This window comes from Candidatus Njordibacter sp. Uisw_002, assembly GCF_047730155.1.
In the GTDB taxonomy this organism is placed as follows: Bacteria; Pseudomonadota; Gammaproteobacteria; order Pseudomonadales; family Balneatricaceae; genus Njordibacter.
Genome location: NZ_CP159832.1, coordinates 315,001 through 372,671 on the forward strand (window position 1 = coordinate 315,001; position 57,671 = coordinate 372,671).

Below are 57,671 nucleotides of genomic sequence, written 5' to 3' on the forward strand. Positions count from 1 at the left end.
AGTTTAGGTAAATCCGGACTCCCTTAAGGCTGAGGCGTGATGACGAGGTCCATTAGGACTGAAGTGGTTGATGCCATGCTTCCAGGAAAATCTTCTAAGCATCAGATATTGAGTGACCGTACCCCAAACCGACACAGGTGGTCAGGTAGAGAATACCAAGGCGCTTGAGAGAACTCGGGTGAAGGAACTAGGCAAAATGGTACCGTAACTTCGGGAGAAGGTACGCCGCTGATGGTGATGGGACTTGCTCCCTAAGCTGTTGGCGGCCGAAGATACCAGGTGGCTGCGACTGTTTATTAAAAACACAGCACTGTGCAAACACGAAAGTGGACGTATACGGTGTGACGCCTGCCCGGTGCCGGAAGGTTAATTGATGGGGTTAGCTTCGGCGAAGCTCTTGATCGAAGCCCCGGTAAACGGCGGCCGTAACTATAACGGTCCTAAGGTAGCGAAATTCCTTGTCGGGTAAGTTCCGACCTGCACGAATGGCGTAACGACGGCCACACTGTCTCCACCCGAGACTCAGTGAAATTGAAATCGCTGTTAAGATGCAGTGTATCCGCGGCTAGACGGAAAGACCCCGTGAACCTTTACTATAGCTTCACAGTGAACTTTGAACCTATTTGTGTAGGATAGGTGGGAGGCTTTGAAGCGGTGACGCCAGTCATCGTGGAGCCAAACTTGAAATACCACCCTGGTATGTTTGAGGTTCTAACTCAGGTCCGTAATCCGGATCGAGGACACTGTGTGGTGGGTAGTTTGACTGGGGCGGTCTCCTCCCAAAGAGTAACGGAGGAGCACGAAGGTATGCTAATCATGGTCGGAAATCATGAGGTTAGTGCAATGGCATAAGCATGCTTAACTGCGAGACAGACACGTCGAGCAGATACGAAAGTAGGTCATAGTGATCCGGTGGTTCTGAATGGAAGGGCCATCGCTCAACGGATAAAAGGTACTCCGGGGATAACAGGCTGATACCGCCCAAGAGTTCACATCGACGGCGGTGTTTGGCACCTCGATGTCGGCTCATCACATCCTGGGGCTGAAGCCGGTCCCAAGGGTATGGCTGTTCGCCATTTAAAGTGGTACGCGAGCTGGGTTTAGAACGTCGTGAGACAGTTCGGTCCCTATCTGCCGTGGACGTTTGAGATTTGAGAAGAGTTGCTCCTAGTACGAGAGGACCGGAGTGAACGAACCTCTGGTGTTCCGGTTGTCACGCCAGTGGCATTGCCGGGTAGCTACGTTCGGACAGGATAACCGCTGAAAGCATCTAAGCGGGAAGCCCCCTTCAAGATGAGATCTCACAGGACTTTAAGTCCCTAAAGAGCCGTTCAAGACTAGGACGTTGATAGGTTGGGTGTGTAAGCACGGTAACGTGTTGAGCTAACCAATACTAATTGCTCGTGAGGCTTGACCATATAACGCCAAAAGCGTTGTACAAGCTAATGGAATCGTATGCAAATGCGGTGACATGAAGTACAAACAATTAAGTTTACGATAGAAGTACGACGGGTAAGCCCTCGGTAAACACATTGTGTATCACCTAAACGAAGACATATCACAAATTCAAGGATGCTGATCGAAAGATTATCATTCAACTTTTTTTGCTTGGCGACCATAGCGAGATGGAACCACCTGACCCCATTCCGAACTCAGAAGTGAAACGTTTTAGCGCCGATGGTAGTGTGGGGTTTCCCCATGTGAGAGTAGGTCATCGCCAAGCACCTCATTCAGTACTAAAAAACCCCTAGCCCAAAAAGCTAGGGGTTTTTTATTGGGCGTAAGAAAATAGACGTAGAAAATTATAGGAAGGTAAAGTTGAGGTAAAGCTAATTTTCACAAGCTACCTGAAGTATTTGTCATGTTACAATATAAGCTATTCCATCAAGGTGACAAATCTATGTCTTCAAGCACATTAATATTACTTCTCATGCTATTTTGTATTGTTATGGTACTGGTAATAACGAACATTGTTTATCGTCAAAATCAGCTTAAAAGAATCAATCAGCAACGTATTTTGGCTATGCAGGACATGCTTGAGAAGCAATATAATAATCGTGTAGAAAGTATAGATGTAATCACTAGGGCAATGCTTGATAAGCAATGTGAGCTTACAGAAGGGTGTATTCGCTTAAAGCAGTTATTGGACTATGTGGGATCGGATTTATTAGAACTAGATCAATTCCAAGTGATTAGCTTAATGTATAGTGAGACTGAGCACATGCCAATTAAAGAGCAATGGAAGCAGTTAGATAAGAGTGCTAAGAGAAAGTTTTCAAAACATCGCCTGGCACTAGAAGAAGAACATGAAGAAGCCATTCATGCTGCTTTATTGTTATTGCAGCAGCATGAATTTTTAGCCTATAAAAACTTAAACTAACGCTTTCTTGATACGGCTTACAGCTTCTTCCAGCACAGATTTAGCGCACCCAAAGTTGAGCCTTAAAAAGTCCCCATCATTAAAGTTGCTACCAGGAGATAAGCCAACTCCAGCGGCCTCAAAAAAGCTACAAGGGTCCTCTAAGTTCAATGCTGAGACATCAATCCATGCTAGGAATGTAGACTCTAAAGGCAGCATGCGCATGCCATCAATGGTATTTATTTGCTCAAGCAAATAGTCTCGATTATTACGCAAGTATTTATTCATGGCGCATAACCATTCATCACCTTCACTTAATGCTGTTAAAGTGGCGGTATAGCCAAATGGGTTGATTTCAGAAATAATGCCGTGCATTTCATCCTTAAATGCTTGCCGGATATCTTCATTGGCAATGACTGCCCATGAGCAGGCAAGTCCTGCGACATTGAAGGCCTTACTGGCTGCACCTAATGTGATGGAGTTATTAAGGGCGTAATCACTGATGCCAAAGTAGGGCAGGTGTTGTTTATTTTCATCCAAAATTATATCTGCATGTATTTCATCAGACACTAAAATTAAATCATTTGCTTCACAGTAAGCATCAATACGACTCAATTCTTCACAGGTATAAATAGCTCCACCCGGGTTTTGTGGATTACAAAAAAGCATTACACGAGCATCTTTGGCATTACGTTTTTCTAATGCATTTAAGTCTATACGCACACGATCTTCGGCATATGTCATAGCTAAATGGTTGGCTTGTTTTCCCACCGCAGCAGGTGTTGTATGCAAAAATGGGTAGACAATATCAGGTGTTAACACTTGTTGATGTTGCTTGGATAAGCTGCTGATAGCAAGGGTTAAGCTTGCGACAATACCCGGTACCCATACAATCCAATCGGCCTCCACATGGAGGTTGTATTTTTTTTGATAATAATCAGCCACTGTCTGATCGCGTTCTTTATCTGTTTTGGTGTAACCAAACACACCATGTTTTACACGCTCTTCTAAGGCGCTTTGAATGACTGGTGCAACTTTAAAATCTGTATCAGCTACCCACAGTGGGATGATGTCCCTGTCTTTGTATTTATCCCACTTTGACGAGTGCGTGTTGTGACGATCGACAACGGTATCAAAGTCATAATTATTGTTAGTGGCCATCAAATCTGTGTCCTTTTGTGTATTGCCAGAGACAGAGTCAAAGGCTATATTAGGCGTTATGTCATAGGTATCAGTTTGGACCATGTTGTCCTCTTTATCTACTCAAAAAATCTCATAATTGTGAGCTTTTCGCGTAGACTCAGGTTAGCACGGAAATTTTCTTCTATGCCTATCTAAGTTCAGCTCTAAAGCCCAATAGGCGCTACGAAAATTACAACAGTAGAATAAATTATGGTTATGTTTCCAATGCTGGATGAAACTCAAAGGTTGCAGTATTTACAAACGCTTGGAATTACCAGCTGGTTGCCCACTGATTCATTGCCGGGCAGTAAGGTGAACGATGTATATTGGTGCGAAGCTGCTGCACAATCGACGATTCAAATTTTAGAGCCTATTTTACCTGTGGCTTCAGCACTCCCATTACTTACTAGTCAATCAGCCGGGTTAGTGAATGAATCTGTTGTGCAAAAAGATTCTGCAACAAGCGCTTTAAGTATACTTACGCAAAAAGCGGATAAGCCACATATTGTATCAACTCTTTTGAAGTTGGACACTAAGCAGCGGTCTGATGAGATCGCACCAGTTGCTGTAAAGTCCAAGTTGACCATGCGTGCAGATAGGTTAGCACCACTACATTTAGGTTTGTCTTGGTACAACAATGGTGTATTAGTCGTTAACGATATACCCGTGCAAGAAGGGGCCGCTATGAGTAGCCCTATACAACGTTTACAGACCGCGATCGTTAATGCTATAGGGTTTGAGGGAGAGGGCGCTAGCGTGCAAATTATGCCCGCTGCGTCCATGGAGTTTAATTGGCCCTTGGTGCCTGGCCCTCACGCGGATCACTCATTAGTAGGTGCTCAAAGTGGCCTTAGATATAGCCTGATCAAGTTAATAAAAGATAATCAATGTAACAAGATTTTGGTAATGGGGCCTGCAGCTATGAAGCTTCTAGAACCTCAGATGATCTTAGGAGAAATCAGTGAGATTGATCTTTTTGGCACAGGGGTTCAGTCAGTTTATAGCCACAGTTTACATCAACTTTTGGCAGTGCCAAGTCTTAAAAAAGAGGCATGGAGCCACTTAAAATCACTTATTTATACGTCTAGCTTGGCTTAAAATATGGTAACCACCCGAGTGCTATGTGAATTAGATATTGATGCAATACTGAGTTTTTCCTTAGCACCCAATGATCCCAGCTGGACAAAAAAAGCGTTAGAGCAGGCGCTTAATGGAGCACTTTCAGGCAGTTATATAGCCCTTGTTGGGGTTGATGAGGTCAGTGGGCAGGTTGTAGGTTATGCCGTAGCAAGTTATCTTTTTGATCAGGCAGATGTGCAGAATATTATAGTAAACCAGCCTTATAGAGGCCATGGTATTGGGCGAAGCTTACTACAGGCTTTAACTCAAAATTTAATGGACCAAGCAGTGAAGAATATATTTTTAGAGGTGCGTGCCTCCAATCGAGTGGCGGTGAAGTTGTATCAATCTATGGGTTTTGTGCACATACAAAAACGCCAGAATTATTATCCCGGCGTTGATGGTGAACGTGAAGACGCGTTAGTGTTTAGCCTAGCGTGTCTGTAGCTACTTTATAATCTGGATCTTCGATCACATTCAGTTCCACCATATTGCCAGCCTTAGAGAGTAAACGTTTACAATCTGAGCTTAGGTGACGCAAGTGTAATGTTTTACCCGCGCGTGAGTAGCGTTCTGCTAGCGTGTCTATAGCTTCCAAACCTGAATGATCTGCTACGCGTGAGCGTTCAAAGTCGATAATGACATCGTTAGGATCTTGGCTAGGGTCAAACAGTTCCAAAAAGTTTTGTACTGATCCAAAGAAGATGGGGCCACGTAGGTAATAAATACGACTGCCATCCACATCTTTGTGGGTTACTTGTGTGTGCTTTGCATGTTTCCATGCAAACACCAACGCTGAGTATATAACGCCAACGACTACGGCGATTGCAAGATCAGTGATCACGGTAACGCCAGATACTAAAATTAATACAAAGGCATCGGACTTGGGTATCTTGCCTAAAATGCGGAAACTAGACCATTCAAAAGTACCTACAACTACTATAAACATGACACCTATTAAAGCTGCTAAGGGGATCATTTCAATTAGAGGAGAGGCCACTAAGATAAAGGCCAGTAGAAAAAGCGCCGCACTGATGCCAGAAAGACGACCACGACCACCAGAGTTGACGTTGATCATACTTTGGCCGATCATTGCGCATCCTCCCATCCCACCGAACAATCCAGTAGCTGTGTTAGCTATACCTTGGCCGATACATTCCCTGTTGCCATGGCCACGAGTCTCTGTGATCTCATCTACCAAAGTTAGAGTTAATAAAGATTCGATCAAGCCAATGGCGGCTAAGATAATAGCGTAAGGTAAAATGATAATGAGGGTTTCTAAATTGTAGGGTACATCAGGAAGGTGGAAGCTTGGTAAGCCGCCAGCAATAGAGGCAATATCACCTACAGAGCGGGTGTCCAAATTGAAGAATACTGCAAGTAAAGTGACAACTAAAATAGCCGCTAACGATGAAGGAATAGCCCGCGTAAACTTAGGCAAAAAGTGAATAATAGCCATAGTCAGAGCAATTAAACCGATCAAGAGATAGAGCTGAGTGCCTTGTAACCATTGCAAGTCGCCATTATCGTCTAAAAATTTAAATTGGCTTAACTGAGCTAAGAAAATAACAATCGCCAATCCATTAACAAAACCTAGCATTACTGGGTGTGGAACCATACGAATAAATTTGCCTAGGCGCAAAATACCAGCGGTAATTTGAATAATGCCCATTAATACCACGGTAATAAAGAGATACTCCACACCGTGATCGGCAACCAAAGCCACCATGACCACTGCTAAGGCACCTGTAGCGCCTGAGATCATGCCAGGTCTGCCACCAATAGCAGCAGTAATCAAACCCACCATGAAAGCAGCATACAAGCCTACTAGTGGGTCTACACCTGCGACAAAGGCAAAAGCTACCGCTTCAGGGACCAATGCTAGAGCGACCGTGAGGCCTGAGAGTATGTCATTTTTTGCATTAACCGGCGCGCGGCTAGCGAGATCGAACATAGTATTTCCTAATGATAGGGAGGGCTTGTAAAAACGCGCATATTATACGCAAATTCGCATGATTACTCAATGTTGGGGTAGGTTAGTGATCGATTTTTAACCAGTTGAGCGGTGTTTTATATTGAGGAAAAGTGCGGAATCAGGGACAATGGGCATTATTCTAGGTACACATAAATGTGCCATCCATATTCCCTTAGATTGTACCCATATATGTCCAACTTAATTGCAGAAGAAGTGGCTTCACGTAGAACCTTTGCCATTATATCTCACCCGGATGCCGGTAAAACCACCATCACTGAAAAACTATTGTTATTCGGACAAGCTATTCAAACGGCAGGCTCAGTTAAGGGAAAAAAAGGGGACAAAAAAGCCACTTCAGATTGGATGGCTATGGAGCAGCAGCGCGGTATCTCTGTGACTTCTTCAGTAATGCAGTTTCCCTACAAAGAGCGCACAGTTAATCTTTTGGACACGCCAGGGCACGAAGATTTTTCTGAAGACACCTACCGCACCTTGACCGCAGTTGACTCTGTACTAATGGTGATTGACGGCGCTAAAGGTGTGGAAGACCGTACTGTTAAGCTAATGGAAGTGTGTCGTTTACGCGATACTCCTATTTTCACCTTCATTAATAAAATGGATCGTGAAGTGCGTGAGCAAATCGAAGTCTTAGATGAAGTTGAGGATGTCCTTAATATTGCATGTGCGCCGATTACTTGGCCTATCAGTATGGGTAAGAGATTTAAGGGTGTTTACAACTTATATACCGACACGCTGCATTTATTTACGCCAGGGCAAGGCAGCACCATTCCTGACGATATCCAGATTAAAGGATTAGAGTCTGCTGAAGCTGCACAAATATTGGGCGAATTATTAGATGAACTCAAAGAAGAAATTGAATTAGTGCGTGGCGCCAGCCATAAGTTTGATATGCAGTTATTCTTAGAAGGTAAGCTGACGCCGGTATTTTTCGGTACCGCACTGTCTAATTTTGGCATTCGTGAAATGCTAGATTATTTTGTAGAGTGGGCCCCAGCACCAAAATTTCGTGATGCAGGAGAACGTGTTGTGCAATCAGTGGAGCCTAAATTCACTGGCTTTGTCTTTAAAATTCAAGCAAATATGGACCCTAAACACCGGGACCGTATCGCTTTTATGCGTATTTGCTCAGGCAGCTATGAACGAGGCATGAAGATGCGCCATGTGCGCATAGGTAAAGATGTAAAAGTGGCTGATGCTGTGACCTTTATGGCAGGAGAGCGCTCTAATGTGGAGCAAGCATGGCCAGGTGACATAATTGGTTTACACAATCATGGGACCATTCAAATTGGTGATACCTTTACTGCAGGTGAAAATCTGAAGTTTGCAGGTATCCCCCATTTTGCGCCTGAGCTGTTTAGACGAGTCCGTCTTAAAGACCCTTTAAAAATGAAGCAACTTAAAAAAGGCTTGCAGCAATTATCAGAAGAAGGCTCTACACAATTGTTTATGCCTGGCAAAAATAATGATTTGATCGTAGGCGCAGTGGGTGTGTTGCAATTTGAAGTGGTTGCTTACCGATTACAAGATGAATACAAAGTTGAATGTATTTATGAGCCAATTAGCGTCAACACTGCGCGCTGGGTAGAGTGTGACGATAGTAAAATGCTTGAAGAATTTACACGTAAAGCATCTGAAAACCTAGCCATTGATGGTGGGGGACACCTTACTTACTTAGCTCCTTCTAGGGTTAACTTAAGTCTAACCGAAGAGCGCTGGCCAGATATTCGCTTTCGCGCCACGCGAGAACACTAACAGCTGCATAGATAGGAGGGTTGAATGCATCAGCTAATTGATAGCCATTGCCATTGGGACGACTCTCGCTTGCAAGCACTACAACCCCACTTGTGGCAATCGTGTATCTCACAAGGGGTGCAGCAGTTGGTTGTCCCAGGAACTCAATGGGCCTTTTTTGCTCGACAAATTGCTATTTGTGAGCAAAACCCACTATGGCATTTAGCTCTTGGGTTACACCCCTATTTTAGTGACCAACACAGTTCACAGCATGTGTTAGATTTAGCTAAGGCAATCGTTGATTATAAACCTGTTGCTGTGGGTGAAATTGGACTTGATTTTGCTTTAGATACTACACGAGAAGGGTTCTCTATTGCCGAACAAGAGCGTTGGTTTATAGCCCAGGTAAAGCTAGCTAAGCATGCAAGATTGCCTGTTATCGTACACAGTAGAAAGGCTAATGATCGTTTAGGACAGCTATTAAGGCAATTGAAGTTTGACCAAGGAGGCATTGTGCATGGTTTTAGCGGCAGTATACAACAAGCGCAAAAGTTCACTCAGTTGGGGTTCAAAATAGGCTTTGGTGGTACTTTGACTTACGATAGGGCCCAAGCTATAAGGCGTTTGGCCATGGCGTTGCCGCTTACAGATATTGTATTAGAAACAGACGCGCCCGATATGCCTATGGCTGAACAACCTAAAGGCCAGCCTAATCAGCCTGACAAACTACCGCGAGTATTAGAAGTATTGGGTGTTTTGAGACCAGAGTCTATAGCGCAGATAGCGATGCAAACAATGACCAATACATTAGAGGTTCTGCGTTTAAATAGCCGACCTTCAAATTCTAGCACTCAGCTCTAGCACATATCTTCAAATGGGTTACTAATAGATAAACTCACATTTTTGGCATAGCCTGGTATATGGATTTCGTTGCGGGTGATCAATAAATCCTCACCAGAAAGAACGTTATGGCCAAACTTATACGTTGGTTTTGATAGTCCTCGTATACTTTGTAAGTCGTAATCTTTTGCAGCTTCAATAGGGGCTTCTTGTGCTATGTGCATTTGCTGCATTGCTTTAGAGCCATGCTTTTTAACCATGAGCTGATTAGCGATATGAGGCCCCATTAATACAGCACTGGCATTATTGCCACCAAAACCTTTAGAGTTTAGCAGCACAGTATCAATGCCTTCTGTGCCTACCTCGTGGTGCGCAGCTTGAATGGTTAGGTTGCTGTCGTGAACGTCGCTAGCAATGTGGTCGATGGTTTTAATCCCAGGTAAAATCCCATAGCGCCACACACCTAAAGAAACAGCGAGTTGATCCCCGCCTGCAGTGCCCTGTGAATGACCTAAATAAGCTTTTACCGCAGCAACTTTCCAGCGATTGATGCCAAAGGCTTTAGCTGTTTCATTAATAACATGAGACTCAGTAATACGATTTTGTGGTGTGCTTGTGCCATGGGCTTGTACACAAGAACGCTGGCGAAGAGATTGAGTTCCCAGCATGCTTTCTGTGAGTGCCGCAGCTTTAGCTAAGGTAATATAGTTGCCTATCCCGGGGGCTGAAATAGACTTTTTATGGCCGTCAGCGTTAACAAATACACCAGGCACTGCTCCATGTATTTGGGCTCCAAGTTTTAATGCAAGGTCATCGCTAGTAAGTACAATCCACTGAGATGCTTCGCCCATAGTGAAGCCACAGTTGGTGGAGAAAGGACGAGAAGTGCGCCGCAGATCTGGTTCAGTCGCAGCATCTAATGCGCTTACCTCATGATCTTCAGCTAACGCGCCCATGGTCCGGAAACCTTCCATCACTTCCGGAGTGATCGGTGCATCACTACCGCCTACAATCACTAGATCACGGCGGCCACTTTTTATGTCTTCAACAGCATTGCGCAAATTGTATAAAAATGTCGCGCATGCACCTAATGCAGACCCAACAGCCCCAACACTGCCTAATAAGTATGCATTAACAAAGTCGGCTGGCATTTGGCCATAACCTAAAGGCATCTGTTTAGAGGTGATCCGTTTGCCGGTGCTTGGGCTTTTTAGTAAGCCTCCAAAACCTGCTTCATCTAGTTGGCCAATAGAGTTACTAGCGTAAACAGCGATGCGATCTGGGGCCACTTGGTCTTGCATAGTTTGCCATGGAATACCGGTGGAGCTTAGAGCATCGGATGCACCAAAAACAGTCATTTGTAAGTTGCGAGGGTGGTTTCTTGATTGATATAGGGAACCAGGATCAAACCCGTCAGGCAACTGTCCTGCAGCGCTCACAGGCGCACGTTTTGAGTCAGGTAAAATAGCTGCAAAGCTACCAGAGATGGTCACTTCTACGGTATCACTATCAATAGTAGAGACTTGCCAGTTGTCTGGTAGTTGAGTGGGTACGTGTCTTTTGCGCATCCGAATACAGGTACAATCACCTGATGAGGGTTGTATTTGGGCTGCTTTATTTAGCACCAGTTGGTATATATCGTAGGCTTCTGGCCGAATAGGCCGTATCAGGGTAGCTTGGTTCAATTCATCCGTGAGCTGATCAGCTAATTGAGCTTGCGACAGTCCTTGGGTTTGGCCCGCTAGGTAATAAAAGCCATTGGAAAACGTAGCTTTGTTGGTTAACGTGGCTAGGTCTGTCACCGTATCCAGTTGGCTTTGCTTGTCTAAGTGATCAGCAATGAGACGCCGATAACCATGATGAGAGGAGGTGCGACCCGCGGCATTTACTCCGCCAAAACCAATAATGACTGGTAAGCTGGACACTAACGTTTCCCCAAGATGAATGACATGAACACATTATGCTGCCATTCTAGCAGAGTGGCGGCTAAACTCTAGGGCTATCAACAATTCTAATGTATTCGATGTACATCCAAGTGCAAGTGAATGGCTTTTTTGCCTAATAAATGCAATTCACCCCGGCTTCTTTGCTCGCCATCACTGCTAAATTCAAAAGTAAATTGCCGCAAAGGTGAAATGTGGCCTTTACTATCGCGCTTAAAGCGGGTTTTTTTAAGAGCTACTGTGTCATCAAGTAGCTGAAGGTCTTGTTGTTCGCATTGTTGCTTTGCGAGAGTGCGAGCCCTATCTTTTGCAGCACTGGTGTCCCACCAGTAATACAAACCTAACACTAAAGGTACTAAAAGCCATTCTAAACTCATTATCCACCTGCCTTTTTAAGCGATGACCAACCATACTTGGACAGTAACACAATTAGAGCATCGCGATGATCGCCTTGTAACTCAAGCACGTTACCTTTTATAGAACCACCAGAGCTGGTTTTTTGTTTGAGTTCTTTAAGTAAGTGCTTCAGTTGTGTTTCGGCTAGAGGTATACCTGCTACAGTAGTGACTCCCTTGCCTTTTCGTCCTTTAGTTTCTAAGCGGACGCGGACGTTTCCATCACCTATAGTGTTGCTATTATGACTGCATTGACATTGAGCAAGGCTGCAATCAGGGCACAGTCGACCTTGATCAGTGGAGTAAACAAGTCTAGACATATTACTTATTCTCTAGGGGGGTGATACCGTGTATAGGGTCTTCAGTCATTGCTATGGGACGTATTAGTTGCACCAGCGCACTACAAGGGTGTTGATCATCGTTCCCCCACCAGTTTTTCTGCCATGGTTCTAGTTTATTGGTACGAATCATAGACCTAATGTCATCAATGTAATCGACCCCTCTAGTAGAGTAGCTTTTTAGCCCTGCAGATAATGCTCGAGCAGAAACAGCGTCGTTATTTTTAATTAGGCACGCTCGAATATGCCGTAACTCTTTATAACTTCCATGAGAGTTTAGGTTGCGAATGTATGCGTCTACAGAAGCTTGGGGGTCTTTAAATTTGCGTACTTCATAACTAGCGCCTTCAGGTCGGCCACTTGGCACTAAGCCGCAACCAACACTAAAACACCATTGGCCAAACAAATTGTTGCCCTGAGTGGCGAAGCGAGAAGTGCCCCATGCGCTTTCATTGGCTGCTTGGGCCAGCACAAGGGCTTGTGGGATTATATTAATCTTGTGTAATAATAATCTAATTTGTTCTTTTGGCTCTGTGGCTTTAATCTTATAACTCTTTGACAGTCGCTGGAGGCGTTGGTGTTGTTGTGAAGTGAGTCGCTGAGGATTAATGCGGCCAATTTCTGCACGAAGATGCAATATTTTTTCATTGCCAGTATCTGCTAATATTTCTAGATATTTGAAAAAGGTCATCTTTTTTGTTTTTACGTCAACAATAGATGAAAATTTGGGTAGTGGCATTACTTTAGGATTAAATTGAGATTCAATGGCGTGACTAATACGTGTGGCTACATTAGCAATAGAAACTGATCGCGTTAGCATATCTGGCTTGTGGGTTAGTCCTGCATTTGACGCATTAGATACAGTGCTTTCAGTCAATGTCATCAATTGCTTAGTGGGCACAGTCACTATACTTTGAGCTGAATCTCGAACTGGAGTATTTTTAAGTAAAAAAGCAACGATCAGAACGATGACCAAACCTATCAGCCCAGCGTACTGGCGAAAAAATGCAACAATATTCATAAGCAGCTATGCTCTTCTAGGGCTTTAAACCCTGGGTTTTGAAATTAGGCTGCCTTCCTAGCTGAGTTACTAAACGCGCGTTTTCTTGTTGCAATTGTGATATTTCCAGTGTGTTGATTAAGCTTTGGCTTACCAGTAGTTTGACCTTACGTTCTAAGGTCTGCAACAGTGTGGTTGTGTCTGATAATGGATATTCGTCAGTCATTACGTTAAATCTTTGCCAGTTTCTTGGCTTTTTCTATAGCTGAAAAAGCGCTTACTTGTGCGTCAGTAGCTGGTAATTGATGAGTATTTTTCCATTGTTCATAAGGCATACAGTAAACATGCTCACGGGCTTGATCATAATCCATAGGGACATTATTCTCTTCAGCAGCAGCCATCAGCCATTTGCTGAGACAATTGCGACAGAATCCCGCCAATATCATCAGATCGATGTTTTGCACGTCTTTGCGTGTGTCTAAATGTTTAACCAATCTACGAAAAGCTGCTGCTTCAAGCTGTGTCTGTGTTTGTTGGTCCATATGAGTCTCGTTAAGTACAAAATAAGCGACCGCCATAATATCGCTTTACTCGGCTTAGTGCCAGCAGGCTTCCATGGAGTCTTGATCTCTGGCCCATTATAGGTAAAATGCTGGATGTATGTACAGTCTTATGGGAGCGTCTTCTTGGTTAGTAGGAAAATAATTCATTGTGATTGTGATTGTTTCTATGCCGCTGTTGAAATGCGAGAGGAGCCAAGTTATCAACACAGACCCATTGCCATAGGGGGTGCAGCAAATAGTAGAGGTGTCATCGCGACTTGCAATTATCCAGCAAGAAAGTTTGGGGTTCATTCTGCGATGCCATCAGCTCAAGCACTTCGGGCTTGCCCAGACCTCTTAATCCTGCCTGGGCGTATGGCATTGTATCGTGAAGTTTCGCAACAAATTATGACTATTTTTGAACGTTACTCTAATATCATTGAACCTTTGTCTTTAGACGAAGCATTTATAGATGTGACTGATTCTAGCTTGTTCGGTGGCAGCGCCACCTTAATTGCTCAGCAAATTAGAGCGGATATTGAAGCGGAAGTGGGTATTACTATTTCTGCAGGAGTTGCACCTAACAAATTTATTGCCAAGGTTGCTAGTGATTGGAGAAAACCGAACGGCTTATTTGTAGTGAAACCCAATGAAGTGGATGAATTTAGTGCACAGTTACCCGTTAAAAAGATACCAGGTATTGGCCCTGTTAGTGCTGCCAAATTAGCTGCACAGGGCATCCATATTTGTGCAGACTTACGTGTTTTTAGTGAATTAGAACTGGAGAGGAGTTTTGGTCGCATGGGGCAAACTCTTGCCTTGCGAAGGTTTGGTGAAGATCATCGTCCAGTACAAACCAGTCGTGTAAGAAAATCTGTTTCTGTAGAAAACACCTATGCTCAAAATTTAACCAGCATAGAAGGCTGTAGCGATGCTTTGGGTCCACTTTATGAAGAACTTATGGCACGATTTGACAAATTATCTAGCCATTATGCAGTTTCTGGATTAGTAGTGAAGTTGAAGTTTGCAGATTTTTCACAGCTCACACGAGAACAAGCCAGCACAGATATCCACGTAGATTTTTTTAACGCACTGCTTCAACTGGCGTTTCAAAGTGGCGACTGTGACCAACAAGCTAAAGGTGTAAGGTTGTTAGGATTGGGGTTCAAATTAAAGCCCCCAACCCAGCAACAACAATTGCGTCTGTTTTAACCTATTTTAATGCTTAAGTGCTGCGTTTTTTGCCCGTAACAAGTGCGCCTAAGTTTTCCAACATTAGCACCATTGATGGTACAACGAATAAAATAAGTATGGTGCCAAGTGCCAAACCAAAGACGATTGATATCGCCATAGGAATGAGGAATTGGGCCTGTAGTGATTCTTCAAATAATATAGGTGTTAATCCTGCAATGGTAGTCATTGAAGTTAACAATACGGCCCTTAAACGTTGGCATGCTGCTTCTATTATGGCAGCCTTGGGTTCCATGCCTTTCTCACGGAAGCCTTTATAGAACGATAGCAACACAATACTGTTGTTGATAACGATACCAGACAAGCCAAATAAGCCAAATAATGACAGTATAGTGAGATCTCTATCCATCACAAGGTGTCCCAACACTGCACCTGTTAAACCAAAGGGTATGGTAAACATTACAGCAATGGGCCAAGTGTAAGATGTAAACACCCAAGCTAGAACAATGTAGATGAGAATAAGAGCTAATACTAAGCCAGTAAGCATGTCACCTAAGGTGTCTCGTTCATCAGCTCTAGCACCACCAAAAGTGATGTTCACTCCATATTGGCGTTCAAGATTTGGGATAACTTCTTCCTTTAATGCAGCTATCACTACGTTGGCGTTAGTTGTGCCTACGTCAACGTCGGCCTTTACAGAGACTGTTAACTGTCCGTCTTTACTGCTGAACTTATCAATACCACGACGCGAGCTAAATTCTACTAACTCCAGTAAAGGCACAGTGTTACCCGTGGGCAGAATAATAGGCAGGGCGTACAAAGTGGCAAGACTATTACGGTCTTGATCCTTGAGCATCAGCCTCACATCAATTTCATCTGCACCCAAATAGAAGCTCTGTACGGTGACACCATCAAAAGCATATTGCAGCTGACGTCCAATATATGCACTACTTAGGCCTAAAGTGGTCGCTTCAGGGGTCAAGCTAAAAATGAGCTGCTCCATACCATACGGGAGGTTATCATCAATGTTTTGAACTCCAGAAAACACCTTTAATGAGGTCTGTAAATCTAAAGCAGCTGCTTTCATTATGATAGCGCTTGCCCCTGTGATGTTGGCTTCAATAGGTTTTCCTGGTGGGCCAGACTGAGGTTGGTCAATAATGATTTTTTCTAAGCCGGGTACTTTAGGTATTTTTTTATTCCACACCTCTATGAATTCAGCGTTAGATATCAACCTCAACTTTGAGCTATCCAGCTCTACCTGTAATAAAGCCACTTGCTCAGTGCTAGAAATACCTGCAGTAGGCAGTTTGTTAGAACCAAAGTAACTGACTCGTTCTTTAATTAAACCGCCACCCAACTCAGCTTCAGTTTCTAATAATGCATCCTCTACTTTCACCAAGTAGGATGCAACTTCACTAGCTGGTGTGCCACTACTAAATTGCACGTTGGCGCGTATATTGTCTCCATCGACGCTTGGGAAGAATGCAAACTGAATTCTGCCGCCAACTAGTAAACCTACAGCTAAAACTAACGTGGTAATAGCCAAGCTGAATGTCACTAAGCGAAAATCAATAGCAACGCTAACAGCAGGGCGAAATACATTATTTTTGAAGTTTTCAAAACCCCTATCAAACCAAGCTCTCAAGCGAGCAGGCTTCTTATTAGCTTGACTCTTAAGGGCGTGATGCAAATGGCCTGGTAAGATTAAAAAACATTCAACCAATGATACTAAAATAACGCAAATTACCACGATCGGTATATCAGCTAAGATGCTACCAATGATCCCATTGATCAGTAAGAGTGGTAAAAAAGCTGCGATGGTGGTTAGAGAAGAGGCTGTTATAGGCCCCATCATACGTTGGGCACCCCCTAAAGCAGCTTGTAGCGGAGCTTCGCCTTGTTGAAAGTGTGACAAGGTATCTTCGCCTACCACTATGGCATCGTCGACAATAATGCCCAAAGCCATGATCATGCCAAAGAGGCTGATCATATTGATGGACCCGCCAATAAAATACATAACACCCCAAGTGGCTAATAGCGAGGCTGGAATGCCCATGGCAACCCAGAACGCCACTCTTGAGTTGAGAAATATAAACAACAAACCTACTACAAAAAGTAAACCGTACGCGCCGTTATTAATAAGCAAGCTGATACGGGCCTTTAGTAAGAGCCATTGTTCATTAAACACGGCTATTTCTACACCTTCTGGTAGGCGTTGGCGCGCATCTATAACCCATTTGTTCATAATCCCCGCAGTTTTAATGGTGTCATCATTTGCGCTACGCATGATCTCTAGTTGTACGGCGGGCCTTCCTTCATAGCTTATAGTGCCTTGATCTTCCTTAGGACGTAGGCTTATGTCTGCAACATCACCTAAACGAAGTAGCTGGGCGTTATCCCCGGTCAGTAGTGGCAATTGTTCAAAGCTGCTTACATCTGACACTTTACCAATGGCGCGTAATTGCCTTGAACCATCTGTGCGACCAGCAGTGCCAGCCATCACATCTTGGCTTTGGTTGTTAATGAGGCCAGCTATATTTTGCAGCGACAAGCCAAGGTCATGCATGGTGCTGGGCTCTATTTGGATAGCAATTTCTTGCTCAGGTAAGCCGCTAATATTGATTTTACTGATGCCCCTGCTGAGTAATTCTCGCTCTGCCTGGCGGGCTAAGTTTGTGAGCTCATAGATAGGCCCATTTGATGTAATCAGCAAGGTACCCACAGCGTCATACCTTATAACTTGTCCAACAGTGGGGGTTTCAGCATCATTAGGAAGGTTACGGACGGCATCTACACGCTGTTTAATCGAATTGGTAGCTTCTCCAAAGTCGGAGCCGCTCTCTATTTCTAAGGCGATTGATACGCCACCACGAGTGGTGCTAGAGGTCACCTTTTTAACATTAGCAACATTCTTCAGCTCTTGTTCAACTGGAATAGTAATATTTTTTTGTACATCTTCGGCGGCAGCACCTGGCCAAGCAATATAAACACTAACAACGTCAATGGCAAAGTCTGGAAAAAATTGTGTGTTGAGTTGCTTTAATCCGTAACCGCCAGATAAAAATAGCAGTAACATTAAAAGGTTAGGAGCTACTCGGTGATTTGCAAAAAGGCTAATAAATGATTTCATTATGTATTTATGCTCCGACTAGCGTTTTTCTACTAACAAACCGGTGACGGCATTGGGAAGCTGCGTGATTAAAATATTATCACCACTGCGTAAGTCAGCGCCTCGAACTAGAGTTAAACGTTGGCCCTTGGGACTGGTCCAATCGCCTACTCGTTGGATGCTAAGTGCTTCTAAACGATCATCAACGATGCGATAAATACGATTTTGGCCATAGATTGCTAACGCAGGCAGTGTTATTACATTAGCTTCGGTGGGTAATTTAACCTTAAGCTGCAAGTTGCGACCTATTTCAATGTCTTGATCACGATCTAAACTAAAGAAGGCATCAATGCCACCTTGGCTAGATGAAGCTTCTGCAGATAGTCGTTCTAAGGTGAGGCCATATGTCTTGCCATTATGGTCAATACTGGCTTCTAACCCGCGGCCAGAATTAGCCGTTTGCATTAGGGGTAAATACCTAGCTGGAATTTGACTTCTCACTTCTAAGCTTTGGGTGTTATAAAGCTTAACAACACGGTCACCATTTCGTACGCGATTACCTGATGCTGTATCCACACTGAGTATACGTCCGTCAAATGGAGCAGCAATGCGAGTGCGCTCTAAGTCTAGTTGTGCAAATTCAATTTGAATTTTGCTTTGGGTTATTTGTGACTGTAGTTGAGCGATACGATTGGGGTGGTCTGCGATGGTATTTTTACGGTTGAGTAAAGATAGCTGCTGCTGCTGCAGCACTCTTGAAGCATCTTCTAAGCGCGATGTAGGGGCTACTTTTTTTGCAACCAGCTGTTGTTGACGTTCAAAGTTTTTTTGATTGATTGCCTGGAGCTGTTGTTCTATTACAAGTGCTTGTTGGTTGGTATTATTGTTGTTAATTTCACTTTGAATACGCGCTTCAACATCTATCAAGCTAGCTTTTCTTTGGGTTAGAGTTAAGCGCAATTCACGGTCATCTAAAAGTACTAAAGTTTGTCCAGCTTTTACGCTATCGCCACGACCTACGTCCACCTGGGACACAAAAGCGTTAATAGTTGAACTCAATTGAGCTGTTTCATTAGCTTGAACAGCGCCATAAAGGGTCACTTCTGGGGCAATGTCTTGTAACTTTACAACTTGGCTTGAAACTCCCCAAACTTGCTCAGTAATAGGATTGGCTGGGGCTTTTGGTTTAGAGTTTTTTAAATAAATAAACCCCGATACGGCTGCTGCAATAATAGCAACGGGTAGAACAACCCTAGTCAAAAAGCGAAAAACTGCAGTTTTGGATATCATGAAAAAAGACCTTCATTTGCAACATGTAATTACATGTCTGTTCAGCGACTAAAACAAAGTTTAAATTTTACATTAAAAAATATAGGTTTGATAATATTTATTAGCAGTACGTAATAGACTTTACTTCTTTTTACGCCTTGCCTGATTCACATTTATACGATCTTTAATGTCAATGGTACCGGACTTACGCATAGCAGCATATAATAGGGTTTTGTTGGTTATTTAAAAGTAGGAAAGTGTTATGTCCTCTCAAGATTACAAAGATTATAGGCGAGAGTATGAAGCGCAGGGGTTGCGCCGAGAAAATCTGGCTTTAGATCCCTGGAAACAGTTTGCTGATTGGTTGGTAGAGGCTGAAGTAGCGTGCCCACTTGACGCTACTTCTATGGCTTTGGCAACTGTTTCTTCATCAGGCATGCCCAGTGCGCGCATCGTCCTTATGAAAAGCTATAATGAAAGTGGTTTGGTGTGGTACTCAGATAAGCGTAGTCAAAAAGGCTGCGATATTGATCATAATCCAAATGCTTCTGTTCTTTTTTATTGGCAACCCTTAGAGCGCCAAGTGCGTATTTCTGGCACGGTATGTTTTCTACCAGAAGCCACTTCAGACGCCTATTTTAAGAGCCGCCCTAGAGGGAGCCAGCTTAGTGCCGCAGCGACAGCCCAAAGCCAAGTTGTTTCAGGGTTGGCTGATCTTGAACTCAATGTAGCTAAGCTGGATGAGCGTACTCACGATTGCTCAATAGACAGGCCTAGCCCTTGGGTAGGTTTTTGTCTTGTACCTACAAAATTCGAATTTTGGCAAGGTCAGCCTAGCCGTTTGCATGATCGATTTCGTTATCAGCAAACAGATGACGGATGGGTAATTGATCGCTTGTCGCCATAGTAGAATAACCCATATAAGTAACCTATTTTATGATACAACCTTTAATGATGAGCGCCTTTGGTGAATTGGTAATAAGTAGAGTTCCAGTTACTAAAAAAGAAACGTTAAGCGCCTTTGATCAAGCGGACCTGTTGGTTTTGGATTATCTAAAAACGCAGGCTTTGTTAAGTGTAAACTCTCGTGTGCTAGTGGTTAATGAAACGTTTGGTGCAATCACGTGTGCAGTGACTCAAGCCTTGATTGATGTGCAAGGGTGTTTGCCCGTTTTGTGGAGTGACTCTCATATTGCTCATCTTGGATTGCAGAAAAATGCTGGTGCTAATGGATTACCTACTGCTAGTTTTACCCAAGCACAAAACACCCCCCAAGGCCCTTTTAATATCGTCATATTACGATTGCCTAAAAGCCATGCATTGCTTCGTGATCAAGTTCAAAGAATGTTGCCACAGTTATCGCCAGACGCTGTGATTATAATGCCAGTAATGGTTAAGCATATTGATAATGCTTTGTATCAATTGCTTGAATCGTTACTTGGGCCTTTAACAACAAGTTTGGCGCGTAAAAAGGCGCGGTTGATTTTCGCTGTAAATAGTTTGGGCGTGGGAATAAATTCCCCAAAACCTCAGGAGACTTTTTGGGAGCTGCCTGCTTTAGCCCTATCCCTGCAGCATTTTAGTGGTGTCTTTGGTCGAACTAAGTTGGATGCTGGCGCACAGGTTTTGTTAGATCAGTTTCCACAAGGGCCATATAAATTGGTCATCGATTTAGGTTGTGGGAACGGTATCCAAGCCATTGCTGCTGCAAAAAAGTGGCCTGACTCTAAGGTGATCGGATTTGATGAATCCTATATGTCTCTAGCATCAGCTACCATTAACGCAACCAGCAATAACGTTGCTGATAGGTGTGAGTTTAAAGCGAACGATTGCCTAACAGGGGTAGAGCCCCAAACGGCTGATTTGATTTTATGTAACCCTCCTTTTCACCAAGAAAGGGTGATGGGGGACCAAATAGCCATGCGAATGTTTGCACAGTCTGCTCAAGTGCTCACCCAAAATGGCGAGCTATGGGTGGTGGGTAATCGTCATTTAGGCTATCACGCTAAATTAAAGCGCTGGTTTGCAAGTGTTGAGCAAATAGGGGCTCATCCAAAGTTTGTGGTCCTCAAAGCTAAGCTCTAAGCATCAGGCTGTTTGGTGCTGGCAATGCCCACAATATCTGGATTATAGTTGTGGGTGTTTTTCCCTTTCATTGGTCGATAAAAATTTTCTATAGCTTGCATGTCAGCTATCATGTCATCGGTAGTGTTAAACATCTTTCCAATGCCGCCAGTGCGAGTGGAGAAGTCAAAATACGCTAAAGCTAAAGGCACATTAGCTCCTTTGGCCATGTGATAAAAGCCAGTTTTCCAGCGTGTCACACTGCCTCTTGTACCTTCGGGTGCTATGGCTAAAACCAAATTTTCATTATGAGCGTAGGCATCTATAGATGATTCTACAAAATTTTTGCTTGCTTCGCGGTTTAAAGGAATGCCTCCTAGCCAGCGCATTATAGGCCCTAAAATCCCTTCAAAAAGTGTATGTTTGGCTATAAAATACACCTTTAAACGCAAATGAAAAGCGATGGCAATACCTAGTGGAAAATCCCAGTTAGAGGTGTGTGGGGCGGCGATGATAAGGTAGCTGCCTGATTCTGGCGCCACGTTAACGACTTTCCAGCCGCCAAGCTTTAGTACTAGCCAAGAAACTAGTCGCATAAAGTGGATAACGCCTGGGGTATCGTGAATAGTAAAATGCATGGAAATACGGGCCTAGGGGTGATTTTTGCGGTATTATAGCAGGTCGCTCATGAGCATGAGTAATGTTTAATTTTATCAGCCCTCATTAAATGATAAAGGGCATCTTGGAGTTGCAAATGAAAATTGCTGAAAACAGTGTAGTTACCTTTCACTACACATTAAAAAACGGTGCAGGAGAGTTGGTTGATACATCACGTGAAGCTGAGCCTTTGCCATATCTACATGGTTCAAATAACATTGTGCAAGGCCTCGAAGAAGCGCTTGAAGGCAAGCAACTAGGAGATAAGTTGCAAGTGGAAGTGCCTCCACATTTAGGCTATGGAGAATACATGGAAGAAATGGTTCAGCAAGTGGATCGTGAGATGTTTTCTGGTATTGAATCCTTAGAAGTGGGCATGCAATTCCACGCTGAGGGCGATTCTGGCCAGCAGCAAGTAGTGACTGTAACAGCGGTTGAAGGCGATATGGTAAGCGTAGATGGTAATCACGACCTTGCCGGTGAAACTTTGAATTTTGATGTGGAAATTATGGGTGTTAGAGTCGCAACCGAAGACGAATTGGCTAATGGTCATATTCATGGACCAGCCTGTAATCACTAATTGAGCCAGTGTAAGTGGCCCCGTTAAGCGGGGTTAATTTAAGCTCGACCATTTTTGATTGATAATCACCTATAACCACTTAACATAGAGCATGTGCCCAATATCATGGAAAAGACATATAATCCTAGCGCCATCGAACAACAATGGTACCAGCAGTGGGAAGATAATAATTACTTTGCCCCATCCGGTGAAGGTGTTCCTTATAGCATTGTTATTCCACCACCCAATGTCACGGGTAGTTTGCATATGGGCCATGCTTTTCAAGACACTATTATGGATGCCTTGACGCGGTTTAAACGTATGCAAGGGCACGATACTTTGTGGCAAGTGGGTACAGACCATGCAGGCATTGCGACACAAATGTTAGTGGAGCGAAAAGTTCAGGCTGAAGAAGGCAAAACGCGACATGATTTAGGCCGTGATAAATTCTTAGAAAAAGCTTGGGAGTGGAAAGAAGAGTCAGGCGGCACTATTACTCGTCAATTGCGTCGCCTGGGTGCCAGTGTAGATTGGACTCGCGAGCGTTTCACCATGGATGATGGCTTCTACACTGCTGTGCAAGAGGCTTTTGTGCGTTTATACGATGATGGATTGATTTATCGCGGTAAGCGTTTGGTTAATTGGGACCCAAAATTACATACTGCTATATCTGACTTAGAAGTTATCTCTACAGATGAAAAGGGCCATATGTGGCATTTACGCTATCCTTTAGCGGCAGGGGCGACTACTTCTGAAGGCCATGACTACTTGGTCGTTGCAACCACTCGTCCAGAAACCATGTTGGGCGATGCTGCGGTCGCAGTGCACCCAAAAGATGAGCGGTATCAGCACTTAATTGGTCAATTTATTACATTGCCTTTAGTTGACCGTTTAATTCCCATTATTGCCGATGACTACGTAGATATGGAGTTTGGTACTGGTTGTGTGAAGATCACCCCGGCACATGACTTTAATGACTACGCTATGGGCCAAAGACATGATTTGGGTATGATCAATGTGCTTGATCATGATGCTGCCATTGTGCAAGTGCCAGATGTGTATACCACTGCTGGAAAGGTCGTCGTTGAACACGACGAAATCATTCCTCTAGCCTATCGTGGCTTGGACCGATATAAGGCGCGAGATCAAATTGTTGCAGATCTTAATGATGTAAATTTGTTGGAAGGCATCGAAGATCATGGCTTAAAGGTGCCTCGTGGGGATCGCTCAGGTTTAGTGATAGAACCGTTGCTTACAGATCAGTGGTTTGTGAGCACAAAGCCGCTCGCGGAGCCTGCCATTGCTGCTGTAGAAGATGGTCGTATTGAATTTGTACCTAAGCAGTGGGAAAACACTTACTTTTCTTGGATGCGTGATATTCAAGACTGGTGTATATCACGTCAGCTTTGGTGGGGGCATAGAATCCCTGCATGGTATGACGATGAAGGTAATATTTATGTGGGCCGTAACGAAGATGAAGTGCGTATAAAGCACAACCTAGGGGACATAAATCTTCAGCAAGATGAAGATGTGTTGGATACTTGGTTTTCTTCTGGCTTGTGGACCTTTGGTACGCTTGGTTGGCCCAATTCTACAGAGGCTTTGGCTAAATACCACCCAACTGATGTTTTAGTGACAGGGTTTGACATTATTTTCTTCTGGGTTGCGCGCATGATCATGATGACCATGCATCTTATCAAAGACGAGACAGGTGAAGCCCAAGTGCCGTTTAAGACGGTTTATGTTACAGGGTTAGTAAAAGATCAAGACGGCGAAAAGATGTCTAAGTCTAAGGGTAATGTTATTGACCCATTAGACCTGATTGATGGCATTTCACTTGATGCTTTGTTAGAGAAGCGCACTGGCAATATGATGCAGCCTCAGCTTGCTAAAAAGATTGAAAAACAAACCCTAAAGCATTTCCCAGAAGGTATGGCTTCATACGGTACAGATGCCCTGCGCTTCACAATGTGTTCATTAGCGTCTACTGGGCGTGAAATTAAGTTTGATGTAGGACGCATAGAAGGTAACCGTAATTTTTGTAACAAAATTTGGAATGCAACTAACTACGTCTTAATGAACTGTGACGAGCAAGATTGTGGTCAACTAGGTGGTGAAGTTGAGCTAAGTTTAGCTGATCGCTGGATTACATCACGTTTACAAAAAGCTGAACAAAGAGTGATTGAAGCGATAGACGTATACCGCTTTGATCATGCTGCTGAAGCCCTATACCAATTTATTTGGAGTGAATACTGTGATTGGTATTTAGAGTTATCCAAGCCAGTATTATGGGATGAAAACGCAACGCCAGCTCAGCTTAGGGGTACAAGGCGCACATTGGTGCGGGTGTTAGAAACGGTGTTGCGTTTAGCCCATCCATTGATGCCCTACATTACCGAAGAAATTTGGCAAAAACTTAAAGGCCTAGCAGGTGTGGAGGGTGATAGCATCATGCTGCAGCCATATCCGGTTGTAGATGATCGTAAAATTGATGAAGTGGCTGAGTCAGACTTAAATTGGGTGCGCGGAATCATCGATGGCGTGCGTAATATTCGTGGAGAAATGAACATTTCGCCCGGTAAATCCATCCCTGTTTTATTAAAGTGCGGTGATGCTTTAGATCAGCAACGCCTTAATACGAATAGCCAGTTCCTAGTTAAGCTAGCCAAGCTAGACTCTATCACATGGTTAGATGAAGCTTGTGAGGCACCTTTAAGTGCTACCGCGTTAGTAGGCGGGCTTGAGGTGCTAGTGCCAATGGCGGGCCTTATTGATAAGGATGCTGAGCTTGGCAGGCTGAATAAAGAGCTAGGTCGACTTCAAGGTGAAATTAAACGCCTTGGAGGAAAGCTGGGAAATTCTAAATTTGTGGATAAAGCGCCAGAACAAGTGATTGAAAAAGAAAGAGCTAAATTAAAGGATGCACAAACCGCCGCAGCGACCTTGCAGCAACAAGTGGAAAAAATTGAAGCAATTTAGTAACTTTGGCGGGATTTGGGTGATATAGACTGCATTACAATCAGGTAAGTAGGTGTGTTGTTTGACTTATCTGTTAATGTGGTGCTACACTACGTACCGCACTAGCTTGACCGTTACGTGTGAAGATCCAAACCGTAATTTGCGCACACTCATAGGTTTTACCTATTTGATAAACAGCGCAGATGTTTGCGGTTTGTCAAATTAATTTAGTAGCAAAGAGTAAGAATATGAGCAAAGGTACAGTAAAGTGGTTTAACGCCGATAAAGGTTTCGGTTTCATCACTCCAGAAGATGGCGGAAAAGATTTATTCGTACATCACTCTGAAATCCGCAATGGCGGTGGTTACGCAACTTTGAACGACGGTCAAGCCGTAGAATTCGAAGTTGGCCAAGGCCAAAAAGGCCCTTGCGCCAACAATGTTGTTCCTTCTTAATTCGTTAAGAAAATAACATTACAGAAAACGCCGCTTTTAGCGGCGTTTTTTTTGCTTTCAATAAAGTAAAAGAACCGCCTAAGCGTGGCTCGAACAGGATGAAGGGATAGTTTTTACCCAATCTTTATCATCAATCCCAGCCTAGATTTTATGATACTGCATGGAGTGGCCTAGCTGGCTGTATTTTGTGTAATGTTCTCTTGCTGCTTTTAATACAACCTCATCTTGCACTACCAATTCAATAATCCGTTGGAAATGCTCAGGTGCTAATTGTTGGCTTAAATTAATACATATCTCATGATGAGCAATTGCGAGTGAGTCAGTCATTTCAGGCCAGCCTAAAACAACAACGGCTTTGGCATCTTCGTGCGACAATGCGTGAGGAATAAAGGAATCTGGCTTGAAAGCCCAAATGTATTGGTCTAAGTGAATAGCCTCTGCTTCGTCTTGGCAGAGGATGTAAACCTTTTGGCTGGCGCCGAGACTTTTTTCTAGCAAGCGGCATAGCAGCGGATAGCGGCTAGCTGGATCGCTCGATTTGAGCTGATAGAAATCTGCTCGACTCATGATTATGCCTGGTTAACGATGTGTTGAACTAATAAGGGTACGCATCGGCCAGTAGAGCCTTTTTTGGTGCCTGAAGTCCACGCTGTTCCGGCAATATCTAAATGTGCCCAAGTGAAACTTTCAGCAAATCGAGACAAGAAGCATGCAGCGGTTATGGCACCTGCTGAACGACCACCAATATTGCCTAAATCTGCAAAATTACTGTCGAGTTGTTCTTGATACTCTTCACCCATAGGCAATTGCCACGCAGTATCAAATGCCTGCTTGCCAGCAGACATAATGCTGGCAGCAAATTGGTCATCATTACTCATTACTGCACTGGTGTGGTGGCCAAGGGCGATAATGCATGCACCGGTAAGCGTTGCTACATCAACAACAGTTTTAGGGTTAAAACGCTCGGCGTAGGTTAACGCATCACATAATACAAGGCGCCCTTCAGCATCTGTATTAAGCACTTCTACCGTTTTTCCAGACATCGTAGTATAGATGTCACCAGGCTTAGATGCAGTGCTTGAAGGCATGTTTTCAGCACTAGCTACGATGGCTACCACGTTAATTTTAAGATCCATGTTGATGATCGCTTGCATGGCGCCCATTACACTTGCGGCTCCACACATGTCGTATTTCATTTCATCCATTGCAGCGCCGGGTTTAATACTAATGCCGCCCGAATCAAAGGTAATGCCCTTGCCGACCAATACATGGGGCTGTACACCTTCTTCGCCCCCTTGATAGTTGATAACGATTAGTTTTGACGGCTCTGCACTGCCTTTACCAACAGACAATAGCGAATGCATACCTAAAGCTTCCATTTCCGCTTCTTCAAGCACCTGAGTAATGACCTTGTCAGAGGCAGCTGCTAGCTTGTGCCCTTGCTCAGCTAAATAACTGGGGGTGCAGATGTTGCCCGGAAGGTTGCCTAAGTCACGGCATAAGTCCATTGCTTTTGAAGTGGCCACTGATTGCTTCAGCTGGGCTTGGGAGTCTGCGTGGGCTACTAGAAACATGTTAGGAGCAGGCGGCTTGTCCTTAGGTGTTGTTTTAAACTGATCAAAACGATAACGAGCTTGACCTATTGCTTCAACACTAAGGCGTACTTTACTGTGTTGGTCTAAAATAGTTGTATCTGCGGTAGTTAGCAAGTTAAGTACACTGGAGCCTGGGTTGGCACTAATTTTTGACCATGCAGTTTGCACTAGTTTTTTGTATTTGCGTCCGCTAAGTTTATCTGGAGCACCTGTGCCAATGACTAAAATGCGGCTAGGGCCTGGCCCAGAGTTCAAGAACAGTTGGCTGTTTTCAAACTTACCAGATAAGTCGCCACTTGCTATGGCATTGGAAATAGCGCCGTTAAGTATAGTATCCGCATTTTTAAGACTGTCAGTAGCTAAGACATCATTACTGTGAGTTGCATCAACCAAGGGTAAAATCACGCTAGACACTTCATCAAGCTTAGAGGCGTCCTGTTGTAAATAAAATTCCATATTGTCTCCTGACAAATTTACCAATTTGAGGCCTTGCAAAGGTGCAGGCAATAGCAAAATTTTACGCCAAATTGGTCAGCGTCTCTAGGTATCCACCACTATAATTTGTGTTAAATCTTCGTTTTGCTAAAAATCTGATACACTTAGCTCCATTGTTAGCCTTAACAGGCTATAACTTTGCCAAGAAGCTAGTCATTTGTCCTTAATTACTCGATACATTAATAAAGAAGTTCTGATAAGCGCGTTTGCGGTGAGCATGGTGTTGCTACTGATAATCTCTAGCAGTCGTTTTGCCCATTACCTTAGTAAAGCTGTGACTGGGGAACTGGACGCCGAGGCTGTGTTGGCTATTATTGTTAATTTACTACCTGCGTATTTAAGCACCTTGTTGCCCTTGGGTGGGTTTTTAGGAGTGCTGCTTACATTAGGTAAATTAAGTGTAGATAACGAATTAACTGTGCTTTTTGCCAACGGTATTAGCCAAAAACAGTTGGTGCAGATCATATTGGTGCCTCTATCAATACTGGCATTCTTAGTAGCTACCCTTAGCCTTTGGCTTGCTCCAGAGGCTTCCCGTAATGTTGAAGAAATTCTGTACACTCAGTCCCACACATCCGAATTTGATAGTGTGGTGGCTGGGCGTTTCCAGGGCAAAATTGAACGGCAAGTTATCTATGCCCAATCCATGAGTGATGATAGACAGCAGCTAAAGAATGTATTTGTATTTAATCGGCCAATTGCCGGTGAGGCGCCAGTGCTCATCAAAGCAACATCAGCCAGACAAATTTTTGATGAGGCCTACAAAACTCGTTATCTGTTACTAAAAGACGGCTCTAGAACCCAAGGGCAACCTGGTGAGCTGGACTATACAATCACTTCATTTGAAGAGTTGGCGGTGCGATTATTTACTGAAGAATTAGAAGTAAATATAACCCGTGGATTCACGTTACCTACGCTCATGTTAATGGGCTCTAGCAATGCTGATCACCGGGCTCAGCTTTATTGGCGCATTTCCCTTCCGTTAATGACACTTATTCTTAGTTTTGTAGCGATTTCTTTGGGTCAGGTGAACCCGCGTAAAGGGCGATTTGCAAGATTACTACCTGCCATTTTGGTTTATTTGGTGTACCTGTCTGCTTTAACAAGCTTACGAGATGACATGACTCGATCTGTAGCCAATGCAGACATAAAAATATGGTTACTGCACCTTAGTGTCTTTACCTTAGGGTTGTTTTTATTGTTTGGAAGGCAGTGGTTTAGGCAACTGTCCAAAGGAGGAAGCACAAGTGCGTCTGCTTGATATATATATTGCTAAGCACATATGGGCAGCAGTTGCGGTAGTGTTGTTAGTGATTTTAAGCCTAGATCTAATGACTGCATTGGGTAGTGAGTTAGACGCTTTAGGGCAAGGAGCAAGCTTTAAGCAAGTACTTACTTACATTGCATTAACTGTTCCTAGAAGGGTCTATGAATTCATGCCTTTAGCAGTATTAGTTGGGTGTTTGGTAGGTTTGGGCATATTAGCCAATAATAGTGAACTTACGGTAATGCGCGCAGCGGGTATTTCTTTGCGACGTATTGTTTGGTCTGTGATGCAATCAGTCGCTTTATTTGTGGTAACAGCCGCTATTTTAGGGGAGTACGTGGCTCCAGTGAGCCAGAAAATGGCTGAAATAGAACAGGCTGAATATAAGGGTGCTGCATCAACTAAAGGATTCTGGCTACGTGAAGAGGATGACTATATTTTTGTCCGCTCAGTAATGTCTGATGGTGTTTTGCAAGGAGTTTCTCGGTATCGCTTTGACGATAATAATTGGAAGCAAACTTTGGTGGCAGATAAGGGCGTTTATAAAGATCAACAATGGACATTGCAGCACATAAGGCAGGTAAGTTTAGAAGGTCAGAACATTGTTGAAAAGGAGCAAGAAAAAATACCTTGGAGTGTTTCTTTAAAACCTAATTTGTTGTCTATATTAAGTATGGATCCAAAGCATTTGGCAGTGGAAGATTTAATGCAATATAGCCAATACCTTGACCAAAGTGGATTAGATTCTGCACCTTATGAATTGGCCTTTTGGAAAAAAATGTTACAACCTCTAGCCACTTTGGCTCTAGTGTTTTTGGCTATTTCTTTTATTTTCGGGTCAACTAGATCGGTCACTCTAGGGCAAAGAGTGTTAGTGGGCGTGTTAGTGGGTTTGGCATTTAATTACGCCCAAGAGGTGTTAGCGCCTGCCAGTAGTGTTTTTGGCTTTACCCCTCTACTTGCGTACTTGTTGCCCATATTGGTGTGTATTGTAGGTGGGGCCTGGATGCTGAGAAAAGCAGGCTAGTTCTATTATTGGCATGAGCCATACTTTGTTTTAGTTTTTGGGCAACTGTACCACACGGCTGCTAGACCAGCGATCATGCCAAGTGAGCTTATTGTTATCAACTAACATCCACCAATAGCCCATGCCGAACACTAAGGCAGAAAGAATAGCGCACATAAAGCGCAATAGTGCTTGCTTTGCGTTAAGTGGTTGCCCCTGCTCAGACTCGATACGTAAACGCCAAGCTAACATGCCTAAAGTTTGTCCAGAGCGAGTCCAGAATAAAGCGAAAAACAAAAATGTAATGAGAAATACTGTGCTATTAAATAGCGGCCCAGAGACAGCTTCACCATCGTTAAACGCAATAAAAATATAGCCCAACAGCATCCATACCGCCATAACCGATAGGCTATCGTACACTATGGCAAGCAAGCGTTTAATTAAAGTAGCATTAGGGTGGTTATGACTTTTAAAACTTCTGTTGTTCATGGGTTAGATCGCTGGTGTTAATGAGCTAATATGATAGCACAAATCGATTCTACATCCAGATGAACTGAGTTGTTAAATATGGCCCTTTTTAAGCGTGGACGTCTTCTTAAAAGACAAGTGAATATGATACAGCCTAAGACCTAATTTCTAGTGAAGCCTTATTAGCCGTGTGCTCGAAACCCATATATTACTTTAAAAATACGGATTACATATGTCTGAAATACACCTTAGTCGCTGCAGTTGGCCTACAAAAGATGAACAATATTTGGCATATCATGACCAAGAGTGGGGCCGGCCTGTGCATGATGACAAAAGATTGTTTGAGCAATTGGTGTTGGAAGGTGCTCAAGCTGGGTTATCCTGGATTACTATACTGAAGCGCAGGCACCACTATAAACGTGTTTTTTGTGAGTACAATGTAGTTAAACTTGCTCAATTTACGGATCAAGACATCGCTACAGCTTTGCTGGATAAAGGTATTATTCGTAATCGTTTGAAGGTCAATAGTGTGGTGAATAACGCTGCAAAGTTCATCGCTGTGCAGCAAGAATTTGGTAGTTTTGATGCCTATATATGGGGCTTTGTAGGAGGGGTGACTATTGTTAATAACTTTGAAACCAATGCTGATGTTCCTGCCCAAACGCAGCTTTCTAAAAAAATTGCTAAAGACCTAAAACGGCGTGGATTTAAGTTTGTTGGCCCCATTGGGATGTATGCCTATATGCAATCTATTGGTATGGTTAACGACCATATAAAGAGCTGTTTTTGTTATTCTAAATGCTAGTGAGGTGAGTATGAAACGTTTTGTTATCTGGGTGCTGGGTGTTTTTTATGCCTCATAATCACAGGCTTTTTATTAGTTACCTATCAGCAAGCAGATGACTTAGTACATTCTTCCTTGGACACTCGCACCCCTGCTAAATACCAACCTAATGACTTTGATTTAAAAGTTTCAGAAGTGGTGGTGTTTAACGCAGAGGGGCAAAAACTACATGGCTACTTTTCGCCCACAGCCAATGGTGCGTATGTCATGTTACAACACGGATTTAAAGCTAATCGTGGCCATATGTTAGAAGAGGCTAAAATATTACAAGATGCCGGTTTTGGTGTGTTGGTGACTAGTATTAGAGCGCATGACCTAAACGATGGGAATCAAATTACCTTTGGGGTAAAGGAAGTCCATGACATAGCAGCGTGGCACTCTTACTTGGTTAATGAGCAGGGTCTCAAAAAAGGCAAATTAGGTCTATTGGGTAATTCTATGGGGGCCGCTATTGCCCTTGAATACGCAGCGCTTAATCAGGATGTTGCAGCAGTCGTTGCTGTAAGCGCGTTTTCATCCCTACAAGATACAATCAACGTATCAGTAGAATACTTTACAGGCTTACCCGCCTTTCCATTTGCGCCGATGATTTCATATTGGGCACAAATTATACTCGGTATGGATGTGGAGCAAGTTAACGCCACTAAGGCAGCAGCTATGCTGTGCAATACGCCACTGCTCATTATGCAAGGTGGAGAAGATATTGTAGTGTTGGTGGAAAGTGGGCAGTGGATTTTTGATGCAGCGTGTGGCGACAAAGAGCTGTGGTTTGAAGAGCAGCTTGGCCATGCTAAGTTTGACACACAAAAGCCTGATGAGTTTAAGCGGCGGGTGGTTGCATTTTTTAACAATACCTTACTGTAATATTTCAGTTAACACTAAGAAGCGCCTTGCTCTTTCTGTATTAGTTTGACTCATGATTACCCCGAAACCTTCACCCAGCAAGGATTTAAAGGCTGTATTATAGTTTCATTGTTGAATTAATTTATGAATTTTTTTCTATGAGATTAGCCAGTAGTTTTTTGAACCGTGTTTCTTACGCCAGCGTCTACAAAGCTGCATCTGTATCAGCATTGCATTGCCCTGCCTGTGGTGTGTCCCAAGAAGACGAGCTTCAGTTACTCCAGCCTTGCATGCACCTGGCCTGTGTCTATGATCAAGAAGCGCAAGAATTCACATATAAAAGTGATGACTTTAAGCAACGTGAAGCATTATCAAACGAAGCTTTTACTGGCCAGTTAAGTACTAGGGCGTTGTCTAGATTGGGCTATGCTGATGAGCTTTTGGCACTAGAATTAACTCGTGCAGGATGTTGGAGTCATGAACTTTTTGCATTTAATTTTAATGTTCATGTTGATTAGGCTTTATTCGTAAGTATTTTATTTGCACACTTGTGTTGTTTGCTTTTTAATGGCCCCTATTGCTCAATTGCTATAGGTTGCACGGATGTTAAAAACCCCTCCCCAAATCGTCCAGGTTCAGTCTGAGGCGGATCAGATTGCTTTGTATGTTCGTCTTTGGCCAATAGAAGAGGCAAAAGGGTGGGTACATATAATGCATGGTATGAGTGAGCATGGTGGGCGCTATGACCATGTGGCTACAGAGCTTAATAATGCGGGTTTTAATGTCAGTGCAGATGATCAACGTGGCCATGGCCTCACGGGTAAAGAAACGGATAGCTTAGGCCATTTAGCTAACCATAATGGTTGGGAAAAATTGGTATCCGATCAAGCTGACATTATCACCTATCTTCAAAAGCAATGGCCGCAGCCTCTTATTATATTAGGTCATAGTATGGGGTCTTTTTTAGCTACAAAAGTAGTGCAGCGCTATGCTAATAAACTCTCTAACCAGCTACAAGGCGTAGTACTGTCAGCGTCTAACTACAGCGCTCCATGGTTTTATCGTATAGCTTGTGTAGCGGCTATGTTTGAAAGATGGCGTCATGGTTCGCTGGCTCAAAGTAAGCTACTTCAACAGTTATCTTTTGGTAGTTTTAATAATAATTTCAAACCTGTCCGCACGCCTAAAGACTGGATAAGTTCAGACCCAAAGGTTGTAGATGAATATCTGGCAGACCCTTTAGCAGGTCATGGCATTAGTAATCAGTTTTGGGTTGATTTTCTTGATGGTTTGTCCGACTTATCAGAGCCTGAATCTATGGCGCAAATACGTAATGAATTACCTATCTACTTATTTGCTGGGGATAAAGATCCTGTTGGTAAGCAGGGTCGTGGTGTGATTGCTTTGCAAAAGGCCCTGCAAAGAGCAGGTTCACAGATGGTCGAGTGTTGCTTATATAAAAACGGACGACATGAAATGCTCAACGAAATAAATAAACAACAAGTGCTTAACGATTTATTGGTTTGGTTACAACAGTGTTTGCAAGAGCCCTCACTGAAGACGATTAAGGACTAGATATGACCCTCACCACATGGTTTTCATTAGTAGCTATTTGCTGTTTAGGCGCAATGTCTCCTGGCCCAAGCTTGGCAGTAGTTTTGCGCCATACAGTGAGTAATGGACGTATACATGGCGTTATTACAGCCATAACTCATGCAATAGGAGTGGCTTTATGGGCTTTGCTAACGGTATGGGGTTTGGCTTTATTGGTGGTTGAGTGGCCTTTGATGTATAAGTTTTTGACTTATGCTGGTGCTGCTTATTTAATGTGGATGGGAATTAAAGCACTACGATCTAATGGGGCTGGGCCATTAAATGTGGTGCCTGTGGCAGCGCCTATTAGTGAAGCGGCTAGAGATGGCTTAATGGTGTCATTGCTTAACCCTAAGCTAGCATTCTTTTTTACTGCGCTGTTTTCACAATTTGTATCTGCTGAATTACTATTAGTTGATAAACTCATTATGACAGGTACCGCCTCAATTATAGACGCCCTTTGGTACATTATTGTAGCTGTAGCACTTTCTCATTCTAAGGTATTGGAAAAGCTTCAAAGGCGCTCAGCTCTTATTGATAAAATAAGTGGTGTAGTGCTGTTAGGTTTGGCACTACGTGTAGTCACACTATAGCGCTTTTAACGGTTGCAGCCAGTTATCTTCAGGGTAATCGCACGTATCGTCCACCAAGTGCAAGGTAAAGGCTTGGCGTGACTTACTAGAAGTGTTGGCGGCACTATAATGAGGCAATTGTCCGTGGAGAATAATGAGTGTGCCAGCAGGTACTTCTAGCAATGTTAGTGGCTCTTTTGTCCATGGAGTGTTGTCCAAAGATTCAAACTGGGTGTCGCCATTTTTTGTTATCTTAAAGCGTTGTTTAAGGGGGATTTTATGGCCTTGTGGCAAAGCTTGTAGGCACCCATTTTCGACTGTAGCATCTTCTAATGCTAGCCAAAATCCAACACAGCTTTTAGGTTGTGTGTACAAAAAAGTAGAATCTTGGTGAAGGCCTACTTCGCCACCAATGCCAGGTTGTTTAAAAATATGCATAGACTGCACAGCGCGGGGTTTAACTATCCCAAGCGCTTGGCCGATGCTTGCAAAGTCCAACTCTTTGACGATGTTCTTATAAACCGGATCTAACAGGTGTTGAGCATGGCCTATTTTATTGATGGACTGCTGTTTGGGTACAGTAAAATGACCATCCTTATCAATGGCTTTCTCTTCAAAGAAAAAGCTAATATTACTAGCTGACTTTAAAAAGTAATCATCACTAGAGCGTTCTTGTTCGTCAGTGGTAAAAATAGAAGGCTTGGCTTGTGGCTCAAATGCGTCAATCAACTGGGCTGCACGTTGCATCAATACTTGGCGTTGGGTAAAAGAAACAAAGTCCTTGATAACAAGGTAACCTTGCTGATTGTAGTCTTCTAGTTGCTTTGGGCTGAGCATAGTCAATGTCCTATAACCAATCAATAATTTCTTCACCATTTTCATCAATGTGTAACCATTGATCAGGAGAGTCACCTTCTTGCCAGCCAGAAACAACACAGCGTACTGCTGATTTTAAGTGCGAAAAAGCTGCTTGAGCACATGCTTTATCACTAGTCCATGGAGTGTTTTTAGTATTGAACCAAATGCTACTAAAGTTGCTTTGAACTTTATTAAGCACGATGATCTCGAACTCTTTTTGCTGGCCTTCGGCCGAATCAGCAAAGGTAGCCCAGTAAGCTTGGCGTTTTGGATTGGAGCTCTGTACATCTAAGCTTGCGGTCACAGTTTCCAACCACGCCTTAATGGCATCTGGGCTCACAGACTTGATATAAATTTCGATGTCACTTTGAATCATAACTAAAGTTCCTTAGTCATTAGGCGAGTGAGAATGTCTAGATAAACCTGCGTCAATTGTTCTAGATCGCTCACTTTTACGCATTCGTTAAGTTGATGGATAGTTGCGTTGCAAGGCCCTAGCTCTACTACTTGAGCTCCAGTAGGTGCGATAAAACGACCATCAGAGGTGCCTCCAGCTGTAGACAACTGAGTGTCTGTTCCAGTGACTGCCTTAATAGCATGGCGACAGGCATCAACCAAAGCGCCAGAACTTGTTAAGAAAGGCAAACCGTTATAAGTCCACTGAATGTCATAATCTAAATTATGCTCATTAAGAATGGTTTCTACCTTTGATGTAAGGTCAGAAGCTGTTAGTTGTGTGGAATAGCGAAAATTACACATCACCTCAACATGGCCAGGCACCACGTTAGAGGCTCCAGTGCCACCATTAATGTTAGCGATTTGAAAGCTTGTAGGAGGGAAAAAATCATTACCCTCATCCCAAGTAGTTGACACTAGCTGCGCTAGGGCTGGTGCCACTTTGTGAATAGGGTTGATCACTAAATGTGGGTAGGCCACATGACCTTGAATGCCTTTAGCTGTGATTAAGGCTGTTAAAGAACCGCGGCGCCCATTTTTGATAACATCGCCTAGGGTGGTAGTAGAGGAAGGTTCGCCTACAATACACCAGTCCATTTTCTCTCCACGGGCCTCTAAGGTATCTATTACTCGTGTTGTGCCATCTACAAAAGGTCCTTCTTCATCACTGGTAATTAGAAGGGCCAGACTTCCTTTATGATCTGGGTGCAGGGCGATAAATGTTTCAAGGGCAACCACCCATGAAGCCAAACTGCCTTTCATGTCTGCCGCACCACGGCCATAAAGAAAGCCGTTTTTAATCGTGGGTTCAAATGGTGGTGTGTGCCATTGATCAACAGGGCCGCTAGGCACTACATCGGTATGGCCTGCAAAGGCCAGCACTGGCTTATCGGAGCCTCGGCGAGCCCAAAAATTGTCTACTGCGCCAAAACGCATGCGCTCTATAGTAAAGCCAATCGCCTCAAGACGAGCGATCATCAATTCTTGGCAACCTTTATCTGTGGGAGTGACAGAGGCGCGTCCCATCAGATCTTGGGCCAAAGCAATGGTAGGTGATAAAGGCATGATTTGGGTCATCTTAGTTGTTGCTGTGTAAATCAGAGTTAAGCTCTACAAGAGTGCCATTAGGCTTAACTTCGATACGGCCATTTAGTGAGTTTCGACGAAACAGTAGGTCTGGTTTACCCGCTAGAGTAGCAGCCTTTACGGTGTCTACTAATTCATTATTTCTATCTAATAAGGCTACCTTTGATCCCCCAGTAATGTATAAACCTGCTTCGATGATACAACGATCACCGATGGGAATGCCCATGCCTGCGTTAGCACCAATTAAGCTATCTTCGCCAACAGAGTTAACGATTTTACCACCACCTGATAAGGTGCCCATAGTTGAGCAGCCACCACCTAAGTCACTGTTATGGCCAACGGTCACACCTGCCGAAATACGACCTTCTATCATTCCATGGCCCAAAGTACCGGCGTTAAAGTTAATAAAGCCTTCGTGCATTACGGTGGTACCTTCAGCTACATGAGCGCCTAAGCGAACGCGTGATGCGTCACCAATGCGAATGCCTTTAGGCACAGCATAATCAGTCATACGTGGAAATTTATCTACAGCGTTAACGTGCAACCACTGCCCGCGGAGGCGAGCATCCATCTGACGTTGGGTTAAATCTTCAATGGCTACAGCGCCTTCGTTGGTCCAAGCGACATTGGGTAAAAGACCAAAAATACCATTAAGGTCCATTGTGTTAGGTCGTTTTTGGCCGGTGGATAGCAGCTGAAGCTTAAGGTACACTTCAGGGGTAGTTTGTGGGCCTGTATCCGTCTCTAGTAATGTAATCACCATAGGCTGGCCTTTATCAGCAGACTGAGTAAGCCATTTAGCTTGGTCTGTTTCGCCACCAGCACTAAATTTTTGCCCAAGCTGGTTGGCTTGTTCGGCATCAATTTCTATGGCGTGGTTACCTGTGGCTACATGGCTACCTAAAACGCTAGAAAGAGCTGCAACTAAGCCTGCACTTGGGTTTAAGATAGGCTGTGGATAGAACACCTCTAACCAATCTCCTTGGGTAGATTGGCTTCCAATACCAAATGCAAAACTAAAATGGCTCATGTAACTCTCCAATAAATAGTGGGTAAAACTTATAGTTTAAAAATAGTAGCGTATTGTTCGGGTTTAAACCCTAAAAATGCGTCAATTTGGGTCGCATTTTGCACGACTAACAAGGGTCGTTTAACCATACTAGGGTTGTCGTGTAGCAGAGCGAATACGTTTGTTTCGTTTACACTGATTTGCACTTCTTCTGGCAATTTACGCCAAGTACTGCCTCGCTTATTCAGTAACTCTTCCCAACCCAGTATCAAGCTCCACTCTCGCAACTCTTCCAAAGATGGAGGTTGTTTTTTATAGTCCCTAAAACTGAACTCAATACCTTGGGCTAGGAGCCATTTTTTGGCTTTTTTAATAGTGTCGCAATTGCTTATGCCGTGCATTAATACGTGATTCACAGGAGTGTCCAAAAAAATTTTAGATGCTTATTGGAAGGGTTAAGGATGTCCCTAAAAAACAAAGGTTAAATAATACCAGAAATCAGGATCGATGGGTTATTCAGGGGTAAAGTAAAAATATTATCATAATATGTTAGCAGTTTGAGCCTAGCTATTATGACATTTTTAAGAAGGTTGTGGTTTTTAGCACGACCAACATAGGTTTTATAAAGTAGCAGCATGAGCAATAGTAATGAAGAAATGACCATGTCACTGATGCATTTAATATCATTGGGGCTTTATAAGTTACTCAAGGCATGGCATAGGTTAGTTTCAATAGTATTTAGTAAGCTCTTGTCAGTAATTCGTTCGCCATTACTTAGGGTAATAAAAAACACATCCTCTACTTGGCCACCGATAGATTGAATTTTGGCTTTTTGAATGCTTATGTCCAAATGCATAAATACCAAACCTACTTGAGCCAACAGCCCAGGCCTGTCGCCACTAGATAATTCTAATCGTGTCCAACTGTGACCTTCTGGATTGCTCAGACTAACAGTGGCGAGTTGGTTGAAGAGCTTGTGGGTTCTGGGCTGGCGTTGTTGAACGATGTATGCAAAATCGTCTGGGTATTTTAATGCGTGTGTAAGGCGCTGTTGCAGCTGTTCTAAAAGAGCAGGCGTTTGGTTAATTGTATTACCATCAGCGTTTAGAACTACAAAAGTATCCATGCTGTAACCATCTTCAGTGGTGATGATGCGAGCATCTTGTATGTCTAGATTTAGGTGGCCAAGAATGGCGCAAAGAGCTGCAAATAGATTGGCCTTGTCCTTGGTATAAACAAATACCTGTGTGCCACCCTCAAATGCGCTAAAAGACGTTTCACTCAGGGCAACTAAAGGGCCATCAACTTGATGGTTTAAAATAGTACGAGTATGCCAGGCAATGGTTTTAGCATTTTCACGAATAAAGTAGTCATTCCCTAAGTTTTTCCATAAACGCATCACTGAAGCAGGGTTAAAGCGTTGCTCTTGCAACAGTTTTCGGGCGTCAGTCTGAGTTTGTTCAATCAAAGCCTGATGGTCTACTGGCACATCAAGGCCCAGGCGTAATACTCGGTTTGTAGCTGTATAAAGTTGTCGTAGCAAAGAAGCGCGCCAGTTATTCCACAACGCTGGATTGGTCGCATTGATGTCACAAACGGTGAGCACATATAGATAATTCAAATGTAACTCGTCGCCCATTTTTGTGGCGAATTCATGAATAATATCTGGGTTACCAATGTCACGCTTTTGAGCGGTCATAGACATTAATAAGTGATTACGCACTAACCAGCTAACCAGCTCAGTATCCCACTTTCCTAGCTGGTGTTGTTTGCAAAATTCTCGTACTTCTTCTGCCCCAACTACACTGTGGTCACGGCCACTACCCTTACCAATATCATGGTAGAGGCCAGCAATATAGAGCAGTTCAATTTTGGGAAGCTCATGCACGAGTCGAGCTGCCACAGGGAAGCGTTCCCGCTCCTTTGGCAGTAGTAGCTCGCGCATTTTTTTCACTACTTTCATTGTGTGAGCGTCAACAGTATAGATGTGATAGAGGTCGTGTTGCATCCGCCCAACAATTTTATTAAAGCTGGGTAAATAATCCCCTAGGACTCCTTGACGTTGCATTTCCAATAGGGTGTGTGACATACGCTCAGGAGAGCGTAACAGCTCCATAAACAAACTATTGACCCGGATATCGCGGCGATATTTATCGTCTATTAGGTATCTGTGGGCTTGGATTAAACGCTTGCACTCGGCTCCAATGGCATGGCACTTTGGGTGTTGCGCTAAAATCACAAAGGCTTCGATAATGGAAAATGGCTGTCGCAAAAACACACTTGGATAGCAGGCTTGTAATCGACCATTGCGTAGCTCAAAACGCCGACTGATAGAAATAACCACGTCTTCATCATGTGTGTGTAAGATAGCTTGATCAAATAACTGTAGCAATGTTTGGTTAAGCTCGGCTATGTGCATTGCTGTGCGATAATAGCGATGCATAAACTGCTCAACAGCTAGGGTGTCATCATTATCTTCATAGCCAAAAAAAGCAGCTAACTTACGTTGATGATCAAACAGCAATCGGTCTTCTGGTCGTTTGGCAATTAAATGCAGGGCATAACGTATGGTCCAAAGGTAATTTGTGCTTTCTTTAAGCGTATCTAGCTCGTCTTGGCTAAGATAGTCGTGGCTAGAAAGTTGCGCCATATTACTTAGGCCAAAGTGACGCTTACCTATCCAACCAATAGTTTGGATGTCACGCAAGCCTCCTGAAGAGTTCTTTATATTTGGTTCTAGGTTGTATTCCGTTTCGTTGGTGCGCAAGTGCCGTTGTTGCTGAGTTTTAACGCGAGCTTTATAGAAAGCTTCATCGCTCCAGGCTTTGTCTGAAATAACCCAATCAAACGCTTTTTTTCGTAAGCCAGCTGTGCCAATAATGGTGTGAGACTCAAGCAGGCTTGTGGCAATAGTAATGTCACCTTTAGCTTGTTTGCAACAATCCTCTAGGGTGCGCACACTTGAGCCAATTTGTAGGCCTAAATCCCAAATAAACGTAATAAACTCTTGGGTACTTTTGTGCCAAAGCGATTCGGAAACATCATCGCCTATAAGAATAAGTAGATCAATGTCTGATTGTGGGTGCAGTTCCTTACGCCCATAGCCACCTACAGCCACCAGTGCTGCTTCATCGGGCCAAGAATACTGTTGCCAAGCCAAGCGAAGTATCTGATCTACTAACCATGCACGAGCATGGATTAGCTCATAAATACGAGTTTCTTTGTGTTCGTTAAATAACTCATCCAGCTGATCTTGCCCGTTTTCCAGAGCTGTTTTTAGTACTTTGGCACAAGGCTTCCTGGCAAACTGCTGTTGCAGTTGCTCATGGTTAATGAGTTGGTCTTGTAGTAACTGACTAACCAGTGATGTCATTAAGCTATTTCTTCTTGACGGATAGTGAGGTTCTCGTAGCCATCAGCGGTGACCAAAATTGTATGTTCAAATTGCGCTGATAAACGTTTATCTACTGTGGTTACGGTCCAGCCATCTTTTTTGTTGAGTTTTACGTGGCGTTTGCCAGCATTGAGCATAGGTTCAATGGTAAAAATCATGCCTTCTTTAAGCTCAACCCCAGTGTTGGGTGTGCCATAGTGAAGTACTTGAGGGTCTTCATGGAAACCAGCCCCAATGCCGTGGCCACAATATTCTTGAACAATAGAATAATGATTAGACTCAGCGTGCACTTGAATCACATGACCAATATCGCCTAATCGAGCGCCTGGTTTTACGAGCGCTATACCTTTATATAGGCATTCTTGAGTAATGGCGACCAGACGTTGCGCATGAGGGGCAACTTCACCCACTGCAAACATCCGGCTCGTATCCCCATGATAGCCATCTTTAATAACGGTAATATCAATGTTGATTAAATCGCCTTGTTTAAGTGGCTTATCGTTAGGTATGCCATGACACACTACCTGATTAACAGAAGTGCAAATAGACTTAGGAAATCCGTGGTAATTTAATGGAGCGGGAATGGCTTTTTGCACATCAACAATATAGTCGTGACAAATTTGATCTAGCTCATTGGTAGTCACACCCACTTGCACATAATCGTGGATCATCTCCAATACTTGCGCAGCCAAACTTCCAGCAACGCGCATTTTTTGAATTTCAATAGCGTCTTTAATCAATATATTCATGTGTTTCTCAAAGATTAATGTGCCTGCAGCGGCGAGTCTTAATGGTTAACTATCTTTGTAACAATTATATCAGACATCTTCAACCCCATGGCTTTCATGTTAATTATTTTCTTTTGAGGTTGGTAGGTTAATCTTTATGAGGTGACCTAGGGGGTGAGGATTGCATTATCTGATGGAAAAACGTTAATGCTCACGATTAGTTTTGATATTCATTGCTGTTTATGGTATAAATTGCGCGCCCAAATTCGTTCTGTTCTTTTGTACAAACAAAAGATAGGTGTGTTTGGAGCTTAACTATAACGTCACACATAAACCGGCACATGGTTCTGGGTGTTGGGGGTCTGCTTTAAGGCTTCTGATCGAACTGTGGTTCTTGTTGTTCTTTTGTTGAAAAAGACGCAGGGCGAGGGTTTATGGAGGCCTAACCCATACAAAAGGAAATTTAAATGACTAAAGTAAGTATGCGTGACCTGCTTAAAGCCGGCGCCCACTTCGGCCACCAAACTCGTTACTGGAACCCAAAAATGGGTCAGTATATCTTTGGTGCTCGTAATAAAATCCATATCATCAACCTAGACCAAACCTTGCCAGCGTTGAACGAAGCACTTGCTATCGTTGAAAACATGGCTGCCAACAAAAACAAAGTATTGTTTGTTGGTACTAAGCGTGCGGCAGGTAAGTTGATTAAAGAACATGCTAGTCGTGTTGGTATGCCTTACGTTAACCACCGTTGGTTAGGTGGCATGTTGACTAACTACAAAACTATTCGTCAGTCCATTAGCCGTTTCCGCACCTTAGAAACGCAGTTTAACGATGGCACTTCTGAGCAGTTGACTAAGAAAGAAGCGTTGATGCGTCAGCGTGAGATGGAAAAACTTGAGCGCGCTATTGGCGGCATCAAGGATATGGGCGGTCTTCCTGACGCATTGTTTGTTGTAGACGTTGAACATGAGCGTATTGCAATCAACGAAGCTAACAAGTTGGGCATCCCAGTTATCGGTATCGTTGATACTAACAGCAACCCAGACGGCATTGATTATGTAATCCCTGCTAACGATGACGCTTTGCGCGCTATCGAAATCTATGTTTCTGCAATGGCTGATGCTTGTGCTTCTGGCAAAGACGACGGCACTGCAGTTGCTGGCGAATTTGTAGAAGTTGCTGAAGAAGCAATCGAAGCCGCCGCCGAGTAAGCCTAAACCTTCGGTTTAGCTAGGTGGATATACAAAAGGGAGCTTGGCTCCCTTTTTTTAACAACGCCCAAGGCGGCGTTGAGAACCCAAATTGAGGATTTTCTAATGGCTGCAATTACTGCATCTATGGTTAAAGAATTGCGTGAGCGTACTAGCTTGGGCATGATGGATTGTAAAAAAGCTCTTGTCGCTTCTGAAGGTAATATTGAGCAAGCAATCGAAGACTTACGTAAATCTAGTGGCCTTAAAGCTGCAAAGAAAGCTGGTCGTACTGCTGCTGAAGGCGTTGTGCTTGCAAAAGTTGCTGACGATAATTCGTATGGCGTATTGGTTGAAGTGAACTCAGAAACAGACTTTGCCGCTCGTGATGAAGGCTTTTTAGCTTTTGCTGCCAAGGTAACTGACGCTGCGTTTGCAGCTAAGCAAGATGATATGGCTGTATTAATGCAGGGTGAACTATCTGATGCCCGTGAAGCCCTAGTGCAGAAAATTGGCGAAAACATTACTCCTCGTCGCATTGTGATGCTTGAAGGCGCTAATGTAGGCGCTTATGTGCACAGCAACAAAAAAATTGCTACGTTGATCTCGCTAACTGATGGCGATAATGAGCTTGCTAAAGACATTTCTATGCATGTTACAGCGACTAATCCGCGTGTTATTAGTCGTGATGATATGACTGCTGAAGAAGTTAATAAAGAAAAGGACATTATTAAAGCTCAGCCAGATATGGCCGGCAAGCCAGATGCTATCGTTGACAAAATGATGATGGGCCGAATCAACAAGTTTTTAGCTGAAAATAGCTTGACTGAGCAGCAATTTGTTAAGAATCCTGATCAGAAAATTAGTGATTTACTAGCCGTCACTGGAGCTTCTATTACTGCGTTCCATCGCTTAGAAGTAGGTGATGGTATTGAGGTTGAAGTTGTGGACTTTGCCGCTGAAGTGGCACAGCAGCTAAAGGGTTAAGTCTTATTAACCTACTTGAGGCGTCGCCATGGTGATTAAGTCACTGTGGTGGCGTTTTTTTTTGACTTAAGCTCGGCCGCAACTTGCCCTTGAGCTGTTAATAAGTCACTATCTTATTGTTAAGTCAGCGTTATATATTAAAACTAATAGTAACGCTGTTGCAGATTACTGTTTTGGAGAAAACAAATGCCAATTTCGGATAAACGCCAACCTCGCTATAAGCGTATTTTACTCAAGCTTAGTGGCGAAGCATTAATGGGCAGCGAAAATTTCGGTATTGATCCTAAAGTGTTAGATCGCATGGCCTTAGAAATAGGTCAGCTAGTGGGCATTGGAGTACAGGTAGGTTTAGTGATCGGTGGTGGAAACTTATTCCGTGGTGCGGCCCTTAGTGAGGCTGGCATGGATCGTGTCACTGGTGATCATATGGGGATGCTGGCTACGGTAATGAATGCCTTGGCAATGCGAGACGCTCTAGAGCGCTCTAATATTACTACTAGAGTGATGTCAGCGATTCCAATGAGCGGCGTAGTGGATCACTATGATCGTCGTAATGCTATGTTGTATTTGTCTCAAGGCAATGTTGTAATTTTTTCTGCTGGTACAGGAAATCCATTTTTCACTACAGACTCGGCAGCTTCATTGCGCGGAATAGAAATTGAAGCTGATGTAGTGCTTAAAGCCACCAAGGTGGATGGTGTATATGATTCGGACCCAGTAAAAAATCCAAATGCAGTAAAATATGACTATATGACATTTGATGAAGCTATAGAAAAGCAGCTGGGTATTATGGATCTTACAGCGATGTGTTTGTGTCGTGATCAAGAAATGCCAGTAAGAGTATTTAATATGAATAAGCCAGGAGCTTTAGTTAATCTAGTAGTTGGTGGACATGAAGGCACCTTAGTGAATGTGACATTGCCTGCGGGCGGAGAATAAAATGATTAATGAAATTCAGCAAGATGCTAATGAACGCATGGATAAAAGTATTGCAGCTCTTAGTGAAGCCTTTAAGCGTATTCGCACAGGACGGGCACATCCAAGCATTTTAGACAGTGTTATGGTTTCTTATTACGGTAGTGATACGCCACTTAACCAGTTAGCAAACATCTCTGTTGAAGACGGCCGCTGCTTAGCAGTTTCTCCTTGGGAGAAACCTATGGTGCCAGAGATAGAAAAAGCAATCATGAAGGCTAATTTAGGCCTTAATCCATCTACATCTGGTGATTTGATTCGAGTCCCTATGCCAGCGCTAACAGAAGAAACTCGTAAAAGCTTCATTCGAGGCGCCCGAGAAGAGGCTGAAAAAGCTCGTGTTTCTGTTCGTAGTATTCGCCGTGATGCTAACAGTGACATTAAAGAGCTTTTGAAAGATAAGGATATTTCAGAAGACGATGCACGCCGTGGCGAAGACATGGTTCAAAAAGTAACAGATGTTCATGTAGCTACTATTGAAACGGCTTTATTGTCTAAAGAAAAGGATTTGATGGAGGTTTAACCTGCATCATTATTTCTGTTAAGGCTCACATTAAGGATTAATGTATGATCGACCCACGCGAAGCTATTCTTGCACACAAGCTAGAAACATTGCCTGAGCATGTTGCTATTATCATGGATGGTAATAATCGCTGGGCCACTCGTCACAACCTCTCTGGTGTGGCGGGCCATAAGGCGGGTGTTGATGCAGTAAAGGCGGCGATTGAAACTGCTGTGCATTATGGTATTCCAGCCTTAACGTTATTTGCGTTTAGTAGTGAAAACTGGCGTAGGCCAGAACTTGAAGTTAAGGCGTTGATGGATCTATTTGTCTATGTGTTAAAACGAGAAGTGAATAAGCTACATGATAATAATATTCGCCTACGTATTATTGGTGATACCGATAGGTTGAGCCTTGAGTTACAAAAACTGATAGATTTAGCTGAACAAAAAACGATAAATAATACTGGATTACAACTTAGTATTGCTGCTAATTACGGTGGCCGGTGGGATATTTTGGAAGCAGCTAAAAAAATGGCTGAAGATATTAAAGTAAGTGGTAAGGAAGCTGGGCTAGTTAGTGAGGATGATTTTGAAAAATACCTGTGTTTAGGGGACTTGCCTGCCGTTGATTTATGCATACGCACCAGTGGTGAGCAGCGCATAAGCAATTTTTTACTGTGGCAAATGGCCTACGCCGAATTTGTATTTGTAGACACTCTTTGGCCAGAATTTAAACACCAAAAAATGGTGGAAACATTAGTTCAATTTGGCCAAAGAAAAAGGAGATTCGGTCAAACTGGTGCACAATTAATACAACAAAAATCAGAAGCTTAGCCACAAGATGGCCGGCACTGATACAATGAAAAAAATAATAATATGTTGAAATCAAGAATCGCTACAGCTTTGGTGATCGCGCCACTTACTCTAGCCGCAGTATTTTTTTTACCACCGCAGGTTTTTTCCTTGTTCATTGCTCTTATTGTGCTGATGGCAGGATGGGAGTGGACGGCAATGATGCGCCTAGTAAGCCGCAGTCAGCGCACCGTGTATGTGTTGTCTTTACTGTTTGCAATTGTGGTTGTGCAAAAAGCTTTGCCTCATTTTGAGGAAGTTATATTTTCAGTGACCGCTGTTTGGTGGATGCTAGCCACTGGCCTAGTCTTCTTGTACCCAAAAGCGAGTTTGCTTTGGTGTGGCAGGGTGAGCAAAGGTATCGTTGGCTTTATGGTGCTAGTGCCTACATGGGCTGCAATGGTTTATATTCGTGAGTTAGAGCAGGGCCCATGGTTGATTTTGTATATGTTTCTCATAGTGTGGGGGGCTGACACAGGCGCTTACTTTGCTGGAAAACGGTTTGGGAAAAGAAAGTTGATGCCACGAGTTAGCCCTGCAAAATCTTGGGCGGGGGTCGGTGGGGCCACAGTTACAGTAATTCTAATCTCTATGTTTACACAACAAAGTCTTCACTTTTTGCAAAATTTATCTGCAGGTGTCTATATTTTAGTGCTGGTACTGTTATTCTCATCCATTATTGGAGATTTAACTGAAAGTATGTTTAAACGCCAATGTGGTATCAAGGACAGTGGTTCAATATTGCCAGGTCACGGTGGAATTATGGATCGTATTGATAGTTTAACAGCTGCAGCTCCAGTATTTGCTTTGTGCCTTATCCTGTTTAGTGCCTAAGGCCATTCCATCATGATTATGACAATACTAACCACTATTTTTGCCTTAGCAGTGCTTGTAACTGTTCACGAGGCAGGGCACTACTTTGTAGCTCGTTGGTGTGGTGTAAAAGTATTGCGCTTTTCTGTGGGCTTTGGGCGCCCCATATTTCGCAAGCTAGGCCGCAGTGGCACTGAGTATGTATTTGCTTGGTTGCCTTTGGGTGGCTACGTGCGCATGCTTGACTCTCGCAATGACCAAATTAGCGGCGCAGACCTGAATGCAGCCTTTGATTTAAAATCCCCATGGAAGCGTATAGCGATTGTTGTAGCGGGTCCTTTAGTGAACCTATTATTTGCTGCATTGTTATACGCAGTAGTTCAGGTTTCAGGGACTCCCCAGCTTATTCCTATTGCAGTGTCCACGGATAAGAGTGTTGCAGGGTTTGAATTTCCACAACAGATTTTAGCCATTGATGGTCAGGCTACTCCCACATGGGAAGCTGTGAATATAGCCTTGGCCAAGCGTATGGGTGAAACTGGCAGCATAGGTTTTTTGTTGCAAAGGCTTGATGGTGCAATATTACAAGAACAGGCGGTAATGCCTCGTCAGCTAGACACTATACCTGTTTTAGGTGCGCCGGTAGCCGCAAGTTTGGGAGTGACTCAATGGCTGTCAGCATCAGCACAGTCTAGTCCTCTGGCTCAGTTGGGATTACAAATTTGGCGCCCTAATGTGCCAGTCATACTTAATCAAATCGTGTCTCAAGGTGCTGCAGAAAATGCGGGCTTACAAGTTGGTGATAAGATTCTACTCATTGATCAGCTCGTAATGGCCGGCTATAACGACTTTGTTGCTTTTGTTCAAGAGCGTCCTAATAAAGACATAAATGTGACTTTAGAGCGCGATTTACAGCGACTTGAGGTGCCGGTAAAGCTAGGCTCTTATCTTAATGGCTCGGGTGAGCTTACTGGGCGTATTGGCATTGGTGTGGCATCTATCTCGTGGCCTAGCTCTATTCAATTCCAGCAACAGCTTGGTGTCTTTGATGGTTTGATTGCAGGTAGCAAAAAGACTGTTGAGATGGCTTCGCTAACACTAAGCTTTTTGGGCCAAATGGTACAAGGCCTTGTGTCTATTGAGCACTTGAGTGGCCCAATAAGCATAGCTAAAATAGCGGGAGCATCAGCGCAGTCGGGCCTGATCACTTATATTGGTTTTATGGCATACTTAAGTGTAAGTCTTGGTGTGTTAAATCTATTGCCTGTGCCTATGCTGGATGGTGGGCATTTGTTATATTACCTTGTAGAAGCAGTAACAGGACGTAAAGTACCAGATAGTGTTCAAGCTATCGGTTTGCGCATTGGTATGGCATTGGTATTTAGCGTTATGCTTATCGCGGTGGCTAATGATTTGATGCGCCTTTAATCTCATTTTGGATTTGTGAATATGAAACACATTGTTTTAAGTTTTTTATTAAGTTGTACACTGTTCGTGTCCCAAATGGCCATGGCTGTGAGCTTCACCATTGAAGATATTCATATTGAAGGTTTGCAGCGTCTTAGCTCAAGTCAGGCTTTTGCTGAATTGCCATTAAAAATAGGCGATTCTGTAGACGATCGTAGTTTGGCTTACGCTACTCGGAGCATGTTTAAAAGTGGTTATTTTGAAGACATTCGCTTAGAGCAAGACGGCAACCTGTTGGTGGTTGTCGTGCAAGAGCGCCCATCCATAGGCTTTATTGGTTTGGATGGAAATAAAATTCTTAAAACAGAACAGCTTCGTGGGGCGTTAGATGCTGCTGGGCTAAAGGAAGGCGAAATTTTTAAACGAGCAACCTTAGCTCAAATCGAATTAGAGCTTGAGCGGCAATATAACCGCCAAGGGCGATATGCTGTGTTGGTTGAGTCACAGATCAGTAAGCTAGATGAAAATCGCGTTGCTATAAATGTAACAATCAATGAAGGTGTGACCTCTTCAATTAGTGATGTCAATATCATTGGCAATGACAGTTATACAGATGCTGATCTGTTGGACTTAATGAGTTTGAAAACGCCAGGATTTTGGACTTTATTTACTAAAGACGATCAGTACTCAAGAGAAAAGCTCACAGCCGATCTTGAGAAAATCCGGTCATATTATTTAAACAAAGGGTTTGTATTATTTAATATTGAGTCTTCTCAGGTAGCTATTTCAGCTGATAAAACCAAAGTATTTATCACCATAAACCTTGTAGAAGGTGGCCAGTTTGATATTGGTAAAGTGTCTATTGCAGGTCAGTATGAGGTTGATGAGGCGCTAATATCGGAGTTGATTACTACGTCTTCAGGGCAGGTTTTCTCGCGGGAGGAACTTCTTGGCATCGCTGCAGATGTGCGCCAACTTTTTGGTGACAATGGCTTTGCTTTTGCAGATGTGCAGCCGGTTCCTTTAGTAAACGAAGCTGAAAAAACAGTTGATGTGCAGTATCAGATTAGATCGGGCAAGCGCACTTATGTTCGTCGTATAGATTTTAGCGGTAATACTCGCACTAGTGACGATGTATTAAGGCGTGAAATCCGCCAAATTGAAGGTGGAGTAGCCTCAATGGCTGATATTACTGCGTCAAGACTACGTCTTCAGCGTCTGGGCTTCTTTAATAGCGTGGTTGCACAGACAAATCAGGTTGCAGGCACTGATGACCAGTTAGATGTTGAATTTACCGTAGAGGAAGGGCTCACTGCAGATTGGTCTATTATGGCCGGTTACTCTGATGGAGATGGTCCTTTTTGGGGAGGTTCAGTCAATCAGAATAATTTCTTAGGTACTGGTAATAAATTAGAGGCGTCCTTCTCAAATAGTAGTAGTACTCAAAAATATAACTTCAGTTACCTCAATCCTTATTACACGGTTGATGGTGTGAGTCGTGGTATTGATCTATATTATACCAAAAGAGACTTCAGTAAAGTTGATGTGAGTGACTTTGCAACCGACACCGTTGGTGTAGACATGCGTTTTGGTTATCCCATAGATGACTATACCCGACTAGACTTCAAAGTAGGCTATGAGCGTATTGATTTAGAGCTAGGGTCTTCTGCTTCTACTGAGGCGACTACGTTTACAGCAAAAGAAGGTCTAAACTATAAACAGTTTAAAACTTCTTTAAATTGGAACACCAATACACTTAATGATTTTTGGTACCCGACTAAAGGTAACTCTCACGGTGTTAACTTAGATCTTGCTTTACCCAACAGTGATTTGAAGTTTTACCAACTAAGTTATAACTATCGCAACTTTACACCCATTAATCATAGTGAATCCTTAGTTCTTTCTGTTGGAGGGAAGCTTGGTATTGTGGGATCTTATGGTTCGACTAGCCAAACTCCGTTTTTTGCTAACTATTATGCGGGTGGTTTTGGCAGTGTGCGTGGTTTTACCAGTAATTCCTTGGGCCCTGAAAACTCGCTTAATCAGCCATTGGGTGGCCAAATTCTTAGCACAGCCTCTGCTGAGTTGATATTCCCACTATTTAGTGACATGCCTTCAGTGCGTACTTCATTATTTCTTGATGCAGGTAATGTTCACACATCTGGAGAATTCAATATTGGGGAGCTTAGGGCCTCAGGTGGCCTTAACCTTGCCTGGTTAACACCGGTAGGGCCTTTAACTTTAGTAGTTGCACAGCCACTGAAGAAAAAAGTAGGCGACTTAACACAGTCAACACACATCACCCTTGGTCGTTCGTTCTAAGGGATATTCAAAGGGATTATTATGAATAGAATAGAAAAAACAGTGATTGCAATGACTTTTATTGCAACTTTGCTTGGGCCTCAGCTAGCGATAGCGCAAGGTATCTTTGTGCTTAAAGCTGAACAAGCCATTTTTGCTACACAAAAAGCACTCGCTTTGGGTCAACAGGTTTCGGCACAACTAAAACCCCAAGTGGTGCGCTTTGATTCCATGGGCAAGGAGTTGCAAGCGTTGCAGCAGCGCCTTGAAATTGACAAAGATCTGATGAGTGATGATGAAGTGTTGCAAATTAAAACACAAATCCAAAACCTAAATGCTGAATATCAGCAACTTCAGCAGTACTTATCTAATGCTAAGTTACAAGCTGAGCAAAATTTCTTAACATCGATGCGTCCTGCGCTGGATAAAGTGTTGGGGCAGTTTATTAAAGACAATAACCCTTCTGTAATTATTAACGGTAACTCAGTGATTTATAATGCAACAAGTGTCGACATTACCTCAAAGGTCGTTGAGTTGTTGAACCTGGAGTCGTAATTGCTGCACTTAACTTTAGGTACTATTGCCAATATTATTGGTGCAAAGCTAGAAGGAGATGTTGATCATGTCATTACTGGCTTGGCCACCTTAGCCGGCGCACTGCCACATCAAGTGAGTTTTTTGGCTAATATGAAATATGCCAATCAGCTTGATATGACGCAAGCAGGTGCGGTAATTTTAAATGCTGATCAAGCTAAACTTTTTAATGGACATTGCTTGGTGCTAGATAATCCTTATCTGGGTTATGCAAAGCTGTCACAAGAGTTTTCACCAGCACCAAGCTTTAGTGGCATTGATGAAAGTGTAAAAATACATGCCAGTGCGACTATTGGTGATGCTGTTAATTTAGCCGCAGGTGTCGTTATTGGCGCCCATGTGACACTTGGTAATGCGGTTTCTATAGGCCCTAATAGCGTGATAGGTGCACATTGTAGCATTGGCAGTGGCACAACAATTGCGGCTAATGTGTCGTTGTATCATGGCATTGAAGTTGGTGCGTTTTGTATTATTCATAGTGGCGCTGTAATAGGAGCAGACGGTTTTGGGTTTGCAAAAGATGGCCCAGACTGGGTGAAAATAGCCCAACTAGGTGGTGTTATTATAGGTGACCATGTAGAAATTGGGGCAGGCACAAGTATAGATCGTGGGGCTTTAGATAACACAATTATAGGCTATGGTGTTAAGCTGGATAATCAAGTTCAAATTGCTCATAATGTTGAGCTGGGTGACTATACAGCCATTGCAGGATGTACCGCCATTGCGGGCAGCACTAAGTTGGGTAAACATTGTACTATTGCAGGTGCTTGTGGCATTACAGGCCACTTAACCTTAGCAGACGGGGTGCATGTTACCGCGATGTCTTTGGTGACGCACTCCATTGCTGAGGCTGGGGCATATTCCTCTGGTACAGGCCTCGATAAGAATCAACAATGGCGTCGCAATGCGACACGTTTTAAACAGCTTGACCAGATGGCAAAGCGCCTTAAACAACTAGAGTCAGAAATAGCCCAGTTTCAAAGCTGATCAATTTTAAAAGTACCAGATAAGGAAAGTATCAATATGGTTATGGATGTTAAAGAAATTAGAGAATATTTGCCCCATCGATATCCATTTTTGTTGGTTGACCGAGTGACTCAGATTAATTTGGGGGAGTCTATTGTCGCCTATAAAAATGTAACCATAAACGAACCTTATTTTAATGGGCACTTTCCAGACCATCCAGTAATGCCTGGTGTTTTAGTTATTGAAGCCATGGCTCAAGCAGCTGGCATACTTGGTTTTAAGACGATGGATAAAACACCGCAAGATGGGTCTATCTACTATTTTGTAGGCTCTGATAAGCTGCGTTTTAAACGCCCTGTGGTGCCTGGCGATAGGCTGCAATTAGAGGCATCCATTGTGTCTGAAAAACGGGGCATTTGGAAATTTGACTGCCGCGCAACTGTAGACGATCAACTGGTTGCTTCAGCAACTATTTTATGTGCAGATAGGAAGGTTTAGTGCCCCAGCCATTAATACATGCGACCGCAATTGTTGACCCTAGTGCTCGTATCGCTTTAGGTGTTCAGATTGGGCCTTACAGTGTCATAGGGCCTAACGTGGAGTTAGGCGAAGGCACAAAGGTTGAGTCTCACGTGGTGATTAAAGGGCCTACTCGCATTGGCCGTAATAATCATATTTTTCAATTCAGCTCTGTAGGCGAAGCTTGCCAAGATTTGAAATATAACGGTGAGCCTACGTGGCTAGATATTGGCGATGATAACGTTATACGTGAAGGGTGTACCTTACATCGGGGCACAATTCAAGATTCTAGCGTGACTAAAATTGGTAACGGTAACCTGTTAATGGCCAATGTCCACGTAGCGCACGATTGTGTATTGGGAAACCATGTAATAGTTGCTAATAATGTGGCTCTGGCAGGGCATGTACATGTGGGTGATTACGCAATATTAGGTGGGTTTACGGCAGTGCATCAATTTTGCCATATTGGTCCTCATTGTATGACTGGAGCGGGTAGTGTGGTATTGAAAGATATCCCTGCTTATGTGATGGCCAATGGCAATTCTGTATCCCCCCATGGTATGAACACTGAGGGTTTAAAGCGCCGAGGCTTTAGTGAGGGTGCAATAAAAAACCTACGACAAGCCTATAAAATCATCTACCGCCAAGGGTTAACGCTTGAAGCAGCCATTGCACGTTTAAACGAAATTTGTGTCGATAGTGGTGAAATCTCAATATTAATCGACTCCTTGAAGCAGTCAAGCCGCGGTATCATTCGCTAGCAGGTTTGCCATGTCCAATAATGTTATTGTTATCGTTGCTGGTGAAGCATCTGGAGACATATTAGGGGCTGGTTTAATGCAGGCCTTGTTAAAACTTCACCCAGATCTTAAGTTTGAAGGTGTTGGTGGCCCACAAATGATAGCCAAAGGTTTTACTTCTCTAGTGCCTATAGAGCGTCTATCAGTCATGGGCTTAGTAGAAGTTTTGGGACGATTGCCAGAACTTTTATTGCTCCGAAGACGTTTGGTCAAGCGTTATACTCGCATGCCTCCTTTGGCAATGATAGGTATAGACGCACCTGATTTTAACCTTGTATTAGAAACTCAGCTTAAAGCTAATGGCGTACCTACGCTGCACTATGTGAGCCCATCTGTTTGGGCTTGGCGTGAAGAGAGGGTGTTTACGGTGGCTAGAGCGTGCCATAAAGTGCTCGCACTGTTGCCTTTTGAATTGCCTTATTATGAACGCCATCATATTCCAGCTACTTTTGTAGGCCATCCTTTAGCAGATTCTATTCCTGGAGACCTGACACAACGCCATGCTCGCAAACAACTAAAGCTAAAAGATCAACCAGTATTAGCCTTATTGCCTGGTAGTAGAGCCATGGAGATCAAACAATTGGGAGCAGACTTTTTAGCTGCTGCGGCCCTATTGCAAGCTAAACACCCTCAATTACAGTTAGTGTTGGCGGCAGCCAATGAGTCAAGGAAAAAACAGCTCCATGGGTTATTGCAGGCCCACCCAGCGCTAAATGTGTCTATAGTGTTAGGTGACTCTCATATGGTATTAGCAGCTGCAGACGCAGTGTTAGTAGCATCTGGAACGGCCACTTTGGAAGCGCTGTTGTTTGAGAAACCTATGCTGGTGTGCTATCGCCTAAGCCCTATAAGCTACCGGATATTCAAGCGAAAACTTAAAGTCCCTTTTGTTAGTTTGCCTAACCTATTAGCAGGTTATAAAGTGGTTGAAGAGTTGTTACAGGATCAAGTGCAGCCTCAACTTATAGCAGATCATTTAACTGCGTTATTATTTGACCCAAGTATTGCAAAGCAACAGTGCACTGCGTTTTCTTCTATCCACCAGCAATTGGCGCATGGAGCCAATACGTCTGCAGCCAATGCTGTCATTGAAGTGATTGAAGAACATGGCATAAGCACTTTAAAGGGGTATAACAAGTGAGCTCAAGCCCATTAGAAAAAATGCGCAGTTCGGTGAGTATTATTTGTGGTGTTGATGAAGCAGGGCGTGGGCCATTATTTGGTGACGTCGTTGCAGCAGCGGTTATTTTAGATCCTAATAACCCTATTGAAGGCTTAGGAGATTCCAAAAAGCTCACTGAAAAAGTGAGAGAAAAGCTATACAAAAAAATTCACCAGCAAGCTATTAGTGTGGGTGTGGGCAGAGCAAGTGCTGCAGAAATTGATCAGTTGAATATTTTGCAAGCCAGTATGTTGGCTATGCAGCGCGCTGTAGAAAATTTGAGCGTAACTCCAAATTTGGCATTAATTGATGGCAATCGCTGCCCTGAACTTAGTTGTTTAAGTGAAGCTATTATTAAAGGGGATGCTAAAGAGGCCTGCATTGGAGCTGCTTCAATTATTGCTAAAGTGACCCGTGATAGAGAAATGTTAGAATGGCATAATCAATATCCTCACTACGGTCTGAATAAACATAAAGGCTATCCCACTCAAGCGCATATTCAAGCCCTAGAGGAACATGGCGTAAGCCCACAGCATCGGCAAAGTTTTGCCCCCGTAAGACGTCTAATTGGAACTTAAAATGACCCAAGTTGTACCCTTTGTGCATTTGCGTATGCACTCCGAGTTTTCGCTGATCGATAGTATGATACGGATCAAGCCATTGATGAAAACTCTGCTTGCAGAGCAGATGCCAGCAATCGCTTTGACCGATCAGTCCAATATGTGCGCCATGATCAAGTTTTATAAAGCCGCCCAAGCTTCTGGTATTAAACCTATTTGTGGCTGTGATGTTTTTATTAGCAACGAGGTTTCTGCTGAGTCGGCAGTTACACGTATGACTTTACTAGCGATGAATTCCAAAGGTTATCTCAATCTGACAGAGCTTGTTTCACGCTCGTTTCAAGAGGGGCAGGTAGACGGTAAAGCGATAATACAAAAACAATGGTTAGCACAAAAAAATGAAGGGCTGATTGTGTTATCAGGCGCGGCTCAAGGTGAAGTAGGCCAAACATTAATCAATCGTGGTTTGGTAGATGCGCAAGATATTTTACATAGCTGGATTAACATTTTTGGTGATCGGTTTTATTTGGAAGTACAGCGTACAGGAAGGCAATACGATGAGGATTGTTTGCACTTGTCTGTTGAGCTGGGTAAGGCTAATCAAGTTCCAATAGTGGCAACTAACGACGTCATGTTTATATCACCTGATGATTTTGAAGCCCACGAAACACGAGTCTGTATTAACCAAAGCATGACCTTGGATGACCCTCGAAGAGCTAAAGCATACTCTAATCAACAATACCTACGAAGCACTGAAGAAATGCAGCAGCTGTTTGCAGATTTACCCTCTGCTTTGGCTAATAGTGTGCAAATTGCAAAGCGATGTAATTTGGATATTGAATTAGGACAATGCTTTTTACCCAACTTTCCAGTGCCAGATGGCATGACTATGGATGAGTTTTTTGGACAAGTGTCTCGCGACGGTTTGGACAAGCGGTTACAGGTTATTTTAGCCCCATCTGACCCTGACTATGCGGACAAACGTAAGGTATTTGATGACAGATTAGACTTTGAGTTGCAGATCATCTGCCAAATGGGGTTTCCAGGCTATTTTCTTATAGTCATGGATTTCATCCGTTGGGCTAAAGATAATGAAATTCCTGTAGGTCCCGGGCGAGGTTCAGGCGCGGGTTCTTTAGTGGCTTATGTGTTGGAAATTACGGACCTAGACCCTCTAAAATATGATTTGTTATTCGAGAGATTCTTAAATCCTGAGCGTGTGTCGATGCCTGATTTTGACATCGATTTTTGTATGGATAACAGGGATCGTGTCATTGAATATGTGTCTCAAACCTATGGCAAAGATGCAGTATCTCAAATAATAACATTTGGTACCATGGCAGCAAAAGCTGTGGTGCGTGACGTGGCTCGTGTGCAGGGCAAGCCTTTTGGTTTGGCTGATAAGTTGTCTAAACTCATCCCGTTTGAGGTAGGCATCACTTTAAGCAAAGCTGTTGAGCAAGAAGAAGCTCTGGCAGACTTCATTGACAACAATGATGAAGTGCAAGAAATAATGGAGATGGCTTATCAGTTAGAGGGTCTGACGCGAAACGTGGGTAAGCACGCTGGTGGAGTAGTCATAGCTCCCACCAAGTTAACTGATTTTTCGCCGTTATATTGTGATGTGGACGGATCTGGTTTAGTCACCCAATATGATAAGAATGACGTTGAAGATGCAGGCTTAGTTAAGTTCGATTTTTTGGGACTTAAAACCCTCACAGTGGTTGATTGGGCTATACGCATGATCAATGACCGCCGTGCCGCTCGTGGTGAAGAAGCGATTAACATTGAAGCCATACCCCTTGCAGATGAGCCCGTTTACAAATTGCTTCAAGGTGCCGAAACAACCGGTGTGTTCCAGCTAGAATCGCGAGGTATGAAAGACCTTATTAAGCGCCAACTGCCCAGTAGCTTTGAAGACATTATTGCTCTTGTGGCGTTGTTTCGTCCTGGCCCACTACAGTCTGGAATGGTTGATGACTTCATTAACCGTAAACACGGTCGTGCTAAATTAGCATGGCCCCATGAAGATTATCAGCTGGATTCCCTAAGGCCCATACTGGAGCCTACCTACGGCATTATTTTGTATCAAGAGCAAGTGATGCAGATTGCTC

Annotated in this window: 54 protein-coding genes and 2 rRNA genes (2 of these 56 only partly in view); 35 read left to right on the forward strand and 21 right to left on the reverse strand. The window is 43.4% G+C overall.

The features are described 5' to 3' along the window. The 3 genes from ABXT42_RS01515 to ABXT42_RS01525 all read left to right on the forward strand — a co-directional run. Positions 1–1,418: ribosomal RNA gene (locus ABXT42_RS01515) — 23S ribosomal RNA — on the forward strand; it begins 1,471 nt to the left of the window's first position. A gap of 189 nt (positions 1,419–1,607) precedes the next feature. Beyond that, positions 1,608–1,723 (forward strand): 5S ribosomal RNA (gene rrf / locus ABXT42_RS01520). Between the two features lie 138 nt (positions 1,724–1,861). Then, the gene (locus ABXT42_RS01525; protein ID WP_443628622.1) at positions 1,862–2,380 is read left to right on the forward strand and encodes a DUF2489 domain-containing protein; all 519 of its coding nucleotides are present in this window, start codon (positions 1,862–1,864) and stop codon (positions 2,378–2,380) included. Here the strand turns inward: ABXT42_RS01525 and ABXT42_RS01530 are convergent. Next, entirely contained in the window at positions 2,372–3,604 is a 1,233-nt protein-coding gene (locus ABXT42_RS01530) for a MalY/PatB family protein (RefSeq protein WP_443628623.1), read from the reverse strand. The two genes, ABXT42_RS01525 and ABXT42_RS01530, sit on opposite strands and share 9 nt — an antisense overlap. A gap of 147 nt (positions 3,605–3,751) precedes the next feature. On the opposite strand from ABXT42_RS01530, the gene ABXT42_RS01535 reads away from it, so the two are divergent. Together ABXT42_RS01535 and rimI are read left to right on the forward strand one after the other, a co-directional pair. After that, the gene (locus ABXT42_RS01535) at positions 3,752–4,639 is read left to right on the forward strand and encodes a hypothetical protein (protein WP_443628624.1); all 888 of its coding nucleotides are present in this window, start codon (positions 3,752–3,754) and stop codon (positions 4,637–4,639) included. A gap of 3 nt (positions 4,640–4,642) precedes the next feature. Beyond that, complete coding sequence (rimI, locus tag ABXT42_RS01540) at positions 4,643–5,107, forward strand: ribosomal protein S18-alanine N-acetyltransferase (RefSeq protein ID WP_443628625.1); 465 nt, start codon at positions 4,643–4,645, stop codon at positions 5,105–5,107. Here rimI and ABXT42_RS01545 read toward each other — a convergent pair. Next, entirely contained in the window at positions 5,088–6,614 is a 1,527-nt protein-coding gene (locus tag ABXT42_RS01545; RefSeq protein ID WP_443628626.1) for a SulP family inorganic anion transporter, read from the reverse strand. The genes rimI and ABXT42_RS01545 overlap by 20 nt on opposite strands. A 210-nt stretch (positions 6,615–6,824) precedes the next feature. Here ABXT42_RS01545 and ABXT42_RS01550 point away from each other — a divergent pair, with 210 nt between their 5' ends. Further along, on the forward strand, positions 6,825–8,408 hold the full coding sequence (locus ABXT42_RS01550) for a peptide chain release factor 3 (protein WP_443628627.1): 1,584 nt from the start codon (positions 6,825–6,827) through the stop codon (positions 8,406–8,408). Between the two features lie 24 nt (positions 8,409–8,432). After that, positions 8,433–9,248 carry a TatD family hydrolase gene (locus tag ABXT42_RS01555; RefSeq protein ID WP_443628628.1) on the forward strand — a complete coding sequence of 272 codons (816 nt, stop codon included), beginning with the start codon at positions 8,433–8,435 and terminating at the stop codon, positions 9,246–9,248. Here ABXT42_RS01555 and ABXT42_RS01560 read toward each other — a convergent pair. The 6 genes from ABXT42_RS01560 to ABXT42_RS01585 form a co-directional block, all read right to left on the reverse strand. Continuing rightward, entirely contained in the window at positions 9,245–11,152 is a 1,908-nt protein-coding gene (locus ABXT42_RS01560; protein ID WP_443628629.1) for a beta-ketoacyl synthase, read from the reverse strand. The two genes, ABXT42_RS01555 and ABXT42_RS01560, sit on opposite strands and share 4 nt — an antisense overlap. A gap of 86 nt (positions 11,153–11,238) precedes the next feature. Then, complete coding sequence (locus ABXT42_RS01565; protein WP_443628630.1) at positions 11,239–11,547, reverse strand: DUF3301 domain-containing protein; 309 nt, start codon at positions 11,545–11,547, stop codon at positions 11,239–11,241. Further along, positions 11,547–11,885, reverse strand: a complete 339-nt coding sequence (locus ABXT42_RS01570; RefSeq protein WP_443628631.1) for a translation initiation factor — start codon at positions 11,883–11,885, stop codon at positions 11,547–11,549. The genes ABXT42_RS01565 and ABXT42_RS01570 overlap by 1 nt, the downstream gene beginning before the upstream one ends. Position 11,886: 1 nt before the next feature. Then, positions 11,887–12,924, reverse strand: coding sequence for a glucosaminidase domain-containing protein (locus tag ABXT42_RS01575; RefSeq protein WP_443628632.1), 1,038 nt, complete (start codon positions 12,922–12,924; stop codon positions 11,887–11,889). Positions 12,925–12,940: 16 nt separating this feature from the next. Continuing rightward, complete coding sequence (locus ABXT42_RS01580; RefSeq protein ID WP_443628633.1) at positions 12,941–13,129, reverse strand: hypothetical protein; 189 nt, start codon at positions 13,127–13,129, stop codon at positions 12,941–12,943. Between the two features lie 4 nt (positions 13,130–13,133). Continuing rightward, positions 13,134–13,481, reverse strand: coding sequence for a DUF1244 domain-containing protein (locus ABXT42_RS01585; RefSeq protein WP_443628634.1), 348 nt, complete (start codon positions 13,479–13,481; stop codon positions 13,134–13,136). Positions 13,482–13,646: 165 nt separating this feature from the next. Between ABXT42_RS01585 and dinB the strand changes: the two genes are divergently transcribed. Then, positions 13,647–14,657: a DNA polymerase IV gene (dinB, locus tag ABXT42_RS01590; protein ID WP_443629423.1), complete on the forward strand. Its 1,011-nt coding sequence runs from the start codon at positions 13,647–13,649 to the stop codon at positions 14,655–14,657. A gap of 13 nt (positions 14,658–14,670) precedes the next feature. Here the strand turns inward: dinB and ABXT42_RS01595 are convergent, their stop codons facing one another. Together ABXT42_RS01595 and ABXT42_RS01600 are read right to left on the reverse strand one after the other, a co-directional pair. Beyond that, a complete protein-coding gene (locus tag ABXT42_RS01595; RefSeq protein WP_443628635.1) occupies positions 14,671–17,769 on the reverse strand; it encodes an efflux RND transporter permease subunit in 3,099 nt (1,032 codons plus the stop codon). A gap of 18 nt (positions 17,770–17,787) precedes the next feature. After that, positions 17,788–19,038: an efflux RND transporter periplasmic adaptor subunit gene (locus tag ABXT42_RS01600; RefSeq protein ID WP_443628636.1), complete on the reverse strand. Its 1,251-nt coding sequence runs from the start codon at positions 19,036–19,038 to the stop codon at positions 17,788–17,790. Positions 19,039–19,279: 241 nt separating this feature from the next. Between ABXT42_RS01600 and pdxH the strand changes: the two genes are divergently transcribed. Continuing rightward, entirely contained in the window at positions 19,280–19,924 is a 645-nt protein-coding gene (pdxH, locus tag ABXT42_RS01605; protein ID WP_443628637.1) for a pyridoxamine 5'-phosphate oxidase, read from the forward strand. Between the two features lie 29 nt (positions 19,925–19,953). Next, positions 19,954–21,102, forward strand: coding sequence for a methyltransferase (locus ABXT42_RS01610; protein WP_443628638.1), 1,149 nt, complete (start codon positions 19,954–19,956; stop codon positions 21,100–21,102). On the opposite strand, the gene ABXT42_RS01615 is transcribed toward ABXT42_RS01610, so the two are convergent. Continuing rightward, the gene (locus tag ABXT42_RS01615) at positions 21,099–21,719 is read right to left on the reverse strand and encodes a lysophospholipid acyltransferase family protein (RefSeq protein ID WP_443628639.1); all 621 of its coding nucleotides are present in this window, start codon (positions 21,717–21,719) and stop codon (positions 21,099–21,101) included. The genes ABXT42_RS01610 and ABXT42_RS01615 overlap by 4 nt on opposite strands. Before the next feature lie 116 nt (positions 21,720–21,835). Between ABXT42_RS01615 and ABXT42_RS01620 the strand changes: the two genes are divergently transcribed. From ABXT42_RS01620 to ABXT42_RS01630, 3 genes are all read left to right on the forward strand, one after another. Next, complete coding sequence (locus tag ABXT42_RS01620) at positions 21,836–22,318, forward strand: FKBP-type peptidyl-prolyl cis-trans isomerase (protein WP_443628640.1); 483 nt, start codon at positions 21,836–21,838, stop codon at positions 22,316–22,318. 105 nt (positions 22,319–22,423) lie between these two features. Beyond that, a complete protein-coding gene (locus tag ABXT42_RS01625) occupies positions 22,424–25,276 on the forward strand; it encodes a valine--tRNA ligase (RefSeq protein WP_443628641.1) in 2,853 nt (950 codons plus the stop codon). Between the two features lie 227 nt (positions 25,277–25,503). Continuing rightward, a complete protein-coding gene (locus ABXT42_RS01630) occupies positions 25,504–25,710 on the forward strand; it encodes a cold-shock protein (protein ID WP_046484454.1) in 207 nt (68 codons plus the stop codon). Between the two features lie 141 nt (positions 25,711–25,851). Here ABXT42_RS01630 and ABXT42_RS01635 read toward each other — a convergent pair whose 3' ends face one another. Further along, positions 25,852–26,277, reverse strand: a complete 426-nt coding sequence (locus ABXT42_RS01635; protein WP_443628642.1) for a DNA polymerase III subunit chi — start codon at positions 26,275–26,277, stop codon at positions 25,852–25,854. A gap of 2 nt (positions 26,278–26,279) precedes the next feature. Beyond that, positions 26,280–27,761 carry a leucyl aminopeptidase gene (locus ABXT42_RS01640; RefSeq protein WP_443628643.1) on the reverse strand — a complete coding sequence of 494 codons (1,482 nt, stop codon included), beginning with the start codon at positions 27,759–27,761 and terminating at the stop codon, positions 26,280–26,282. Positions 27,762–27,957: 196 nt separating this feature from the next. Here ABXT42_RS01640 and lptF point away from each other — a divergent pair, with 196 nt between their 5' ends. Beyond that, on the forward strand, positions 27,958–29,061 hold the full coding sequence (gene lptF, locus ABXT42_RS01645; protein WP_443628644.1) for an LPS export ABC transporter permease LptF: 1,104 nt from the start codon (positions 27,958–27,960) through the stop codon (positions 29,059–29,061). Continuing rightward, positions 29,048–30,094 (forward strand): LPS export ABC transporter permease LptG, encoded by a 1,047-nt coding sequence (gene lptG / locus ABXT42_RS01650; RefSeq protein WP_443628645.1) that lies wholly within the window; start codon positions 29,048–29,050, stop codon positions 30,092–30,094. The genes lptF and lptG overlap by 14 nt, the downstream gene beginning before the upstream one ends. Positions 30,095–30,124: 30 nt before the next feature. On the opposite strand, the gene ABXT42_RS01655 is transcribed toward lptG, so the two are convergent. Continuing rightward, positions 30,125–30,562 carry an RDD family protein gene (locus tag ABXT42_RS01655; RefSeq protein WP_443628646.1) on the reverse strand — a complete coding sequence of 146 codons (438 nt, stop codon included), beginning with the start codon at positions 30,560–30,562 and terminating at the stop codon, positions 30,125–30,127. 211 nt (positions 30,563–30,773) lie between these two features. Here ABXT42_RS01655 and ABXT42_RS01660 point away from each other — a divergent pair, with 211 nt between their 5' ends. The 5 genes from ABXT42_RS01660 (at position 30,774) to ABXT42_RS01680 (ending at position 34,414) form a co-directional block, all read left to right on the forward strand. Next, positions 30,774–31,346, forward strand: coding sequence for a DNA-3-methyladenine glycosylase I (locus tag ABXT42_RS01660; RefSeq protein WP_443628647.1), 573 nt, complete (start codon positions 30,774–30,776; stop codon positions 31,344–31,346). Between the two features lie 114 nt (positions 31,347–31,460). Further along, complete coding sequence (locus ABXT42_RS01665) at positions 31,461–32,249, forward strand: alpha/beta hydrolase (RefSeq protein ID WP_443628648.1); 789 nt, start codon at positions 31,461–31,463, stop codon at positions 32,247–32,249. A 137-nt stretch (positions 32,250–32,386) separates the two neighbouring features. Next, a complete protein-coding gene (locus tag ABXT42_RS01670) occupies positions 32,387–32,746 on the forward strand; it encodes a hypothetical protein (protein ID WP_443628649.1) in 360 nt (119 codons plus the stop codon). Positions 32,747–32,831: 85 nt separating this feature from the next. Further along, positions 32,832–33,803, forward strand: a complete 972-nt coding sequence (locus ABXT42_RS01675) for a lysophospholipase (RefSeq protein ID WP_443628650.1) — start codon at positions 32,832–32,834, stop codon at positions 33,801–33,803. Positions 33,804–33,805: 2 nt separating this feature from the next. Continuing rightward, positions 33,806–34,414, forward strand: a complete 609-nt coding sequence (locus ABXT42_RS01680) for a LysE family translocator (protein ID WP_443628651.1) — start codon at positions 33,806–33,808, stop codon at positions 34,412–34,414. On the opposite strand, the gene ABXT42_RS01685 is transcribed toward ABXT42_RS01680, so the two are convergent. The 7 genes from ABXT42_RS01685 to map all read right to left on the reverse strand — a co-directional run bounded on the left by ABXT42_RS01685 (position 34,409) and on the right by map (position 41,945). Next, complete coding sequence (locus ABXT42_RS01685) at positions 34,409–35,230, reverse strand: phytanoyl-CoA dioxygenase family protein (RefSeq protein WP_443628652.1); 822 nt, start codon at positions 35,228–35,230, stop codon at positions 34,409–34,411. The genes ABXT42_RS01680 and ABXT42_RS01685 overlap by 6 nt on opposite strands. 10 nt (positions 35,231–35,240) lie before the next feature. Further along, positions 35,241–35,627 carry a hypothetical protein gene (locus tag ABXT42_RS01690; RefSeq protein ID WP_443628653.1) on the reverse strand — a complete coding sequence of 129 codons (387 nt, stop codon included), beginning with the start codon at positions 35,625–35,627 and terminating at the stop codon, positions 35,241–35,243. A 2-nt stretch (positions 35,628–35,629) separates the two neighbouring features. Then, positions 35,630–36,784: a succinyl-diaminopimelate desuccinylase gene (dapE, locus tag ABXT42_RS01695; RefSeq protein ID WP_443628654.1), complete on the reverse strand. Its 1,155-nt coding sequence runs from the start codon at positions 36,782–36,784 to the stop codon at positions 35,630–35,632. 1 nt (position 36,785) lies between these two features. Beyond that, a complete protein-coding gene (locus ABXT42_RS01700; RefSeq protein ID WP_443628655.1) occupies positions 36,786–37,823 on the reverse strand; it encodes a DapH/DapD/GlmU-related protein in 1,038 nt (345 codons plus the stop codon). Positions 37,824–37,852: 29 nt separating this feature from the next. Further along, positions 37,853–38,218: a Spx/MgsR family RNA polymerase-binding regulatory protein gene (locus ABXT42_RS01705; protein WP_443628656.1), complete on the reverse strand. Its 366-nt coding sequence runs from the start codon at positions 38,216–38,218 to the stop codon at positions 37,853–37,855. Positions 38,219–38,496: 278 nt separating this feature from the next. Then, a complete protein-coding gene (glnD, locus tag ABXT42_RS01710; protein ID WP_443628657.1) occupies positions 38,497–41,175 on the reverse strand; it encodes a [protein-PII] uridylyltransferase in 2,679 nt (892 codons plus the stop codon). Further along, the gene (gene map / locus ABXT42_RS01715) at positions 41,175–41,945 is read right to left on the reverse strand and encodes a type I methionyl aminopeptidase (protein WP_443628658.1); all 771 of its coding nucleotides are present in this window, start codon (positions 41,943–41,945) and stop codon (positions 41,175–41,177) included. The genes glnD and map overlap by 1 nt, the downstream gene beginning before the upstream one ends. Before the next feature lie 446 nt (positions 41,946–42,391). Between map and rpsB the strand changes: the two genes are divergently transcribed. The 15 genes from rpsB to dnaE all read left to right on the forward strand — a co-directional run. Continuing rightward, positions 42,392–43,138: a 30S ribosomal protein S2 gene (rpsB, locus tag ABXT42_RS01720; RefSeq protein ID WP_443628659.1), complete on the forward strand. Its 747-nt coding sequence runs from the start codon at positions 42,392–42,394 to the stop codon at positions 43,136–43,138. A gap of 105 nt (positions 43,139–43,243) precedes the next feature. Next, entirely contained in the window at positions 43,244–44,104 is an 861-nt protein-coding gene (tsf, locus tag ABXT42_RS01725; protein WP_443628660.1) for a translation elongation factor Ts, read from the forward strand. 186 nt (positions 44,105–44,290) lie between these two features. After that, positions 44,291–45,043 carry a UMP kinase gene (gene pyrH, locus ABXT42_RS01730; RefSeq protein WP_443628661.1) on the forward strand — a complete coding sequence of 251 codons (753 nt, stop codon included), beginning with the start codon at positions 44,291–44,293 and terminating at the stop codon, positions 45,041–45,043. Between the two features lies 1 nt (position 45,044). Beyond that, on the forward strand, positions 45,045–45,602 hold the full coding sequence (gene frr / locus ABXT42_RS01735; protein ID WP_443628662.1) for a ribosome recycling factor: 558 nt from the start codon (positions 45,045–45,047) through the stop codon (positions 45,600–45,602). A 44-nt stretch (positions 45,603–45,646) separates the two neighbouring features. Beyond that, positions 45,647–46,417: a polyprenyl diphosphate synthase gene (gene uppS / locus ABXT42_RS01740; RefSeq protein ID WP_443628663.1), complete on the forward strand. Its 771-nt coding sequence runs from the start codon at positions 45,647–45,649 to the stop codon at positions 46,415–46,417. A gap of 42 nt (positions 46,418–46,459) precedes the next feature. After that, complete coding sequence (locus tag ABXT42_RS01745; RefSeq protein ID WP_443628664.1) at positions 46,460–47,269, forward strand: phosphatidate cytidylyltransferase; 810 nt, start codon at positions 46,460–46,462, stop codon at positions 47,267–47,269. 12 nt (positions 47,270–47,281) lie between these two features. Beyond that, positions 47,282–48,676 (forward strand): RIP metalloprotease RseP, encoded by a 1,395-nt coding sequence (gene rseP, locus ABXT42_RS01750; protein WP_443628665.1) that lies wholly within the window; start codon positions 47,282–47,284, stop codon positions 48,674–48,676. Between the two features lie 21 nt (positions 48,677–48,697). Further along, positions 48,698–50,977, forward strand: a complete 2,280-nt coding sequence (gene bamA / locus ABXT42_RS01755; RefSeq protein WP_443628666.1) for an outer membrane protein assembly factor BamA — start codon at positions 48,698–48,700, stop codon at positions 50,975–50,977. 21 nt (positions 50,978–50,998) lie between these two features. Beyond that, positions 50,999–51,511 (forward strand): OmpH family outer membrane protein, encoded by a 513-nt coding sequence (locus tag ABXT42_RS01760; RefSeq protein ID WP_443628667.1) that lies wholly within the window; start codon positions 50,999–51,001, stop codon positions 51,509–51,511. Continuing rightward, positions 51,512–52,537, forward strand: coding sequence for a UDP-3-O-(3-hydroxymyristoyl)glucosamine N-acyltransferase (gene lpxD, locus ABXT42_RS01765; RefSeq protein WP_443628668.1), 1,026 nt, complete (start codon positions 51,512–51,514; stop codon positions 52,535–52,537). Between the two features lie 36 nt (positions 52,538–52,573). Beyond that, positions 52,574–53,014: a 3-hydroxyacyl-ACP dehydratase FabZ gene (fabZ, locus tag ABXT42_RS01770; RefSeq protein ID WP_443628669.1), complete on the forward strand. Its 441-nt coding sequence runs from the start codon at positions 52,574–52,576 to the stop codon at positions 53,012–53,014. Next, the gene (gene lpxA, locus ABXT42_RS01775; protein WP_443628670.1) at positions 53,014–53,796 is read left to right on the forward strand and encodes an acyl-ACP--UDP-N-acetylglucosamine O-acyltransferase; all 783 of its coding nucleotides are present in this window, start codon (positions 53,014–53,016) and stop codon (positions 53,794–53,796) included. Before fabZ ends, lpxA begins: the two co-directional genes overlap by 1 nt. 10 nt (positions 53,797–53,806) lie before the next feature. Further along, positions 53,807–54,976 carry a lipid-A-disaccharide synthase gene (lpxB, locus tag ABXT42_RS01780; RefSeq protein WP_443628671.1) on the forward strand — a complete coding sequence of 390 codons (1,170 nt, stop codon included), beginning with the start codon at positions 53,807–53,809 and terminating at the stop codon, positions 54,974–54,976. After that, complete coding sequence (rnhB, locus tag ABXT42_RS01785; protein WP_443628672.1) at positions 54,973–55,575, forward strand: ribonuclease HII; 603 nt, start codon at positions 54,973–54,975, stop codon at positions 55,573–55,575. The genes lpxB and rnhB overlap by 4 nt, the downstream gene beginning before the upstream one ends. Position 55,576: 1 nt before the next feature. Continuing rightward, on the forward strand, positions 55,577–57,671 hold the 5' portion of the coding sequence (dnaE, locus tag ABXT42_RS01790; protein ID WP_443628673.1) for a DNA polymerase III subunit alpha. It continues 1,430 nt past the right edge of the window; the window shows 2,095 of its 3,525 coding nt (coding positions 1–2,095); its start codon is at positions 55,577–55,579; its stop codon lies off the right edge, out of view.

Coding starts and splice junctions, on each gene's coding strand:
- ABXT42_RS01525 (WP_443628622.1), top strand. CDS start 1,862: ATGTTACAATATAAGCTATTCCATCAAGGTGACAAATCTATGTCTTCA.
- ABXT42_RS01530 (WP_443628623.1), bottom strand. CDS start 3,604: ATGGTCCAAACTGATACCTATGACATAACGCCTAATATAGCCTTTGAC.
- ABXT42_RS01535 (WP_443628624.1), top strand. CDS start 3,752: ATGGTTATGTTTCCAATGCTGGATGAAACTCAAAGGTTGCAGTATTTA.
- rimI (WP_443628625.1), top strand. CDS start 4,643: ATGGTAACCACCCGAGTGCTATGTGAATTAGATATTGATGCAATACTG.
- ABXT42_RS01545 (WP_443628626.1), bottom strand. CDS start 6,614: ATGTTCGATCTCGCTAGCCGCGCGCCGGTTAATGCAAAAAATGACATA.
- ABXT42_RS01550 (WP_443628627.1), top strand. CDS start 6,825: ATGTCCAACTTAATTGCAGAAGAAGTGGCTTCACGTAGAACCTTTGCC.
- ABXT42_RS01555 (WP_443628628.1), top strand. CDS start 8,433: ATGCATCAGCTAATTGATAGCCATTGCCATTGGGACGACTCTCGCTTG.
- ABXT42_RS01565 (WP_443628630.1), bottom strand. CDS start 11,547: ATGAGTTTAGAATGGCTTTTAGTACCTTTAGTGTTAGGTTTGTATTAC.
- ABXT42_RS01570 (WP_443628631.1), bottom strand. CDS start 11,885: ATGTCTAGACTTGTTTACTCCACTGATCAAGGTCGACTGTGCCCTGAT.
- ABXT42_RS01575 (WP_443628632.1), bottom strand. CDS start 12,924: ATGAATATTGTTGCATTTTTTCGCCAGTACGCTGGGCTGATAGGTTTG.
- ABXT42_RS01580 (WP_443628633.1), bottom strand. CDS start 13,129: ATGACTGACGAATATCCATTATCAGACACAACCACACTGTTGCAGACC.
- ABXT42_RS01585 (WP_443628634.1), bottom strand. CDS start 13,481: ATGGCGGTCGCTTATTTTGTACTTAACGAGACTCATATGGACCAACAA.
- dinB (WP_443629423.1), top strand. CDS start 13,647: ATGCGAGAGGAGCCAAGTTATCAACACAGACCCATTGCCATAGGGGGT.
- ABXT42_RS01595 (WP_443628635.1), bottom strand. CDS start 17,769: ATGAAATCATTTATTAGCCTTTTTGCAAATCACCGAGTAGCTCCTAAC.
- ABXT42_RS01600 (WP_443628636.1), bottom strand. CDS start 19,038: ATGATATCCAAAACTGCAGTTTTTCGCTTTTTGACTAGGGTTGTTCTA.
- pdxH (WP_443628637.1), top strand. CDS start 19,280: ATGTCCTCTCAAGATTACAAAGATTATAGGCGAGAGTATGAAGCGCAG.
- ABXT42_RS01610 (WP_443628638.1), top strand. CDS start 19,954: ATGATACAACCTTTAATGATGAGCGCCTTTGGTGAATTGGTAATAAGT.
- ABXT42_RS01615 (WP_443628639.1), bottom strand. CDS start 21,719: ATGCATTTTACTATTCACGATACCCCAGGCGTTATCCACTTTATGCGA.
- ABXT42_RS01620 (WP_443628640.1), top strand. CDS start 21,836: ATGAAAATTGCTGAAAACAGTGTAGTTACCTTTCACTACACATTAAAA.
- ABXT42_RS01625 (WP_443628641.1), top strand. CDS start 22,424: ATGGAAAAGACATATAATCCTAGCGCCATCGAACAACAATGGTACCAG.
- ABXT42_RS01630 (WP_046484454.1), top strand. CDS start 25,504: ATGAGCAAAGGTACAGTAAAGTGGTTTAACGCCGATAAAGGTTTCGGT.
- ABXT42_RS01635 (WP_443628642.1), bottom strand. CDS start 26,277: ATGAGTCGAGCAGATTTCTATCAGCTCAAATCGAGCGATCCAGCTAGC.
- ABXT42_RS01640 (WP_443628643.1), bottom strand. CDS start 27,761: ATGGAATTTTATTTACAACAGGACGCCTCTAAGCTTGATGAAGTGTCT.
- ABXT42_RS01655 (WP_443628646.1), bottom strand. CDS start 30,562: ATGAACAACAGAAGTTTTAAAAGTCATAACCACCCTAATGCTACTTTA.
- ABXT42_RS01660 (WP_443628647.1), top strand. CDS start 30,774: ATGTCTGAAATACACCTTAGTCGCTGCAGTTGGCCTACAAAAGATGAA.
- ABXT42_RS01670 (WP_443628649.1), top strand. CDS start 32,387: ATGAGATTAGCCAGTAGTTTTTTGAACCGTGTTTCTTACGCCAGCGTC.
- ABXT42_RS01675 (WP_443628650.1), top strand. CDS start 32,832: ATGTTAAAAACCCCTCCCCAAATCGTCCAGGTTCAGTCTGAGGCGGAT.
- ABXT42_RS01680 (WP_443628651.1), top strand. CDS start 33,806: ATGACCCTCACCACATGGTTTTCATTAGTAGCTATTTGCTGTTTAGGC.
- ABXT42_RS01685 (WP_443628652.1), bottom strand. CDS start 35,230: ATGCTCAGCCCAAAGCAACTAGAAGACTACAATCAGCAAGGTTACCTT.
- ABXT42_RS01690 (WP_443628653.1), bottom strand. CDS start 35,627: ATGATTCAAAGTGACATCGAAATTTATATCAAGTCTGTGAGCCCAGAT.
- dapE (WP_443628654.1), bottom strand. CDS start 36,784: ATGACCCAAATCATGCCTTTATCACCTACCATTGCTTTGGCCCAAGAT.
- ABXT42_RS01700 (WP_443628655.1), bottom strand. CDS start 37,823: ATGAGCCATTTTAGTTTTGCATTTGGTATTGGAAGCCAATCTACCCAA.
- glnD (WP_443628657.1), bottom strand. CDS start 41,175: ATGACATCACTGGTTAGTCAGTTACTACAAGACCAACTCATTAACCAT.
- map (WP_443628658.1), bottom strand. CDS start 41,945: ATGAATATATTGATTAAAGACGCTATTGAAATTCAAAAAATGCGCGTT.
- rpsB (WP_443628659.1), top strand. CDS start 42,392: ATGACTAAAGTAAGTATGCGTGACCTGCTTAAAGCCGGCGCCCACTTC.
- tsf (WP_443628660.1), top strand. CDS start 43,244: ATGGCTGCAATTACTGCATCTATGGTTAAAGAATTGCGTGAGCGTACT.
- pyrH (WP_443628661.1), top strand. CDS start 44,291: ATGCCAATTTCGGATAAACGCCAACCTCGCTATAAGCGTATTTTACTC.
- frr (WP_443628662.1), top strand. CDS start 45,045: ATGATTAATGAAATTCAGCAAGATGCTAATGAACGCATGGATAAAAGT.
- uppS (WP_443628663.1), top strand. CDS start 45,647: ATGATCGACCCACGCGAAGCTATTCTTGCACACAAGCTAGAAACATTG.
- ABXT42_RS01745 (WP_443628664.1), top strand. CDS start 46,460: ATGTTGAAATCAAGAATCGCTACAGCTTTGGTGATCGCGCCACTTACT.
- rseP (WP_443628665.1), top strand. CDS start 47,282: ATGATTATGACAATACTAACCACTATTTTTGCCTTAGCAGTGCTTGTA.
- bamA (WP_443628666.1), top strand. CDS start 48,698: ATGAAACACATTGTTTTAAGTTTTTTATTAAGTTGTACACTGTTCGTG.
- ABXT42_RS01760 (WP_443628667.1), top strand. CDS start 50,999: ATGAATAGAATAGAAAAAACAGTGATTGCAATGACTTTTATTGCAACT.
- fabZ (WP_443628669.1), top strand. CDS start 52,574: ATGGTTATGGATGTTAAAGAAATTAGAGAATATTTGCCCCATCGATAT.
- lpxB (WP_443628671.1), top strand. CDS start 53,807: ATGTCCAATAATGTTATTGTTATCGTTGCTGGTGAAGCATCTGGAGAC.